The sequence below is a fragment of the Nostoc sp. ChiVER01 genome (genome assembly GCF_034531155.1).
Taxonomy (GTDB): domain Bacteria; phylum Cyanobacteriota; class Cyanobacteriia; order Cyanobacteriales; family Nostocaceae; genus Nostoc.
In genome coordinates this window covers 1-57,671 of sequence record NZ_JAVRBS010000023.1, presented here as the reverse complement: position 1 = coordinate 57,671, position 57,671 = coordinate 1, and the positions used below count along the sequence as shown (strand labels likewise).

Genomic DNA, 57,671 nt, shown 5'->3' with positions numbered 1-57,671 from the left:
ATTTGTCTTGGCTGGGCCGACCGCAGAAATAGCGAGAATCAAAGAGGCTTTACACGAGAAAGGATATACAGCTGTATTGTTACCTGTGTCAGCAGCGTTCCATACACCGCTAATTGCCTTTGCTCAGAAATCCTTTGCGATCGCTACCAAGTCCGTCAAGTTCCAAAGTCCTAAAATCCCTGTTTACAGCAACGTTACCAGTAAGCAGTATCCCAAAGAACCCCAAGGTATTCAAAAGATTCTGGAAACGCACCTTTCCAACTCAGTGCTGTTTAAGCAGGAAATTGAAAATATCTATGCGGCGGGTGGTACTTGCTTTGTGGAATTTGGGCCGAGAAGAATTCTTACTAACTTAGTCAAAGATATCCTTGGCGATCGCCCTCATATCACCGTATCTTTGAACCCCAGCGTTCAAAAGAATAGCGATCGCTCTTTGCGGGAAGCAGTTGTGCAGTTGCGGGTGATAGGTATGGCTTTGAATAATCTCGATCCTTACCAACTTCCCCAAACTATACCCCCAATTGAGACGAAGAAGACATTAAATGTCCGTTTAAACGGGATAAACTACAGATCCGAAAAAACGAAAAATGCCTTCGCTCTAGCTTTGCAAGATGGGCATAAAGTCACATTACCCACCCCCGAATATTCTGATGCGGCTCCTTTATTTAGCAGCCCAGGTGTAACTCCACCTCTGGCTGTAATTGAGACTAACGGACATAAAAAATCCACCGCAACAATGAACGGTGTGAGTTCTAATATCATCACCCAAACAGAGCAACAAATGAATCCTGTGACCCTTTCACAACCAGCCCAGGAATCTAAGATGCAACCAACACCAGAAAAACTTACAAATTACGAACAACTTTTAGCAAGTTTAGAATATCTCCTGACACAGTTCCAGGAAAATCAAGCCGAGAATTTACAAGTTCACGGTACTTATCTCAACCATCAAATGGAATACGCTAAAGCGTTTTTCCAACTGATGCAGCAGCAAAATTCTTTGTTGAGTGAAAGTAAATCAACAGCCGAAACTGCCAAAATGAAGCTAGTTGTCATGGAAAGCTTAGAGCGTAGCATGATGCAGTTTCACTCCCAACAAGGTGAAACTCTACGCATCCATGAGCAATATCTTCAAGAGCAGTTGGAATATACTAAGAGCTTTTTCCAACTCATACAGCAAGAGTATTCTCAAATCATCTCTGGTGATGGAGCAACCCAATTAACAGAGATAAGCAATTTCACTCCCTTCACAACAGAAACAACTGTTAGTGATGCACCAGTACCTGCTACTACCAAGATAGTAGAAAGCCAGCCTTTGCCTGTAACTGAGCCTGTAGCTAAAAACGGCTTAAATGTTACCCAAGAACCTCTCCCGGCTGCTGTAGAGCCAATACAGACGCGATCGCTCGCGTCTCTACCAACTCCGCATTTCGCAACTGTCGAGACAGTAGAGCCACCTGTCCCAGTAGTAGAACCCCAAGCCGAGGTTGTAGTCAAAATTAGCACACCTCCAGTCGAGGAAGTTGTTGCATTCACCCCAGAACCAGCACCCACAACTGCTGCACCTGTATCTGGCGCAACCATCGATATTGTTGACTTAGATAAAAACCTGTTAGCCATCACCAGCGACAAGACCGGCTACCCAGTCGAAATGCTGGAAATGGACATGGATATGGAGGCTGATTTAGGAATTGACTCCATCAAACGGGTGGAAATCTTAGGTGCGTTACAGGAAATGTACCCCAACCTACCCAAACCCAATTTAGAAGAACTGTCAGAAAAACGCACCATCGGTCAAGTTGTAGAGTATCTGCAATCCCACGCTTCTAGAAGTGTTTCTGTAGAAATTGCAATTCACGAAGTACAACAAACCGAGATTTCAGTAGAGGCTGCACCAGTAGTTGAGGTAGTCGTTGCACCTGAACCAAGTGTAGTTGTCGCATTCACTCCAGAACCAGAACCCGCTACAAGTTACTCCAACAAAGAGGAGCTAGCGCTGAAGACAGGTTTCCCGTCGCAGGCGACTGGCGTTGAACTGGCAAACCCGGAGGGTGATGAATTTGCAAACTTAGGTGAAACCCTGTTAGCCATCACCAGCGATAAAACCGGCTATCCAGTGGAGATGCTGGAACTGGAAATGGACATGGAAGCCGACTTAGGAATTGATTCCATCAAACGGGTAGAAATCTTAGGGGCGATGCAAGAAATGTACCCCAACTTACCCAAGCCAAATATCGAAGAACTTGGAGACCTCCGCACCATCGGTCAAATAGTCGATTACCTACAGCAGTTGGCTGGAGGTGAAAAAAAAAAGTCTGAGCCTGAGTTTGTCCAACAGCAGCCACCCCAATTAGAACATGAACTAGAGCATACTATCCAGCGCCATCCGGTCAAACTCAGAAGTCTCGCACAGCCCGATTATTTGGATTTCACGTTACCAGAGGGACACATCGGTTTAATCACCGATGATGGTTCCCTCACCACTTATAAATTAACTGAATCCCTAATCGAGAAAGGTTGGAAAGTAGTAGTTATCAGCTTCCCCCAATCGCTGATCGCCCAACAAGCGCCTTTACCGACAGGAGTAACCCGCGTCACCTTAGCAAACTTAAGTGAAGAACATCTTCAACAACAATTGCAAGCGATCGCATCTCACTGTGGAGCGATTGGGGCCTTTATCCACCTACATCCGATGTTTGTAGGAAATCACACCGGAAGTATTTCTTATAACGAATCAGAAAAGGCGATCGTCAAGCACGTATTTTTGATGGCGAAACACCTCAAACCTTCTCTAAACGAAGCCGCAAAGCATGGACGTAGTTGTTTCTGCACAGTAGCTCACCTTGATGGAGCCTTCGGCTTAGAGTATAAAGTCAACTTCGGTGCGATCGGCGCTGGTTTATTTGGATTAACCAAAACTCTGAGATGGGAATGGCCAAAGGTTTTCACTCGTGCGATCGATTTAAGTCCCAGACTTGACGCTAAACAGTCAGTACAAAATATCATCGCCGAACTTCATGACCCCAACCTTTATATAAGTGAAGTTGGCTACGGCTCACAAGGACGAGTCACCCTCATCGCCGATTAATCTCTTCTCTCTGCGCTCTTTGCGTCTCTGTGGTTCGTTAAAAAAAAACCGTAGAGGCGCAGAGGACACAGAGAAAGAGATAGAAGACAACTTGTCTTAATTACGAATTACGAATTACGAATTACGAATTAATATCAGAGGATTTATGACACAAACAGCCCAGCTTAGTCCATCATCTGTCTTTGTCGTGAGCGGCGGTGCAAAAGGGATTACGGCTGAGTGTACTATCAGATTAGCCCAACAGCAACCCTGCAAATTCATCCTCCTCGGTCGCTCCGAACTATTAGAAACCGAGCCAGATTATGCCCAAAATTCTGATGAATCTGCATTGAAAAAATGCATCATGGAAAATCTTCTTTCTCAAGGAGAGAAGCCCACACCCATGAATGTACAAAAAATATATAACAAAATTACCTCTAGCCGTGAAATTAAAAAGACTCTAGCAGCAATTGAAAAAACCGGAGCTAAAGTCGAATATATCAGCGTTGATGTCACAGATACACAAGCTTTACAAGAAAAACTTGCCACTGCTGTGCAACATCTTGGGCCAATTACCGGAATCATTCACGGCGCGGGAAACTTAGCTGATAAGTTAATAGAAAAGAAAACAGAAGAGGATTTTGAAAAAGTTTACACTGCCAAAGTTCAAGGTTTAGAAAACCTGCTAACTTGCGTTAACCCTAATCAACTTCAGCATTTAGTTTTGTTTTCTTCAGTAACAGGATTTTACGGAAATCCTGGACAATCTGATTATGCGATCGCAAATGAAATTCTGAACAAATCAGCCCATATATTTAAGCAAAGCTATCCCTCATGTCACGTAGTCGCTATCAACTGGGGCGCTTGGGATAGTGGGATGGTGACAGCAGAGTTAAAGAAGATTTTTCAAGAGCGAAAAATTGAAATAATTCCGATTGCAGTTGGGGCACAAATGCTCGTGAAAGAAATGGATAATACCAACCATGCAACCTCACAAGTTGTCATTGGTAGCCCACTCGTTCCACTGGCGGCGGAGTTAGATTCAGAACTACGAACCCATCGTATTCGTCGCCAAATGACATTGGAGGCTAATCCATTTTTGCACGATCATACGATTGCTGGTTCTCCAGTTTTACCAGCAACTTGTGCAATGACCTGGATTATTAATGCTTCTGAACAATTATATCCTGGTTATCGGCTGTTTAATTACCAAGATTTTAAGGTTTTGAAGGGGATTACTTTCAATGAAACATTAGCAGAGGAACATATTTTAGAAATAGAAGAAATTTCTAAAGTTAATCTTGAAAGAATCGAACTTAAAGCCAAAATCTCGAGTAAAAACCCACAAGGTAGAATTCATTTTCATTTTAGCGCTCAACTGAATCTCCAGCGAGAAATCCCAGATGTACCCACTTATGAATCTCTCAATCTCGAAGAAGATAATATTATCACCGCTACAGGAAAAGATTTTTATCAAAATGGTGGGGCTACATTATTTCATGGCCCGGCTTTTCAAGAAATCAAAAGAGTTTTAAACATCAGCCCTGAAAAAATCACAACAGAATGTCTTTGGCCAGAACTCACACCACAACAACAAGGACAATTCCCAGTCCAATGGGTAAATCCTTACACCACTGACTTGAGTATGCACGCCTTATGGGTTTGGACACAACACTTTCATCAAGAAGGTTGTTTACCTGGAAAAGTAGAAAAGTTTGAACAATTTGCGATGATACCACATAACGAAACATTTTACGTTTCGTGTGAAGTACTAGCTAAGACACCAAGTAGTGCGATCGCAAACTTCATCATACACGATCGCCAAGGAAAAATATACTCACGAATGCTCGGCGCTCATGCCATTATTTGGTCAATGAAAATGCTCAGAAGCTAATAATCTTCCTTTACCACTCAACATCCATATAGTAGTCCTAAAATCTCTGTAAAATTCTTCCTCTCTTAGCGTCCTTTGCGTCCTTTGCGGTTCGTTAAAAACAGAATTTTTCACAACTCAGATAGAATTGCTATAACTTGCCACTTCAAAGTTTGGGGAACAGCGTAAATCCTGCCTTTTAATTATCTCTTGCTAAATACCCAAACTCGGAGCATATAAATCGTGGAAAAAATAGCCATCATCGCATTATCTTGCCTATTCCCCGATGCAAAGAATCCTGAAGAATACTGGCAAAACATCGTTAATCAAAAAGATTCGACATCCTCTGCAACCGTCGAAGAAATCGGAGTAGATCCGACAATATTTCACAATCCAGTTAAAGGCACACCAGACAAAACTTATTCCCTCAAAGGCGGGTACATCCGCAACTTCCAGTTTAATCCATCTGAATACAATCTACCATCAGAATTTGTTGATAGCTTAGATAACACCTTCAAATGGTCATTGTATGCCGCTAAACAAGCAATTGAACAAAGTGGTTATTGGGGTAATCAAACTGTTCTGGCAAAATGTGGCGTAATTTTAGGTAATTTATCATTCCCAACAAAATTATCCAATCAATTATTCTCTCCAATTTACCAGCAAGCTATTAATCCTGCTGTCAGAGAACTTTTGCAGTATGAAGATTTTAATTTAGCTGTCCCAAGTGCTACCAAAGTATCTTTATACAATGCGATGATATCTGGTTTACCAGCATCTATCGTAGCTCAAGCTTTATCTCTATCTCAGATTAACTTATGTCTGGATGCTGCTTGTTCATCATCATTTTATGCGATTAAACTAGCATCTCATTACTTATGGTCACACAAAGCTGATGTAATGTTAGCTGGAGCCATCAGTTGTGCAGATTCCTTATTCGTGCGGATGTTATTTTCTGGTGTTCAAGGGTATGCAGAAAACGGCATTAGCCGTCCGTTAGATAAGTCCTCTAGAGGATTAATCCCCGCCGATGGTGTTGGGATGGTGATGCTGAAAAGATATTCTGATGCCGTTAGAGATGGCGACAATATTCTCGCTACTATCTGCGGTAATGGACTCTCAAATGATGGTAAAGGTAAACATTTACTCAGTCCAAATCCTAAAGGACAAGTTCTAGCTTTTGAACGAGCCTATAACGAGGCAAAAGTTAGTCCCAAAACCATCGATTATCTAGAGTGTCACGCCACCGGCACATTACTAGGAGATACAACCGAATTCAACTCCATAGAAACATTCTTTGGTCAAAATCAAGCTGCGCCTCTGGTAGGTTCTGCTAAGGCAAATACTGGTCACTTGCTAACTGCTGCTGGCATGGTTGGCTTGACTAAAGTGATTTTGAGTATGTCTCATGGGGTAATTCCACCAACCATGAATGTTTCGGAACCTTTAACATCAGAAAATGGTACAATTTCCGCCGACAAAATTGTTAGAACAGCTACGGCATGGTCTAATAATAATGCACCAATAAAACGAGCGGCTATAAGTGCTTTTGGTTTTGGCGGCACTAATTCTCATTTGATTTTAGAACAAGGAAATACAGCAGAATCAGTTGAATCAACTCCGCCTGTTCCACCTACCAAAGTTGCCATTGTCGGCATGGATGCCTTTTTTGGTAACTGCAATGGTTTAGATGCTTTTGAACGCAGCATTTATGATGGAATACAACATTTTACTTCCCTACCGCCTCAAAGATGGCATGGTATAGAAAATCAAGAAAGTGTTCTGAAAGAGTACGGTTTACCAGATGGAAAAGCACCATTAGGGGCATATATCAAAGATTTTGAAATCGATACTTTATCGTGCAAAATTCCACCGAATGAGATAGAGAAGTTAAACCCACAACAATTGTTGCTTTTGAAAGTTAGCGATCGCGCCGTCAAAGATGCGAAACTACAGGAGGGTGGCAATGTGGCTGTGATTGTCGCCGCCGAGACAGAATTCTCTGTGCATCAGCTACAGCAAAGATGGAATCTATCTTGGCAAGTTAAAGACGGCTTACTCAACCAAGGAATTTCTCTACCTGCCCAACAGCTCTCCCAACTGGAAACCATTGTCAAAGATAGCATTCACCAACCAGTAGAAATCGGCGAATATGTCAGTCACATCGCCAACATCATGGCAAGCCGGATTTCGGCTTTGTGGAATTTCACTGGCCCTGCATTCACCGTCAGCGCTGGCGAAAATTCTGCCCTCAAAGCGTTGGAAGTTGCCCAAATGCTACTCGCTACAGGAGAAGTAGACGCGGTGGTTGTTGGTGCGGTAGATTTAGCCGGTGGTGTAGAAAATGTCTTATTCCGCAGCCAATTTGCCCCAATTAATACAGGTATCAATACCTTGGGTTATGACCAACAAGCAAATGGCTGGACGGTTGGCGAAGGTGCGGGTGCTGTCGTCCTCAAGCGCTACGAAGCTGCTAAGGAAGACAACGAACGCATCTATGCAGTAATTGATGCTATGAGTTTCGCACAAGGTAATTCTACTTTGAGTGATGCTTTGGTAAAACCTGATGCTTCAGCTATCAGCAATGTCTGCAAACAAGCTTTCGAGATGGCAGAGATTCAACCTACAGAAGTTAACTATGTGGAAGTCTTTGGTAGTGGCGTTCCCCAGGAGGATGAAGCGGAAATCACAGGTTTACTCCAAGCTTACCCGAAAGTGGGCAATGGTTTACATTGTGCATTAGGTAGCGTCAAAGCAAATATCGGCCACACCTATACAGCATCGGGAATTGCTAGCTTAATCAAAACCGCTCTCTGTCTTTATTACAGGTATATTCCCGCCACCCCCAAATGGTCTGGTGTCAAAACACCGCAAGTATGGGAAGGTAGCCCCTTCTATGTGGCGATGGAATCAAGACCTTGGTTTGTCGATAAAGGCGGCACACGCAGAATAGCAGCAATTAATAGCATGGGTATAGATGGCAGTTATGCCCATTTAATCTTATCGGAAGAACCCAGCCAAGAGGAGCGCGACAACAGATATTTGCAACAAATGCCTTTTCATCTGTTCCCTATCGCAGTTAGCGATCGCTCCACTATACCCGATATCTTAAACCATCTCCAAAAATCCATCGAAGCTAGTTCTTCTTTATCAGCTACCGCCAGCCAAACATTCACTACCTTTCAACAGCAATCTGCTCCAAAATACGTCTTATCAATCGCAGGACGTAACACAAAAGAACTACTCAAAGAAATTGAATCTGCCCGCAAAGGTGTAAATAACGCCTTTGAAAATGGCACAGATTGGCAAACACCAATAGGAAGTTATTTCACAGCAAAACCATTGGGTAAAACTGGAGCAGTTGCTTATGTTTATCCCGCAGCAGTTAATTCTTATATCGGCATTGGTCGTACCGTTTTCCGGTTATTTCCGAAAGTCTTTGAGGATTTAAAAAGTAACAATCTCTACAATCGAGCTGCCGATGTTGAAAAATTGGTTTATCCCAGAAGCTTGCCTAAATTGACAACCAGGCAATTAGAAACTCTCGAAAAGCAATTGTTAGATGATTCACTAGCAATGTTTGAAAGTGAAATCGCTTTTGCTAGATACATGACAGCAATTTTTCGAGATGATTTTCAAGTCAAGCCGCAATGCGTTTTTGGGTATAGCTTGGGTGAAACTAGCATGATGGTTGCCCAAGGGGTTTGGAGTGATTTTGAAGGTGGAAGTAACACTTTAAACTCATCACCTTTATTTGGTGATAAGCTATCTGGGCCGAAAAATGCTGTGCGTGAATATTGGGGATTAACAGATTCACCAAACAACAATTTTTGGAATACTTATGTTCTCATGGCTACTCCATCTCAAGTTAGAGAATGCCTGAAACATGAAAATCACGTCTACTTAACTCAAATCAACACACCAGAAGAAGTATTAATTGCTGGTGACGATGCAGCCTGCAAGCGAGTGATTGCAACTTTAGGTTGTAATTCTTTTCCCGCTCCCTTCGACCATGTGATACATTGTGAGGCGATGCGATCGCAGTTCGAGGAAATCAAGAAGGTAAACAGCTTACCATCACAAAATCTTCCTGGGATTGTGTTTTATTCTGCCGCCGATTATCAACCAGTTGCACTCGAAAGAGATGTGATCGCGCATAACATCGCTAAAGGATTGTGCCAAGAGCTTGATTTTCCCCGATTGGTAAATCGTGTCCACGATGATGGTGTGAAAATATTTCTAGAAGCAGGCGCAGGTAGTGTTTGTTCACGATGGATTGATAAAATTCTTGGCAACAAAGAACACATTACAGTCTCTCTAAATCGTAGAGGGATGGATGACCATGCTTCGATGGTCAAAGCATTAGCAAAACTACTCAGTCATCAGGTGAACGTAGATTTATCACCACTGTATAGCAAAGCCCAAGACACTGCTAATTCAAGTAAAGCAACATTGAGAACAGTTACCTTGGGTGGGAAAGCGATCGCTGCTACAATTTTGAGCGAAGAAAATCGTAAACTTGTTGAAAATTTGGTTGAGGATATTAAGTGCGAACGCTTCAAAATACAGCATCCAGATATACCTAATGTCCAACAATCTGAAATCACAGATTTTCTTAACACTTCCAACCATATAACCCAAGAAGAAAGTCATTCTTCTAACATCTTGCCTCTGTCAGAAGAAGTAAAACCGAAAAATATCATTGATAACGTTTTTGAACCGAAAGAACAATTACAATCTTCTGAGTCAAGCGCAATTAGACAGCCAATTTCTCTTTCCTCCCCACCCGTCAGAACTCAAAAAATTAGTAGCATCATCAGCATGTTCGATTTAAATAAGACCCAGTATCAAAAGCTCAATGCTAATAATTCAAAGATAACTAAAGCACACACAGCCTTCTTACAAGCTAGACAAGATTACAGTCAGCAAATGAGCGAAATCATTCAATTGCAACTAGCTTGTGCCCAAAACTTGCTTAACGACGAATCTTAATATTTCATACCAATTCTCTTTCAACTTGCACCGACTGATTCTTAACTCATCTCTTCCTTGGCGTCCTTAGCGTCTTGGCGGTTCGTTTAAAAATTATTACGTGCATCTTCGGAGAGAATTGATATGAAAATCTAGACTTCTATAGCAATCCTATCTAAATTTTGAAAATTGACGAACCGCCAAGACGCCAAGAGCGCCAAGAAAATAGGATTGCTATATAAAAAGTCTACATCCTTCACTTTTATCATCCATTGCTTGTAATCCGAGGGATAACTACCGTGACAACCGTAGATACGGTACTAAGTAAACACGATAATGGCCTTAACTTCTCCACCTGGTCTTATAACAAAAACCAAGTTTGGAAAGGTTCTTTAGAAACTGTATCTTTTGAGAAACAAACCATCAAAGATAAATTGATGGTATTAAATAAACCCTGCTACATCGTAAAAGTTGCTGGAAAAATCGGTGTCACTAATGAGGGTTATTTATCCCCTGGTGATAATGGCACAACAGCACAAGTAGAACTGCTAACATTTGCAGCCCCAATCCGCATTCAACAATTTGGAGATCCCAATTTTCTCTCCTCTCATGGAGTGAAATATGCCTACGTTACCGGCGCAATGGCTGGCGGAATTGCTTCCGAAGAAATGGTCATTGCACTCGGAAAAGAGCAAATTTTGAGTTCCTTTGGTGCAGGTGGTTTAACTCCAGAACGTTTGGAAGCAGCCATAAATCGCATTCAACAAGCCTTACCTCAAGGGCCTTATGCATTTAATTTAATTCACAGTCCCAATGAACCAGCGATTGAACGCCGGGCTGTGGATTTATACCTCAAATATCAAGTAAGAACAGTAGAAGCCTCTGCATTTCTGGACTTAACCCCCAACATTGTTTATTACCGTCTGGCTGGATTGGCATTAAATAACGCCAATCAAATTGAAATCAAAAATAAAATCATTGCCAAAATTTCTCGCCGAGAAGTCGCGACTAAATTTCTGCAACCAGCACCAGCGAGAATAATCAAAGAACTTCTTGAACAAGGGTTAATTACTGAGTTACAAGCAACCCTTGCAGCCAAAGTTCCAATGGCTGATGATATTACCGTCGAGGCTGATTCTGGAGGTCATACAGATAATCGTCCCCTGGTTTGTGTGTTACCTTCTATTATTGCCTTACGAGATGAAATTCAAGCACAATATCATTATCAAACACCTATTAGAATTGGTGTAGCAGGGGGAATTGGGACACCACAATCAGCATTAGCAGCCTTTATGATGGGTGCTGCTTATATAATGACTGGTTCCATTAATCAATCATGCGTTGAATCTGGGGCTTGTGAACATACCAAAAAATTACTAGCCCAAGCAGAAATGGCTGATATGATTATGGCCCCAGCAGCAGATATGTTTGAAATGGGAGTCAAATTGCAAGTTCTCAAACGGGGTACAATGTTCCCCATGCGAGCGCAGAAATTATTTGAACTCTATCGCGCTTATGATTCCATTGAAGAGATTCCTTTGGCAGAAAGAGAGAAATTAGAAAAACAAGTTTTTCGCAAAACTATTGCTGAAGTATGGGAAGGAACTGCGGCTTATCTGTCCCAAAAGAATCCTGAGAAACTTGGAAAAGCAGTTAATAATCCTAAACTGAAAATGGCGTTGATTTTCCGTTGGTATCTAGGATTATCTTCTCGCTGGTCTAGTTCTGGTGAAAAAGGTAGAGAAGTCGATTATCAAATTTGGTGTGGCCCGGCAATGGGCGGTTTCAATGACTGGGTACGTGGTTCTTATCTATCTGAACCAAATAATCGTCGGGTAGTTGATGTAGCTAATCAAATTATGACTGGTGCAGCCTTTTTGTATCGTGTCCAAAATTTGAAAATTCAAGGGCTGCAAGCTTCCAATTATTACAGTCAGTATCACCCTGTTCGTTCTACATCATTGTTGGAGATTTAAAAATGACTATAAAACAGTCTTTCACCGCAGACGATATTCAAATATTTTTGGTATCTAACTTAGCTAAGTTGCTAGGAGTTGCAACTAATGAAATAGATGTAAAAGAACATTTAGAAAACTATGGGTTGGATTCAGCCCAAGCAATGATTCTAGTAAGCAACTTAGAAAAATTGCTCGGATTTCAACCATCTCCATTGCTCTTGTGGCATTACCCAAATATTGAAGCTCTTTCACAGCGTTTAGCTGAAGAAGTACAAGAAGGTTCACCAGCTCAAGATACAAAGGTAGCATCCTCTAATGCCAACGCTGCACCCTCTGTTCTAGATTTAGGTGCTGAGGCTGTTCTTGACCCTACTATTAATCCTGGTGCTGCATCTAATGTCCTTGTGGGTGAACCCAAGAATATCTTTTTAACTGGAGGAACTGGCTTTTTAGGAGCTTTCCTTATCCGGGAATTGCTACAGGAAACCAATGCGGATATTTATTGCTTAGTGCGTGCTGCTAATGCCGAAGAAGGCAAAAGCAAACTCCAAAATAATCTGCAACAGTATGCAATTTGGCATGAAGAATTTAATTCCAGAATTGTTCCGATTGTCGGCGATTTATCTTTACCATTGTTAGGTGTTGGTTCGGAACAGTTTCAAATTTTAGCTGCCAATATTGATATTATTTATCATAGTGGTGCTTTATTGAATTATGTTTTTCCCTACTCAGCATTGAAAGCAGCCAATGTTTTAGGCACTCAAGAAGTTTTGAGGCTGGCTTGCCAAATTAAAGTTAAGCCTGTACATTACGTTTCTAGTGTTGCTGTTTTTGAATCGACCGCTTATGCTGGCAAGGTTGTAAAAGAACAAGATGAATTCAATCATTGGGAAGGTATTTATCTTGGTTACTCACAAACTAAATGGGTAGCTGAAAAGTTAGTCAAAATTGCTCGTGACCGCGGCCTGCCTGTAACTATCCACAGACCACCATTGATTTCTGGTGATAGCAAAACAGGCATTTGTAACACACATGACTTTATTAACCTGATGACCAAAGGCTGTCTACAAATGGGATATTTTCCTGATGTAGATTATATGTTGGATATGTCTCCTGTAGACTATGTAAGTAAAGCCATTGTTTATCTATCACGCCAAAAAGAATCCATAGGTAAGGCTTTTAATTTACAACATCCCCAACCCGCCGCTTTGAAAATGCTAGTTGAGTGGATACGCTCATTTGGTTATTCAGTTGAGATGATTCCTTACGAAAAATGGCAATCAGAGTTAATCAATAATGTAACTTCTGCTGACAATCCTTTGTACACTCTGCGACCCTTTTTACTGGAACGCTGGTCTGATGAACAACTGACTATTCCTGATTTGTACTTACAAGCTAGAAGACCACACATTAGCTGTCAAGATACTCTTCATGCATTAGCAGGTAGTTCTATTAGTTGTCCGCCAATTGATTCTCAATTGTTTATGACTTACACCGCCTACTTGATTCAAACCGGTTTTTTAAATATCGCTTAGTAATTCGCAAATTGCGTAGGATGTGTTATGAGCGTAATGCACCGTCTCAAAAATATCCGAGACGGTGCGTTACGGAAGCTGTAACACAACGCCAGTTGCTACAACGGAGGGAACCTCCGCAACGCACTGGCTCCCCTACAAAATAATTTTATTTAGTCCATGTTTTTTAAAACTCAGTACTACTGAATAGCCAATATTTCAGATGCCAGCAACAACTCATACACTAACAGCGGCAATAGAATTGCCCTGTTTTTTTATGCTCAATCATGTAAATTTTTAGGATTCACCCTTTGACAGAAGTAATTGAGGATAGAATGGTTAGTGTTGGGCATAAAAGTTTGATTTTTCCTGCTGACTGCTGTGATTAATCAAAAGCCAGCGCTAGCAGTTTGAAATAACCGAACTTTTTTAATGCTCTACTTATTCGATGTATAAGTCCTAAATTTACGTTTGGATTGCTACATCTATCCAACCCATCACACAAGCATTTGAAAAGGTAATAACTCAAGACATTTCTTGTTGGTTGAGATATTACGCGTACTTAATTGTAGAACGAGAACCACTGTAAATGCAACGCAGCTTCATCAAGTTGAATTCACCAATATTCTTTCATGAACACAACACATAAAACTCAGAGCAAAAAAACTGCTCTTATTACTGGAGCAGCCAATGGTATTGGCTACGAATTAGCATGTATTTTTGCTGCTCATGATTACAATCTGGTCTTAGTAGACAGAAACGGGTTAAAGCTTGTAGAAATTGCAGCTAATTTCCAAGAAGAATTCGGAAATTTTGCCAAAACTATTGTCAAGGATTTATCTATATCAACAGCTCCTGAAGAAATCTTCACGGAATTGCAACTCGCCGATATTTATGTTGATGTGCTAGTCAATAATGCTGGATTTGGTATCTATGGATTATTTCACCAAACAGACCTGGCTACTGAATTAGAAATGTTACAGGTAAATTTGGTGTGCCTTACCCATTTAACCAAGCTATTTGTGAAGCACATGGTAAAGCAAGGTGAAGGTAAAATACTAAATGTTGCCTCAGCTGCTGCTTTTCAACCAGGGCCTTTGATGGCTGTTTATTTTGCTACTAAAGCTTATATCTTATCTTTTTCTGAAGCGATCGCTAATGAATTAGAAGGTACAGGTGTCACTGTAACAGTTCTTTGCCCAGGCTCAACCGCATCCGCCTTTCATGAAAGAACCGGAATGGCTGACTCTAAGTTGCTCAAGGGTAAGAGGATGATGGATGCACAAACAGTAGCCGAAATTGGTTTTCGCGCCTTAATGAAGGGCAAAACTATTGCAATTCCTGGGTTTATGAATAAACTACTTGCAAAAAGCGTCAGATTTGTACCTAGAAAACTGGTAACAAAAATTGTGCGAAATATGCAGGAAGATAAGTAGGGCATGGGGCATTGGGCATTGGGGAAGAAGAACTAATGACTAATAAGCTAATCGTCATTCATTTTTCCAGACTGACTCGCTCGTGGTAAGGGCTTCAACCCTGGATTTATGCAACTTAAATGCTCATTAGCTTAACTAGGATTAATATTGCCAACACTTCAAATCCCAGCCTAAATTCGCTACTGCAACAGCAGCAACATAATTGTTAGCGGGTACTAGTTCAAAAAGACTCCAGTCTTCAGTTATCCGTAACTTGGCTGGTTCTGTAGGAGTTAAGGATACTTCAATTTGCTCTAAGTGGGATAGTCCGTCTCCAGTTGCTTTTAAATAAGCTTCCTTACAAGTCCAGTAACGGAAAAATACCTCTTGCTGTTGGTTTTGAGATAGCGATCGCAACATCTCATATTCTCTCGGTAAAAAGAACCGTTTGGCAAGGGCTTCTAGATCAGACATCGGGCGAATATATTCTAGGTCTACACCAATTTCTCTAGTACAATTCACCGCACACAAACCCAACCCTTGGGAATGAGACAAGTTAAACGCCAGTCCACTATCGGCAAATGTATCTGCTAATACTGGTTTGCCACGCTGTTGATAATTAAACTGTACTTGTCGGGGCTGGATATCCAAATAGCGACCTAATATAGTTCGGAGAATACCACGACCAGCAATGAAACGCTGCCGATGTTCCTGAAAATAGAACCGTTCAGCACGAGCCATTTCGTCACTGGAAAGAGTCGCTGCTAAATTTTGCAGCTGTGCTTCTGGTTGCTCAAGGTCTATACGCCAGACATGAATCTCATCCAGTTGCAAAGTTAAATCTGTCGGTGCAGTTAGCCAAATATCATTAGAAGCGGTCATTGAGTCAAAAAATCAAGGGAGTTGTACTCTAGTACTTTGTTTAATTACGACGATTATCAATGGATCTAGTTTGACGCTTTAGCGCTACTATACAATGCGCCAGACCAACGCGGTAAGCGTAGCCATGCCGTCAGGCTTATCGCTTCGCCGATTCAACGCAGTGTCACAGCTTTTTAAGCTATGATTTTGCAGCGTTGCAGTTAACTGCGCTCGACTATCACGTCCTTGTTATCTTAAATCTTTTCATCAAACTTTAATAAATTTGCAAAACAGAAAGTACTCATATTTCGGCAAAATTTAAATCCGCTTAAAGATATATTTGTACAAAAATGTGTTGTAAATAGTTCTATTAAGAACAATCATCTCTCAACTTATAGCCGCAATTAATAGTCAAAAAATACTTAAAAAACAAATATAAAACGCAATGCTTCACACGCCTAAGACGGGTAATCACTTTCACTGTTTATACAACTGCGCCTGTTTTTATAAAGTCTACCAAAAGAGTTATTAGATATTAAGTATAGCTGTAAACATCACTACTTAATACTGAGTTAAAGTAGCTGTGATTACTTTTACTGACTAATATTTTAATTTATTGCCCTACATATACGTGGCCTGTTTATTACTGTAGGTGTACTATCTTTAACTCAAAGTTAAATCTCCTGAAAGAGAATGCATTAAAACCCTTGACAGAGAATAAGAAATTTTCTTTTAGCTACAACATTAGCTATCACAGTATTACTCCAAGGAATTACGAGAAATGTCTGCAAGTGTTTTACCAGTACCTAAGCTTTGTAAAGGTCAAAGAGTAAGGTTTATCGGTGGGGAAGGCATCATCAAAAATTACCGCTTTGAGTCACGTTGCTGGGAATATTTGGTGGAGATGCCTATGGGGCCAGAGCCAGAAATGGGTCGAGTTGGTTATGAAACCATGATTTGGCTATCTGAAGTAGATATTTGTTCACTGGTAAATCATTTTTCTAGCAAAATGTTAAATCTGGAACAAAAACATTTTGCCAAAGCTTGTTAAAAACTTATTATAACTACTTTTTTCTATAACATAGCGAGGATGAATGATTATTAATTTGGGGTACCTTGCCTTCTTTGTGCTGCTAGTGGCAGCGTTACTATTATCAATTAAGGAAATGAGCGTTGCTTTGGATGAAGTAGATGTTGAGCGCTTTACTCTTTGGACAGGGGTTGCTTCTGTCATTGCTGGTTTACCAATAATATTGTGGTAGCTTCTTAGTCAATACCATCCTCTATATTGCAATAGTTTATTTAGGACAATTAGTAAAAACAAGCTAATCTGTTCTATTTTTTAGACTTTCAAACAATACGACTCCATCCGTGGAGTATCCTAGCTGCTAGAATATTTTCTTGTCTATTACCCGATTCGCTTTTCTTCCAGCCATTGTAAAACCCGATTCCATGCCCACCAAGGATCAGAATCTTGTACTTGACGTTGGCATTCTTTGCTGCTCAAATAGCCAACATGACCGCCATACTGAGTGAGTAATAAATCTATTGCGGGATTGCGATCGCAGGCTTCTTTCAATTCCGGTATGATACTTGGGTCAAAAAGTGGGTCATCAGCAGCATATAGAATCAAAGTCGGTTTCGAGATTTGCGGCAATATTTGTAAAGCACTACTAGCTTGGTAATATGCCTCTACAGAAGAAAAACCTAGCCGCTTAATTACCAGTTCATTATCAAAACCCCAAATACTGTTCGCCCGTTCAATCGCTGCTGAGTCAAGGCTTCCAGGATGAGCATCATGTATCCGCCATGCCAGTTTTTTTAAATTTTGGGCAATTCCCGCTTCCAAATATCTGCCGAAGGGCTTTGTAACTAGATAAGATAGCGATCGCTCCGAATCCAAACTCGGACATATCACCATACCACCGCCAATATCGCTATCTTCTAATCCTAAATCTTCATCCTCCCTTATCACCTCACCAGCAACCTTCACCGCCCATAATGCCAATTGTCCTCCTAAAGAATATCCTGTAAACCAAAATTTCCCAGGACATCCCATTGCCTTAGCAGCAGCAGCGATGCGAACAAAATCTTCGCCCTCATACAAACCATCAGAAGTTAGAGTTGGGGACAATTCGGCTGTTTTGCCGTGGGCCCGCCAATCAAATAACACTACAGCGTAGCCTTGAGCGTAAGCTTTACGTCCTAGCACCCTCAGATACCATTCCGTCTCTAACTCTCCAGTAATGCCATAAGTACCGATAATCGTGCTATGAGCATTTTCCGGGATGGCAACTAAGCCAAAAATTGGCACACCTTGGCCACCAACAAAGATTTTCTCGTGATAAGACGGTTCTGGTAATAAAGTAGTACTTTGCCAGTGACGTTTTCCCCACAAAGCAGTGTATACAGTCATTATTAGACCGTTTTGTAAAAACCAAGACGGATTGTAGGGCGGAGTATAACACATCATAGAATATAAGATTTCGTGTAATTGAGTCTTGATTTCACAGTCATTTAATCTTAATATTTATGTAAGATTTAAAAACTTTTTTAGAATCGTTTCAAAAATCTTTGTATCTATCAAAGGTTGTTAATTATCCTTAATAAGTAGTAATAATTTTAAAGAATGCCGAGGATTCTTGTCATAGACGATGACCCAGCGATTTCAGAACTAGTTGCCGTCAACTTGGAAATGGCTGGCTACGATGTTAGTCAAGCTGAAGACGGCATCAAAGGTCAAGCACTGGCTCTCCAGCTGCAACCAGACTTGATCATGCTCGATTTAATGTTGCCCAGAGTAGATGGGTTTACCGTTTGCCAACGCCTACGCCGCGACGATCGCACCTCTGAGATTCCCGTGTTAATGTTGACGGCTTTGAGCCAAACTCAGGACAAGGTGGAAGGCTTTAATGCTGGCGCAGATGACTACCTCACCAAGCCTTTTGAAGTTGAAGAACTGCTAGCGCGGGTGCGGGCACTTTTGCGGCGGACTGACCGCATTCCCCAAGCCGCCAAGCATAGTGAAATTCTCAACTATGGCTCACTCACCTTAGTTCCCGAAAGATTTGAGGCAATATGGTTCAATGAGACGGTGAAATTGACTCACTTGGAATTTGAGTTACTTCACTGCTTATTGCAACGTCACGGTCAAACAGTTTCCCCCAGCGAAATCCTCAGAGAAGTTTGGGGCTACGATCCTGATGATGACATAGAAACGATTCGAGTGCATATTCGCCACTTAAGAACCAAGCTAGAACCAGATCCCCGCCACCCCCGCTATATAAAGACAGTATATGGTGCTGGATACTGTCTTGAATTACCCGGTGTACCTCCAGCAAATGAAGGGGCTTCGGTAACAGTAGTTGAATGAAATTACGTTAAATTTCCTTAACTAAGCCATGAATTAGGCAATAACTCTCAGAAACTCTTATTTTTTACCGCTTAGTTAAGGTTATTTGTGATATTTACTGATGTGTAGAGATGTTGCAATACAACGTCTCTACAAGCGCATTCTTGAGAGTTTAAAATAAAGTGTATTTTGTCAATGAGTTAAAGTACTCAAAGTAAGTTTTGGTTATGCCTTGATTACTTGTACGAAGAAATCCAAGCTATTTTAGACGTGTCTTTAGGCTCGATAACAACCTCTCAACAAGCCTATGAACAGGATGGAATTAATGGACTGTGCTTGAATTACAAAGGTAGAAAGAGCGATCGCTACAATCACCTTGATACAAAAGCTGTGTATCACATGATAATGAAGAAAGATTAAGCAGATTCTTAAAAAACTCTCAATGAGCCAGACTAGTCTAAATTTAGTTGCAATATCTATCTTTCTGATGACCTTATCGGTACTGCTGGGGCCATTCTTGAATTTATCGCCCGCAGTACCGGCGCTTGCTACCTTCGCTATTTTGGGAATAGCTACTTTTGACAGCTTTAGCTTGCAAGGCAAGGGTGGTACTATCTTTTTAGATTGGATTGCTGGTTTTTCAAGTGAACATCGCGATCGCATCGTCCACCACGAAGCAGGGCATTTTTTGGTTGCTTACCTGTTAGGTATTCCCGTTAACGGCTACACCCTCAGCGCATGGGAAGCTTGGAAACAGGGGCAACCTGGACAAGGCGGTGTTAGCTTTGATGATGGCGAATTAGCATCTCAACTGGAAGTGGGTAAAATCAGTGCCCAAATGCTAGACCGCTACTGCACTGTTTGGATGGCGGGTATTGCTGCTGAAACCCTAGTTTTTAATAATGCTGAGGGTGGAGGCGATGATAAAAGTAAGCTGATAGGAGTCTTGACAATTTTGGGATTTTCTGAATCAGTTTATCAGCAGAAATTGCGGTTTCACACCCTGCAAGCAAAAACCCTACTGCAAGAAAATTGGTCTAATTATGAGACTTTAGTTAATGCCATGAGACAACACACTTCGGTAGAAGATTGTCATGCTCAGTTGAGAGTAAGTGGGGAGACAATTAAAAATTAAAAATTAAATAACCTTCCCAATGTCCACTTTTAAGAAGAAACAACTTTTAAATGTGGGACATGAGATAAATAGTTTGAGGCAATAACCCGATTACGTCCAGCAGTTTTAGCTTGTAGCAAGCATTGATCGGCACGATGCAACAGACTTATTCCTTGATCGTCATCCTTAGCTTGCAGATAGGCTGTACCTAGACTAATGGTGACATTAATTGTCAGTTTATTGCTGATTGAAAATGGTTCCTCGGAAACTACCCGATTAAGACGACGGGCGACAACTAGTGCTTCTTCATCGTTAGTGTTAGCCAAAAGAATCACAAATTCTTCGCCACCATAGCGAAATGCTGTGTCTTGACAGCGCAGATTGTGTCGCAGACGGTTACATAGTAGCTGCAAAATGCGATCGCCTACTAAATGCCCGTGAGTATCGTTAACTTTTTTAAAATGATCTACATCTAGAATAATCAAACTCATAGAAGTCTTTTGACTTCTAGCTTTTTTTATTTGCCTGGGTAAGTCCCATTCTAAAGCACGACGATTATTTAATTCTGTCAACGAATCGGCTAAGGCGATCGTTGATAACATATCATTTGTCCGAATCAAATCCCGGTATTTTTGTGCTTTCCGCAAGCCAACAGTTAATTGAGCAAGTATTAGTTCATGATTGGCGGTCAATTCTGCCAAGCTATGGTCTATTTTTTCATCAAGAAGATGCCAAATATAAGCATCGGCTCCTTGGTTTAGTGCCGCAGCAGTCATCTCTAATTCCCTGTGCCAACCCTTATTTCTATCAATAAGCTGCTGGGGACGATCCTCGAAGAGAATACAATATATTGAGGATAGTTTCGTCTGGTCTTTCAACCAACTGCAAAGTTCTATACTGCCATCCAGACTAGCCTGCACAAGTATGATATCGGGTGGCGTAATTTGAATGTGCATGTGCGACACTGCTTGATTAAGATTGTCTATAACTTCTACACTAAAAGCAGTCGCATAACGGATCTGATCTGGAAGTGTAGCGATAAAGTTATTTTTTCCAAAGATCAGAATAGACATATTCATTGCTTTCTTTTTTCATCCTATTTAACTTTTTGAGAAATTAATTTACTAAAACTTGCTGTTCTTATTGGCTAGTACCAAATATGATTTATTCGGTGAGTTCTAGTTGCTGATATATTGCTTTTCTGACACCGAATCTACAATATTTTTCCAACTTTCATCTCTTTTTCAGATTTTATCTTTACTACAGTTTCTAAAACCTACTCTTCTGACAACTAATGTCTTCTTTACAGAAAGCTTTTAAAACAGTAAAAATACTGAATATTTTTGAAGGATAAAAAACCTCTTTATGTAGTATCTTAAGTATTATTTCATTGATAAAATTACCAAAAACATACTTTGTTAAAAAGATCACATTAAGCAAGTAAATTTATTCCTTTGAAGAAAAAACTATAATGCACTAACCTACAAGTACAGATGGAAATTTTAGGGCTTACGCAATAACTCTCTGAAACTCTCATTCCTTTGTGTCCTTTGCGCTATCCTACGGCAAGCCGCTCTATGTCTACATTTTTCCATTATTTTGCGTAATTACTGAATTGAAGTGAAGTTCCACAATATGTTAGTAGAAAAAACAAAAGGTTTCTGTCTAGACTTTTGCAGTGTTCATTTATTTACTTAATTCACATCTTCTTTTGTTTATCACAACCTCATAAATCTAGAAAAGAAAGCTAAATAAAAGACTTTATGTTAAAACCTGCCCCGAATGTGGGTCAATTATTTCATTCCTACCCTATCTACGGGCGGAAAAATATAAAAAATTTTGTTAACGTACCCTAAGATATGAAAATCTCAACTGCTGTGAAAAGTTAGAACCTAATTAATAACCCTCAACAGCATAACCAGCAGCAACAATTACCTACTTGATTGACTCTTCAGAAGCTGCGGATTCCACTGTGACAGTTTCAGCATTAACATCCATATTCACCTTGGCTTCAAGTTCCATAAGATGGATAGATTGAGTAATTATTTCTGCACATCGCTCACAAGCAATATTTGATACTTTTAGTTTTAGTACCATTTGCTACCTTAGTATGGGGTTTTAAAGTATTTCTTAAGGATTAATCTTAAAGATAAAAATACGATGTTTACAATGGGCTACGCTTAAGCACATCCTGCCCAAGTAAAGTACAGTAGTGATTGAACAACATCATAGCCACTGTATGCATGTCATGGATTGGCATAATTCGCTGGCAGTAATATGAAACAAAATGCAAGAATATATAAAGCTATTTATGAAAATACACCTATCTACTGCCGCTACGCCCAAGTCTAAAGTCTAAAGTTAAAAATACCTATGTCTTCAAATCCTCAGTACTTAAGCGGTAACGAAATTCGCAACATATTTCTCAACTTCTTTGCCCAACGGAATCACCAAATTCTCCCAAGTGCCTCCCTCGTGCCAGAAGATCCAACCGTGCTGCTGACGATCGCGGGGATGCTACCATTTAAGCCGATATTCTTGGGGCAGCGCACACCAGAATTTAAGCGGGCTACGACTTCGCAAAAGTGTATCCGCACCAACGATATCGAAAATGTCGGACGCACCAAACGGCATCAGACGTTTTTTGAGATGCTGGGCAATTTCAGCTTTGGTGATTATTTTAAAGAACAAGCGATCGCTTGGGGTTGGGAAATCTCCACACAAGTCTTTGGCATTTCGCCGCAAAATCTCGTCGTCAGCGTTTTTAAAGATGATGATGAAGCCTTTGGAATTTGGCGCGACCAGATCGGTGTGCCGATAGCGAGAATTAAACGCTTGGGCGAAGATGATAACTTTTGGGTATCTGGGCCGACTGGCCCTTGTGGCCCTTGTTCAGAAATTTATTACGACTTCCACCCAGAACGCGGTGACGAAAATATAGATTTAGAAGACGATTCTCGGTTTATCGAGTTTTACAACCTCGTCTTCATGCAATATAACCGGGATGCCTCCGGGAATTTAACGCCACTGCAAAATAAGAACATCGACACCGGCATGGGTTTGGAGAGAATAGCGCAAATCCTCCAAAAAGTGCCCAATAACTACGAAACTGACCTGATTTTTCCAATTATTCAAACAGCAGCCGAAATTGCTGGCATTGATTACCACAAAAGTGATGAAAAAACCAAAGTTTCTCTAAAAGTGATTGGCGATCACGTTCGTTCTGTTATGCACATGATCGCTGATGAAATTCGCGCTTCCAATGTGGGACGGGGTTATGTGCTGCGGCGGTTAATTCGGCGGGTGGTGCGTCATGGGCGATTAATTGGGATTTCTGGAGAATTTACTACTCAAGTTGCCGAAAGTGCGATCGCTCTTTCTGAATCAGCTTACCCTAATGTGCGCCAACGGGAAGCAGCAATTAAAGCTGAATTGCAACGAGAAGAATCGAATTTCCTCAGAACTTTGGATAGAGGTGAAAAACTCCTAGAAGAAATCATCCAAGAGGTGAAACAGCGAGGGGAAACTCAAATTAGCGGTGAAAGCGCATTTACTCTTTATGATACCTACGGATTCCCTCTCGAACTTACTCAAGAAGTTGCCGAAGAAAATAATCTTACAGTCGATGAAGCGGGATTTGATGCCGAAATGCAAAAGCAGGTGGAACGCGCCAAAGCGGCACACGAAACCATCGACTTAACTGTGCAAGGTTCCCTCGACAAATTAGCAGAACACATCCAAGTCACCGAGTTTTTAGGCTATACCCAATCGGCGGCGACGGCAAAAGTCGAAGCGATTTTGGTAGAAGGTGTTGCCCAAGAGGAAGCAGAAGCGGGGACACAGGTGCAAATTGTCCTTGACAAAACGCCATTTTATGGTGAATCTGGGGGACAAATTGGCGATCGCGGTTATATATCTGGTGATGGTATTGTAGTTCGGGTGGAAGATGTGAAGAAAGAATCTGATTTCTTTGTTCACTTCGGACGCATCGAACGCGGTACACTGCGCGTAGGCGATAATGTTACAGCTCAAATTGATCCGGCTTGTCGCCGTCGCGCCCAAGCTAACCATACCGCAACGCACCTGTTGCAAGCAGCTTTGAAAAAAATTGTTGATGATAGCATATCTCAAGCAGGTTCCCTGGTTTCCTTTGATAGGTTGCGCTTTGACTTCAACTGTCCCCGCGCGTTGACAGCAGAGGAAGTGCAACAAATTGAAGAACAGGTGAATACTTGGATTGCCCAAGCACATGCTGCAAAAGTGGAAGTATTACCTTTAGCAGAGGCGAAAGCTAGGGGTGCTGTTGCCATGTTTGGCGAAAAATACGGCGAGGAAGTGCGCGTGATTGACTTCCCCAACGTATCAATGGAACTATGCGGCGGGACTCATGTGAGTAATACGGCTGAAATTGGCGTGTTCAAGATTATTTCTGAAGCTGGTGTGGCTTCTGGGGTGCGGCGGATTGAAGCTGTTTCGGGGCCAGCAATACTGGATTATCTCAATCTGCGAGATAAAGTAGTTAAAGATTTGAGCGATCGCTTTAAAGTTAAACCCGAAGAAGTAGCAGACAGAATCACAAGTCTGCAAAGCGAACTGAGAAATACCCAAAAGGAATTGGAAAGCTTGAAGGTACAGTTAGCGATCGCAAAATCTGACAGCTTGCTGCAAACAGCCCAAACTGTAGGCGATTCTAAAGTTATTGTCGCCCAATTAGAAGATGTTGATCCAGAATCATTGAAAACCGCAGCCGAACGCTTACTGCAAAAAATCGGTAACGGTGCAGTGGTGCTGGGTTCTGTTCCTGAAGAAGGGAAAGTTAGTATAGTTGCGGCTTTTAGTTCTGAAGTGAACAAAAAAGGTTTGCAAGCTGGTAAATTTGTAGGTGCGATCGCTAAAATCTGCGGTGGCGGTGGCGGTGGAAGACCGAACTTAGCCCAAGCAGGCGGACGCGATGCGAGTAAATTACCAGAAGCGTTGCAACAAGCCGAAAGTGAGTTAAAGTCTGCCTTGGGTTAACCATCTTCTCCTTCAACGACACAGACAGGCGTTGCTGAATTGAAGTATGAATCTAGATGTAGAGACGTAGCAGTGCTACGTCTCTACATGGATTTTGGTATTATGCAAAATCATTTTCATATATGGAATCAGCAAGCCCTACTTACATTCAGCACTATTGTTTGCGAGATATTAAAAATAGTACTTCACAACCCGTATTGCTTAGTGATAGTAGACCGCTAATTCAAATTAAACAACCACAAAATTCTTTTCGGTTAGTGACAATCCACTAGTAAAGACAGCAAATTGTACCTGAGTAAACCCAGCCGCATTGCCATCAAGGTCAAAGAACAGTCCACCTGTAGCGCTGTTGTAGATAAATCGCTCTTCGCTAGTGGTGGCAGATGTTCCGATGGTAAACTCACTTGTCTTAAGTGAACCTATTGATAACCCGCCATCAAAATAAGAAGCTGATACTTGAATCAGTTCATTAGTGGCGTTAAAACCATAAATAGTATCAATTCCTTGATTGTAATTATCGAACGCAAAGGTATCAGTACCAGCTCCTCCAATTAGAGTATCATTGCCAGCACCCCCAGAGAGGGTATCATTGCCACTACCACCCCCAGAGAGGGTATCGTTGCCATTGCTCCCTACAATTAAATCATCGTATTTTGTACCATTAATATCTAATTGTTCGATATTTTTATAATTAACCCGATAAATGCCAGCTGTAATTGCTCCAATGTTAGTAGTGGCATTGAATGTCGTTGTGATCCCGCCTGTAGCATAGTAAGCGTAATCGACTCTCAACAAATCCTCACCCTTACCTCCATCTACAGTTTGAGTCACTAAATCAGAGAGGGTACTATATGAAGATATGGCCGTTACGTAAAAGGAATCATTGCCAACGCCACCTTCTAGGGTGTTATTGCCTCTTAAAAATTTAGCACTCAAGATATCGTTACCAACGCCACCGTTAAAGGTGTTATTACCTGTTGAAGAGTCAGCACTCAAGCTATCGTTACCAGCGCCACCGTTAAAGGTGTTATTACCTGTTGAAGAGTCAGCACTCAAGCTATCGTTACCAGCGCCACCTTCTAGGGTGTTATTGCCTCTTGAGCGAGAGTCGATGTCGTTGCCATAATATTTGTATTTGCTAGAGATATCAAGATAATCATTGCCATCACCACCATACAGCAGGTTATCGCCTGTTGAACCGCTAGCATTCAAGCTATCGTTACCAGCACCTCCTTCTAGGGTGTTATTGCCTGTTGAGCGAGAGTTGGAGGAGTAGTTAGGAACGTTGTAATAGCTGCCATAAAGGTCAAGATAATCATTGCCATCACCACCATACAGCAAGTTATCGCCTGTTGAACCGCTAGCATTCAAGCTATCGTTACCAGCACCTCCTTTGAGGGTATTATTTCCTGCACGGTCAATGAGAGTATCATTTCCCTCACAGCCAATGAGAATATCGTCACCAGTACCACCTCTAAGTATATCATTACCACTCAATCCGTCGATGATGTCGTCACCCCCCTGACCATTAATGACATCATTGGAATTGTCAAAACCCGTAATTTTATTGTCTAGATCATTCAGGAAGGTAACACTGTTCTTCTTGAAAGGGCTAGTTTGAGTGGAATTAGCATCAAACACATCAAAACTGTCAGTGATGCTGGTTTGTCCATCAAACAAGATATTACCAATAGCTGGTAGTGAAGAAGTTGCTGGCAGATTATCCAGGTTTTCTAAGAGGAAGTTTTGCAGAATGACTTTGCTAATAGGGACATCTTCAAAGGTGATTTCTAAGTTGTTACCATGAGGAGTTAATTGTAAATTTTCAGCAGTAAAGTCACTACCTATAAATTGCAAGGTGTCTAAGGAGGCAATCACATCTGCTGAGGGATTTGAGCCTTTACCCACGCCACCGAAATCAGTGATAATATCAGTGTCGGTGCTTGCATTGTTGTTGCTACCGAAATCATTGATAATATCAGTGCCGTTGCTCCCGTTGTTATCGCCCAAGTTGTAAACAAATTTATCATTTCCCGCGCCACCAGAGAGGAGGTTATCGCCTGTTGAACCGCCAGCACTCAATGTATCGTCACCAGCGCCTCCATTGAGGGTGTTATTGCCTGTTGAACGAGAGTCAAAGTCGTCGAAGTAGCCTGTTGTTATGTAGCGGCCAGAGATATCAAGAAAATCATTGCCATCGCCACCAGAGAGGAGGTTATCGCCTTTTGATCCGCTAGCACCCAATCTATCGTCACCAGCGCCTCCATTGAGGGTGTTATTGCCTGTTGAACGAGAGTCGTCAAAGTCACGATGGGAGGAACTGTAGTCGCCAGAGATGGAGAGAGTATCATTGCCATCACCTCCAGAGAGCAGGTTATCGCCTGTTGAACCGCTAGCATTCAATCTATCGTCACCAGCGCCTCCTTTGAGGGTATTATTGCCTAAAGAACCAGAGTAGATGGAGGAATAATAGCTTAAACCGTCGTTGCTTGATCCCTCATTGCCAGAAATATCAAGAGAATCATTACCATCGCCTCCAGAGAGCAAGTTATTGCCTTTTGAACCGCTAGCACTCAATGTATCGTCACCAGCGCCACCATTGAGAGTGTTATTGCCTGTTGAACGAGAGTCAATGTATTCTTCGCTATTGCTGTCTTGGTAGCCAGAGATGTTAAGAGAATCATTGCCATCAGCTCCAAAGAGCAGGTTATTACCTGATGAACCTCTAGCACTTAAGCTATCGTTACCAACGCCACCATTGAGGGTGTTATCGCCTGTTGAAAATTCAACATTCAAGATATCATTGCCATAGCCACCAATGAGAATATTATTCCCTGCACCACCACTCAAGGTATCGTTGTCTATACTACCCAGTAGGGTATCATTCCCATTGGTTCCAATCATATTTGCCATAATTTTTCCCGGATTTTCGATTTAATGAGGTTAGGTTATGAAGATTAGACCTCTTGCATAAATCAAGAATAAAGAACCCCACCCCGCATTTGAGTAAAGCAAACGCTCCCCTCCCGAAAAGCTCTTAGGCATTGGGGGTGAGGTGTTAGGGACTTTTGCAAGAGGTCTATTGTTGCTGCTCATTTTCTACGTAGTTATCATTGAGAGATATTACCCAACCAACGCTTAGAGGTAGTTGTGGTTCCCAATAATCACCCTAAAGATGGGTTGCGGATTAGATTTCAACCTCAGTGAAATATTTTATGGCATCCCAAATAGACATACATTTATCTAACGGAGTTTTGCAACGCTTGCAAAACGTGAAAGATTTTGTCGGTGAAAATGTTAACTCTCTAAGTAACTCAGCACAACAAGTTGGGAACTCTTTGAAGGCAACAGCAACTACAACAACTGATAAAGCAATTGATACAGTTACGACAAGTTTAGAACAAACTTGGCAAACTGCCGATAAATTTAAGAGTACAACATCAGGCGCAGTTAAAGATGCGATCGCATCTTCTGTAAGTGATTGGCTGATACAACACCCAATATTTTTTAGATTAGTTCAAATACTAGGTTGGGCTACTAATCACCCAATTATTAGTATAGTGATTTTGCTGTTTGCACTTGCTTTAATTTGGAGCATCATCAAAGCAATCATCCGCTTGATTGAAACAGCTAGTTGGTCAATACTCCAAGTTCCGATAAAATTACTTCAGGCTTTAATTAAAGTTAGTTTTCTATCCTTAACTAAAGTTGGCAGTTTTGCAGTTCAACGAATCACAGCTACTGAAACAATTGATAACCTGCCAGTTTTGCCACCTGAGAATTTTCAACCAAATAAACAACAACGATTAGCAGAAATTTCTAGTCGCTTAGAAGCAATTCAAAAGGAACAACATGAGCTTTTGCAAGAAGCCGCAGACTTGATTGCTTCAGATACAATTGATATAGAAATATCAAAAATCAAACAGCTAAAAAGCGTTGAATCACATCTTGGCTGAGTTCGGCTGTGGAACCGGAGGCGACAATACCACCTTTTTGCATAGCGTAATAATAATCAGCCTGACGAACAAAGTGTAAATGTTGTTCTACCAATAAAACAGAAATGCCTGTAGTTTCGACGATGCGACGGACTGCGGCTTCAATTTCTAGGATGATGGAGGGTTGAATACCTTCGGTGGGTTCATCCAAGACGAGTAATTGAGGTTCTCCCATTAAAGCACGAGCGATCGCTAATTGTTGCTGCTGTCCACCACTCAAATCACCACCCATCCGCGAAAGCATGGTTTTTAACACCGGGAATAAGCTAAAAACTTCTTCTGGAATTTCTGCTTTTTTTACTGGTTTACGTCTTGCTTCCAACCCCAGCAGCAGATTTTCTTTAACTGTCAAACGGGGGATAATTTCTCGTCCTTGGGGGACATAACCAATTCCTAACTTTGCCCTTTGGTCTGGAGATTTTGAGTTGATTAATTCTCCAGCTAAGTTAATAGTACCACTGCGGGGTTTAAGTAAACCCATAATTGTTTTTAGTAATGTGGATTTTCCTACACCATTGCGTCCAATCAGGCATACCATTTGCCCCGATGGTACACTTAAATCTACATTGCGAAGAATATGGCTTTCGCCGTAATAAACATCAAGGTTAGAGATTTTTAGCATTATAAAATTCAGTTTGTATTAAAAAAATCTCAATGAGTAAAGAGGGTAGGGACTGCCGCGAGACGTTCAAACCGAAACTTATAAAGCAGAATCAAAAATTTGTTGTGCTGTAAAGTTGAGTTGGGGAAATAAAGGCGATACAATAAAATTATTTCCCCTAAACACAGTAATTTGATAATCTCCATCAACTAATTCGCAAATTGTAATAGTTTTTTGTTTAGGATTACCAGTAAATCTTTTGCCACCGATCGCAGCATAATCTACAATGCAATACTCAGGAATCCCCATCTCTTCGTAATCTCTGAACTTGTCATAGTAGTCGTCTCGCCAGTTAGTACTAACCCTTACGGGTTCGTCAGTTGCTTCAACGCGGGGAACCCGCGCAACGCACTGACTCACAACTTCAACAGCTAGTGGGATAGATGCAGCTTGAATAACAGTCGATTGCTTTCTCCACAGAGGTTCATTCACGAGATTGTCATGATTTAATAGCAAAATGTCAGGAGAATAGGTTGAGTTGTTGCTCTGAATTTTGACAAAGGCAGTTTTGGGGATGCGAAACGGAAGTCCCATTTGCAAGAACTGGAAGGTTATTTGTGCCGCCAAAAATCCAACAACATTTTCGTGTTCACCAGTTGGGGGTGGCATTTCTACAATGACTCCTTTATGTAGTTCATATCGCGCCCCGTTTGAGGGATACCACTCGATAAATTGTTCAAAGGTTACTAACTTGGGTAGGGTTTGAGTCATAGTTACCACCTCCACATATATTTGACTTTACCATCGCTGCCCCTGGATTGTGCCACAAGATAAGAGATATACCAGTAAGCTTTATTAGAATACTGAAGCCACTACTCCCAAGTCTGTAGCGGCTACTCCCAAGTCTGTAGTGACTATTCCCAAGTCTGTAGTGACTATTCCCAAGTCTGTAGCGATTACTCCCAAGTCTGTAGCGATTACTCCCAAGTCTGTAGCGACTACTCTCAAGTCTGTAGCGACTACTCCCAAGTCTGTAGCGACTACTCTCAAGTCTGTAGTGGCTACTCTCAAGTCTGTAGCGACTACTCCCAAGTTTGTAGCGACTACTCCCAAGTCTGTAGCGACTACTCTCGTATTTTCTACCTTTTGCCTCTTGCCTTCGTCTAATTATATACCGAAATATTACTGATATCAGCTAAAAATTTTACGATCATAAATTGCGATTTATGCTGAACCGGAATCGGGTTTAATTGAGGCAAGCTAGCTCTAGAAGTATCTTAAAAGAGAAAATTGTCTCGTCAAAAACGTACATCCCGTGTTTTAGAAAAAGCTGAATTAAGAGCATCTGGAATGAAATCAATTGTTCCAAGCATTAAATTTGAACAAGATTATACTTTAGAAAAACTGATTGATTCAATTGAACAGCTACGTAACAAACTTGATGTTCATAATAGGGCTCTGGCTATAGTTGACTCTTCTTTAACAGAAGTTGAAGAGATGGAAAAAAACTTGAGACAGCTTTCTGAGAAAATGTTAATGGTGGTTGCTATCAAGTATGGCAAAGACAGCGCTGAATATGAAATGGCGGGTGGAGTTCGCGATAGCGATCGCATCCGCAAAATGAGAGCGAGCCGTTTAAAAAATCTTGCAGAACAAGCAACTGTAGCCAAATAACAGTCACCACTGATATTTTTTACAACTGAAATAGGGCAGTGGCTCCCCAACTTACGATTCTCTTTAACTGAACCGTATTCGATTAGAATGGCAATAACATTTAGTGGTAGTCTGTGTAGGGTAAAAAGGCAAAGCAAATGACCCAAACGACGAAAACCCAAAAACTGCTGACCTTTGAGGAATATCTTACCTATAACGATGGTACAGACACGCGCTATGAGTTGGTGGATGGAGAACTAGTCGAGATGCCACCAGAAAGTCAGGAAAATAGCAATCTGGCAAGATTTCTATTCGTTGAACTCCTAAAACATTTCGCATTTTATTTAGTTGCTCATAAGGATACAGAAATTGAGGTGGCGGGGCGACGTGCGAGATGTCGTTTACCTGACTTAATGGTTCACACAGAAGAATCTTATGCTGCGCTTATCGGTGCTACTCGTGCTACCCTCACCCGTGATATGCCACCGCCTGCGCTAGTGATTGAAATTGTTTCACCGGGGACAGCAAACAGTGTTCGTGATTATCGCTACAAGCGGACGGAGTATGCTGCTAGGGAAATATTAGAGTATTGGATTGTTGACCCACAGATGCAACAAATTACAATTTGCCAGTGGGTAGAGGGACAGTATGAGGATAGGATATTTACAGGTGCGGCTTGCATAGAATCAGTGGTAATTGTTGATTGGATGCTAACAGTAGAACAGGTATTTAACAGCGCAAACCGACCAGAATTACTAGGGAAATAGAAAATGCAATCGCGCAGCTTAACGTACCCCTACCGGGAAGCAAGCTAGCAAGAGGTCTCATTGGCGCAGCCTCTCGTAGAGAAGAGAAGTTAGTTTATAGCTGTCCTGTTGGCTCAGAAGAGGTAGTAAAAAATCCAGATATAAACACTTTAGCTCCAGCATTGGAGATGCAACAGCTTAAATATAAGCTTATTTTTGAAGAATTAGCAGAGTATAGGCAACAACTTGGTCTGACTCCAGCAGGTAGTGAGGACGATCGCGCTACAATCGCAAAGTTAGAGATAGGTAGTAGCGTATTTTTTGGTATCAGTGCTGGCAGCAATCCCAATTGCAGAAAGATTACACTTAAAGTAAATCCAATTAGTCGCACACACGCTGAAGCTGATGCTTTCCAACAAGCCTTTGATGCAGGATTAAGAGGAGACCGAGCGCGTTTAATAGTCGATCGGGATCTTTGCAGAGCATGTGGTCAGAACGGAGGTGTGAAAGGAATGGCTAGACAGCTTGGTTTAGAAGAAATAGAAGTTATTAGCCCTAGCGGTCGTCAGACAATTACATTGAAGTGAGGTTAATTATGTTCATAACAAAATTTTCAGTTGAAGATTGGATTGGAAATCAGAACAAGGGTTGTGTAGAGCAAGCGCATAGTTGGAAAGAAATAGAATCAGCTATTAGAGAGTTAGACGGGCATCACAAAACACTTGTAACCTTAGAAACAGATAGCGAAACTCACATGGCTGTAGGTGGTGGTTTAGGAAAATATGTAGTCTATTTGACATTTGATAATGAGAGTTTTCACTATCTTGTTGACCCATCTAAATCAGATATAGATGAATTCGTGATAGTTGGGGGGCAAGAAGGTGTTTATCCAGCTTCGTCCTGCGTTGACCTGAATACAACCCTTAAAGCTGCCAAAGCTTTCGTGGAGCTTGGGACAATGGAAGAATCTGTTATTTGGGAAAAAGATGAAGTTGTTGAGCGGGTATAAAAATGCGTATTGCGAATTGTTTCATTCTTCCTGTTTTCCTAAATATACTTCAATTACACGAGAATCATTTTGAACTTCCTCAAAATTCCCTTCGCACAACACCGAACCTTCATGTAACACTGTTACTTTCTTGGCAATTTGACGCACAAATTCCATATCGTGTTCAATTACTAAAATGGAATGACTTTGTGCTAGTGCTAAAAGTAATTCACCAATATTGTAAGTTTCTTCATCTGTTAAACCAGCAACGGGTTCATCAACGAGTAATAAGTCTGGAGACTGTGCTACTAACATCCCAATTTCTAAACGTTGCTTTTCTCCGTGGGAAAGTAAACCTGCTCTGATGTCAGCTTTAGCAGTTAAACCGATAGTTTCTAATAATCCTTTAATACTATTTTTTTCAGCAGAAGGAGAACGGCTAAACAAAGTAGAAAAGACGTTTTTATTGCGGTTGCTAGTAATTTCTAGATTTTCACGGGGCGTTAAATTTAAGTAAATTCGGGGTGTTTGAAACTTGCGCCCAATTCCTAATCGCGCAATTTTATATTCAGGTAAAGAACGCAGGTTTCTTCCTTTGAACATAACTCGCCCAACCGTTGGCTGAACTTTCCCCGTAATCACATCCAGAAACGTTGTCTTTCCAGCGCCGTTGGGGCCAATTACTACTCGTAATTCACCCACATCCATACTAAAGTTAAGCTGATTTAGCGCCTTAAAACCGTCAAAACTAACAGTTACGTTTTCAGTTTCCAATATTTTCGCGTTCATGTTGCACTTCGGGGTCTTCTTCCAAGGTGGGATATGTAGCAATTTGTTGACGGCGGTGGAAAAAAGAAATATTCTGACTACGCAACCATCCCACTATGCCGTCAGGAAGCACTGTAACGACTATCAAAAATAGTGCGCCTTGAAAAAATAGCCAGATTTCTGCAAATTGTTCGCTTAAAAAAGTGCGGGCATAATTTACTAACAAAGTTCCCACAATCGCGCCAATCAAAGTAGCGCGTCCGCCTACAGCTACCCAAATCACCATTTCAATGGAAAAAGCAATATCCATTGCTCTGGGTGAAACAGAACCACTTTGAATGGTGTAAAATGCTCCTGCGATGCCTGCGATCGCACCTGAAACTGCAAACACCAATACCTTAAAATCTGTAGGGTCATAGCCAGAAAATCTTACCCGACTTTCATCATCACGGATAGCTATCAACAATCTGCCAAAGCGTCCAGTTGTCAACCAGCGACAAATTCCGTAAGTGGCTGCGAGAAACAGCACCGTCAGCGTGTAGAAAACAAATTGCGTTTTCGCATCACTGACCGTTGCCCCAAACAAAGTTGTAAAATCTATCAGTCCATTTGTACCGTTGAAAAACTGTTGTTGACCGTTAAAGAAGTTAAAAAATACAATAGTTCCGGCTTGAGTCAAGATAGAAAAATAAACTCCCTTGAGGCGATTTCGGAAAACCAAATATCCCAACAATCCCGCCAACAACCCTGGAATTATTACCACAAAAGCTACTGTCAAAGGAAAAGAATAAAAAGGTTTCCAAAAAGCGGGAAGTTCCGTAACCCCATAAAGACTCATGAAATCAGGCAATTCACCAGTAGGGACTTGCAGCTTTAGGTACATTGCGATCGCATATCCACCCAAACCAAAGAAAATACCATGTCCCAAACTCAATAAACCAGTATACCCCCAAATCAAATCGATACCCAAAGCCACAATCGCCAGCGACAAAAATCGTCCCAACAAATTTAGACGAAACTCCGTCAGCACCAGTGGCATAATAATAATGAGGAAAAGTGCGATCGTAACCACTACCCCCACCTCAATTAATAATCCTCCTCTCTTCTTTCTCATCTTGGCGTCCTTGGCGTCTTGGCGGTTCGTTTTAAACATCAACAGTACGTCCCTTCTGCGGAAAAATCCCCCCAGGCTTCCACTGTAAAAACACAATAATCAGTGCAAACACCATCACCTTAGCCATACTCGTCGTCGCAAAAAAGCTAAACAAATCAGCCAAAGGCTTAACAGGACTCAACAACAAAGCCAGAGTCCCAGAACCAATTAAAAAATTAGCCGTACCAATACCCAACGCCGCCACAATCGTCCCGGCTAAATTTCCCACACCCCCAACTACAACCACCATAAAAGTATCAATAATATAGTTTTGTCCCGTATTTGGCCCTACAGAACCAAGCAAACTAATTGCACATCCAGCCACACCAGCTAAACCAGAACCTAGTGCAAAAGTAATTGCATCAACCTTTTGAGTTGGGATACCCAAACAAGCACTCATACTGCGGTTTTGCGTCACAGCCCGAATTTTTAAACCCCAGGTAGAACGTTGCAAGAATAGATAAATTCCCGCCACACAGATTATTGTTAAACCAATAATAAATAACCTAGCAAAGGGTAACTGCACACCACCTAAAGACATCCCTCCCTGCAACCAAGTAGGCGCAGTCACATCCACATTTTGAGCGCCAAACCAAGGTTGAGTCACTGCTAACTGATAAGTTTGACTCAATAAATTGCCTGTTGCTATTGTCACCCCCAGCGATAATAAAAATATTACCGCCACAATCCAGTTACGAACTCTTCCCAAATCAGTGCGAGAATTTAAAATCCATAAACCTCCAAAAAATAACAAAGAAAATAAGCCTATAGCAATTATCAATACCCAATTTACACTGCGAACAAACTGCTGAAAAATTAAACTCACTCCCCAAGTTGCCAATAGAGTTTCTAATGGTCTTCCATAGAGATAACGAATCACGCCTTTCTCTAAAATTAATCCCACAGTACCCGTGAAAATAAAAGCGATAATCAAAGCCAAAAATATATAGACTTCAAACCATACTCCGCCTAACTGTTTACATGCATTTTGCACAACAAATGTTGTATAAGCGCCGAACATCATCAATTCACCATGTGCCATATTGATAACGCCCATCAATCCAAATATAATGGCTAGTCCCAATGCAGCAATTAATAATACAGCGCCAATACTAATACCATTAAATACAGCTTCTAAAAATCCTGCTAACACTTATTTCTCCTACATATTTTCATTAGTCATGTATCATCTGTTATTCACTAATGACTAATGACTAATGACTAATGACCAATGACCAATGACTAAGAAATTAAACTTTCTTGTACTTACCACCCTTAGCCGGGTCACTCCAATCACAAGCAAATCCCTTAGTCTCTTTTACAAATTGATTCCAAGGAACTGGCTCAACTGCTGTCGGAGTAGCATAAACAATATCAAACAAACCATCTTGTCTAACTTGACCAATCCGCACAACTTTGGATATGTGATGATTGGCGTCCATTGTCACTTTACCTTCAGGTGCATCTATAGTTTGACCATAGGCCGCAGCACTCACTTTCGCTATGTCTGTAGTACCAGCTTTTTCTACTGCTTGCTTCCACAAATAAATAGCGATGTATGCTGCTTCCATTGGGTCATTTACCACCCGATTTTCACCGTATTCTTTCTTAAAAGCTGCAACAAACTTTTTGTTAGCAGGTGTGTCTACTGTTTGAAAATAGTTCCAAGCTGCATAGTGACCTTTGAGATACTCTACACCAATTGCTTTAACTTCTTCTTCAGCAATACTGACAGACATGGAAGGATATTTTTCTGGTGTCAATCCCGCACCTTTCAATTGTTTGAAGAAAGCAACATTGCTATCACCATTCAGAGTATTGTAAATTACACCTCCATTAGGCAAAGCTTGCTTAATTTTAGTGATAATTGGTGTAACTTCTGTATTGCCAAGAGGTAAATAATCTTCACCAACTGTTTTTCCGCCCAAAGCTTCTAATTGAGCTTTAATAATTGTATTAGCAGTGCGGGGAAAAACGTAATCAGAGCCAACTAAGAAAAATTCTTTTCCTTTATTTTTTAACAGCCAATCAACAGATGGTTCAATTTGTTGATTTGGAGCTGCACCAGTGTAAAAAATATTTTTAGAACACTCTTGACCTTCATATTGTACAGGATACCAGAGCATGTGATTTTTGCTCTCGAATACTGGCTTAACATTCTTGCGGCTAGCAGATGTCCAACAACCAAAAACTACAGCGACTTTATCTTGATCGATTAGCTTAGTTGCCTTTTCTCTAAAAGTATCCCAGTTAGAAGCACCATCTTCGGTGACTGCTTCGATTTGTTTACCTAAGACACCACCAGCAGCGTTAATTTCTTTGATTGCTAATTTTTCAGCATCGACAACGCTTTTTTCACTAATAGCCATTGTGCCACTAAGGGAGTGCAAAATACCTATTTTGATTGTGCCACCAGCAGTAGCAGCAGCTGGAGATGCAGTAGGAGGTGCGGCTGGACTCTCTGTAGCAGTTGGGGAATTATTCGCGCAAGCCTTCAGAAAAAAGCTGCTTCCAAAAGTTAAAGAACCGTAGATTATAAACTTGCGTCGGTTAAATTGTCTTCTCATCTGTTTATGAATTTTCCTGTAGATGAATCAGCTAACTTAATAGAAAGCTGACAATATCAAACTTTAAAGTGTGATAATAGTGCGATAGTTTACTAGTAAAAAGTGACGTCTTATACAAAAATCTTTGTTTTTGTAATAAAAAATAAACTTTTTAAGATTAAGCTTTGTTAACTTTATAAAGATTCTCATATCTATGCAACACGTTATGGAAGAACAAAAGCTTTCTCTTTCACAAACGTCTTTGATTCTAGACAGTTAAAAACTGCTAAGTATCTGGGCATAAGGGACTTCCAAGTAAAAAAATATTCCATAGCAGAGGGACAAGGAAGACAAGGAAGAAAGAAGTCTAGTTGAGTAGACAAATTGGATAATTTATTTTTTGGAGTTCCCTAAATAAATTTCAAGTTTGTAGTAAGGACTTTAGTCCCAATAATCCTTGCTCTGAGCGATAAATCGCTCACTACAAACTAAGAGTTTATTTTATTTATCTTTTTTCAAAATTCTGGTCTGTGCTGAACAAATAGCTAGTTAACACAACAATAGTTTTAATCAACTACTGCTATTACTCAGATATTCCTCGTTCAATCCGTGCGCCAAGCTGAAGAATTCGTCCAAGGTCGTCAGCGTTTCGCCAGGTTTCGACGATTTTGCCGTCGGCAATATAATGAATGAATGTAACAGTGAATATCTGCTGACGGCCGCGACTAGGTATGCCAAAAAAACTCTCTTGGATGCAGGTATTAGTCGCACGCACAACAACTTTGTCACCTTCAGCGATTACGTCTTCAATTGTCCATTTCTGCTGGATAGGGCCAAATGAACCAAAGAGTTTGCGTACTCCTTCAGGGCCAAGGGGAAGTCCTGGTAAACTACCGTGGATTTTCCAATTCGGGGCGGTTATCTCGCAAATTTCTTCGATTTTATGCTCGCTAATAAGTTCCATCCATCGTTGAGCAATGATTTTGTTGTCCTCAATGGAAGACATTGCTGCTGTTCCTCTACTGAAAATTAGGCGAACTCTAGTTATTTATTTAGACAGACAAGCTGCACTATTGTCAATTAACCAAGTTTAAGATTGAATTAAAATCATTGCACCATATATCTCTATTCTTAGAAGAGGGATAGCTTTACAAACGTGCCATTCGTCTCTAAAAATTTGTTTTTCAATAGCCAAATTATAATTATTCTCAACTAATTCCTAAAAATGATGATCATTTGAATTCTGTATAGTTTATTTTCTGGAAGTCCTTTAGCGCATCTTTTGCTCAAGGAACTCTAGAAAGACCTTGACTTTTGTGGGAATATATTTTCGGCTAGGATAAAGTGCGTTAATTGGGACTGGAGCCAGTGACCATTGAGGCAAGACGTTTACTATATCCCCACCCTGTAACTCCTGCTGAAACAGAAATTCCGGCAGCAGCCCAATTCCTACTCCAGCAACGATTGCTTGATAAATGGGGGCAACGTCATTGCTGAGTAGTCGTGGACGAAAGGAGAGCGTTACTGTTTCCTGCTGTTCATTGTGCAATGTCCAGCTCACATTGTTCTGACGATGAGCCATACAAAGCAACGCATGACCGATCAAATCAGCGATCGCTTTTGGTTCGCCAGCGGTTTTGAGATAGGTCGCGCTGGCAAAGAGTTTCATGCGATCTGTGCTAATCCGCCGCACGATCAGGGATGAATCGTGCAATTCCCCAATCCGAATCGCTAGATCGTATCCTTCTTTCACAATATCTTTGTATTCAGTCGTTGCATGGAGAATCACTTGAATATTGGGGTAGGTCAGCAGAAACTCCGGCAAATTGGGTGCGAGAAAAGACTGCACAAACAAGACGGTGGCTGTCACTCGCATAATACCCTGCGGATGCTCCTGGAGGCTTGCGATCGCATCATTACCGTCATGTAACGCATCAAGAATGGGTAAACAGTTTTCGTAATACAGCCGTCCTTCTTCAGTTAGAGAAACCCGTCGCGTGGTGCGATGAAATAATCGGACTTTTAGCCGTTGCTCTAGCTCATTGACCTTCACACTGACGGTAGATTTAGGCAAGTCCAGCGATCGTGCTGCTGCGACAAATCCTCCCAGTTGTGCGACTTTGAGAAATACTAAAACAGCATTCAAATCGTCCATAACCTGCACTCACTGCGATGAGAGTATCTGCACTCTGCTATTGTCCAATATTACAAACAATCAATTCATAAAAACCACCTTTATCTATACAAGTTGATTAATCATACTAAAAGATGTCAAGTACAGCGTTACATAGGATAGTTAAAACATGAAAGTCTTAGTCATAGGAGCCGCCGGCAAGACCGGTAGAGCTGTAGTCGAACAGGCTGTGGCCGCTGGTCATCAGGTCACGGCCTTCGTTCACAAAGCTGACGAATACGAAGTCTCGGATGTTCGCGTCATTGAAGGTGACGCCACCGACGGTGACGCAATGGATGCAGCAGTCCTCGGTCAAGACGCTGTTATTGACACGATTGGCGGCAAAACGCCTTACAAGGCAACTACGCTTGAATCGAGTGCCGCCAAGACAATCATTGCTTCCATGCAGCGAAACGGTGTGCGCCGTCTGGTGGTAACTTCAATGATTGGCGAAGGGGATAGTGAGGCGAATGCCACTCTGTATGAGCGTTTACTGATTTCGACCTTTTTGCGTGGCGCAGATAAGGACAAAGCGGCAATGGAGTCTGCTGTCGAGTCGAGCGGTCTGGAGTGGGTGATTCTTCGCCCAGCCCTCCTCAACGACGACCCCGCCAAAGGGAACGTTCGAGTCTTCGATGCCGAAACGGGCGAGAAGGCCCATAAAATTACCCGTGCCGACTTGGCTGCCTTCATGCTTGCCCAGCTTAACGGTAACGAATACCTCCATCAAGCCGTGACGATCGCAAATAGCTAAGAACTCTTCGGCTACACTCTCTTTTTGGGCCAGCAGCGTGTTCGTTACAAATCATTAGTGAGAACAATCATTATGTTTACAACAGAAACCAGTGCAAAGAATGAAGCGGCAATCAAAGCAGTGATGACAACATTTGCCGAGGCGTGGAACGCTAAAGATGCGGAGCACTTGGTGACGTTGTTTGCCGAGGATATCGATTTCGTGGATGTCATGGGTCGTTGGTATAAAGGGCGGATCGAGACGAAACAAGCACACGCGCAGGCGCTGGCGTCGTTCTTAAGCAATAACCAGATGACTATTACTGACACCCAAATTAAATTCCTCACCCCGGATGTGGCAGTCGCACATACCACTTGGGAAACTACTGGACAGAAGAATCCTGATGAAGTACATCGAATAGAAAATATAGGTGTCTGGACAGCCGTAACAACCCGCAAGGAGAACACCTGGCAGATTACCGCTTTCCACAACACAGGGACTGTGCCAATTTCTGAATGAAGCGTGACAGGCGGCTGCGGCCCAGGGCAAACGCACCACACTTAAACAGAATTGTTCGAGACGAAACAATAGCATGAATAATACGAAACTTGAAATTGCCTTCGGGGAATACGACCGGACTCGCATTTTGGCGGATGGCACTGTCAAAATTGATGGAGTCGATGCCACCTTTCATAGCAACCCCATCGTCACCGAAGTTTTTGAAGGCATGATCCGAAAGCATGCCTTTGACGTGTCGGAACTTGGAATGACGTATTTTCTACGCACGATGGATTTTGAAGAACCGCCTTTCATCGCCATTCCTGTATTCCCGAATCGCTGTTTCCGGCACTCGGCGATTTACATCAACAAGGCGAGCGGCATCAAAACACCGAACGATCTTGTGGGCAAAACCATCGGTGAGTTTGCGGTCTACGGTCACGACGCGGGTGTGTGGCCCAAGGGGATATTGTCGGACGACTATGGCGTAACGCCCGACCAGTGCCGTTGGATCGTTGGCACGCTTGACTGGCCCTTGAAGCCGATTGACTTCATTCCGCACCCGCATCCTGCGAACGTTGAAGTTGAACAGGCTCCTGAAGAAACGGATTTAGGAGAAATGCTCAAACAGGGAGAAATTGATGCGCTGATTGCTGCGGATGTACCCAAGTGCGTGCTGGAAAAGTCGCCGAAGGTCGCCCATCTGTTTGAAGACTATGAGGCGATCGAGCGTGCCTATTACCAGCGCACGGGTATTTTTCCAATCATGCACGTGGTCGTCGTTCGCAAGGAACTGGCTTTGGAGCGGCCCGAAGTTGTGAAGGCAGTTTACAAAGGCTTCTGCGATGCCAAAGATGCTGTCCGGGAGCAGTATAAAAAGGGCATGATTTTCAACAACATGGCAACCATGATGCCTTGGTTCAGCAAACTTGTAAACGAGGATCGCACCCTGCTGGGTGACGACTGGTGGCCCTACGGTCTGGAGGCGAACCGCAAGGCTGTTGACACTTTCCTGCGATATCATTTTGAGCAGGGCTTGTCAAAGCGGCGGCTCACTTGCGAGGACATTTTTGTACCCGAGCTTCTCGGGACGTGACGCTGGTGACGATCTCAAGAAAATCAGAAGCATCACTTCACTAACTATTAGCCGATCTCCGGGCGTGGAGCAATCAAAGTTCCACGTTCCCTCGCCTGAAAGTCATACCCAGCAATAAATTGGGTATCATTAAGATTTTATTTACGAATCAGCTCTTAGATTAATATTTTTGTAATAATTTCATCTTCCTGGCCAGTTGCAAAATTAGCAAAGCGCTTTGCCAAAGGTGGTATAAGTACTAGCGGATTACTAAATCCAGAGAAAACATGAACGCCTTCCAATTCTGGGATAGCACCAATTAAGGGAAGTTGATTGCTACTAAATGCCACCAAACAATGATGCCAAGTCCCTGGTAAATGCTCTAATGCTGGTAAAATTTGACCAGCACCTTTTCGCAACCATTTTTCGCTTACATCTGAGTTTACCTGAGCTTGAGGATCTGTGAGAACGCGGCTAATTTGACCGATGCGAAAGCTACCATCTTGAAACTGAATCGCACCCGCATCTAAAATTGGCGGTACTGGCTCATTACCTGGTTGATTCCACAATTCATCAACTTGAGAGGATTGGGCTTCTAGTTGAAATCGTTGCAGATTAGCTGGCATAACTAAGGTGCGTAACTGCACATCAACAGGTGGGGTTTTAATAATTTCTGCGTGGGTAAAATACAGCTTGACGGGAATACCAGCAGATTTTAGTAGTTGGCGGCTGAGTCCACCTGCACAGATGACAACGTTTGCACTGTGGAAAGTTCCAGTAGTTGTTTTTACACCATCTTGCAATATTTGCAATACTTGGGTAATCTGCATTTCACCCCCAGCCCGCTCAAAAGCTTGCATATATGCTTGTGCTGTTTTTTCTGGGTGGATATGACCGTGTTTGACAGTTAAAGCACCAGATATCGCCTCTCTATTTAGCAGTGGTTCCAACTCACAAGCTTCTTGAACACTCAATAAACGGGGTGGAATGGCAAAATGATTATATGATGCAGCCGTTGCTTCTGAGTCGCTATGGGCAGAAATAGTAAGTAATAAATCTAGTTCCCGAAATTGGATATCAGCGTCTAACTCTTGAGATAGGATATGGTAACGCGCGATCGCTTCTTCGCACAATTGCCGAGTGAGTGGTGTAGTACCTGACCAATAAGCAAGTCCACCATAACTATAACGAGTTGCATTTTGTGGTGTAACATCTTGTTCTAGCAAAAGTACAGCAAAACTTTTCTTCGCTAGTTCGTAGGAGAGTGCAGCGCCAGTAATTCCACCACCAACAACAATCCAGTCGTAGGTTTTCATATTTTGCAAATTATAAATAGGTCAACCCTTGCGGGGAATTCAAAATTCAAAATTCAAAATTCAAAATTGAAGACCCCACGGATAAATCCTGGGGCTTGAATTAATGTTGCTTTGCATTTTTTCTTTTCCATAAATAAATTCAGGGGCTTGCATCCTTTTTTTCATTGGTTAAGGTAATTAGTAATTGATAATGACGTTCGCGGACTCGCTAGCGCTACGTTCGCAAAGCGTCTCAAAGAGAGATTACCAAGAAATAAATTATCCAATCTTGTAGAGTGGGCGTCTCGCCCCCCCAAGGCTTGGGGTGGACAAGATGTCCACCCCACAAGAAAAATTGTATGTTTTTTATTTGTCAATCGCTGAAAAAATAATTTGTACTCAGTTATATAGATATTTTAGTAACTAATATTACTAAAATTATGCATAATTTATTTCCGTTAAAACTTGAGAATTATTAATAAAAATTTTCCAACTACTGCTTGAGAAGTATAAAATTATACATCATTATCAAAGTATGATCGAGGCGATGTCTACGACGGGCTACGCCAACGCTAAATCCCGCAAAGAAGACAGCGATCGCCCCTATCTAAACCCCAAAATCGATAAAGACGATCGCCAAATCCCGCAAAGAAGACAGTGATCGCCTTTATATAAACCCCAATATCGGAGTATGAATATCATCATGTCACAATTACCAGAATCTGCCCAGTTCAAGTTAAAACAGTTTTTGTCTGGGGAAAATTTAGATACATCCACCAGCCACCAACCAACTGGACAAACATTACCCCGGCGAGAACCGATTAAACATACATTGATTGGTTCTGCCAAAGCCGTTACCAGCACCATCCACTATTTACAAGTAATTGGTTATGCCAGCGTTGGGGACTGGAGTCCACTAGTACCTACCGAGAACCCAGATTGGGTAATGAGCATTTTAATCCGCCAGATTCTTATCTAATAACCTAAATGTAGAGACGTTGCACTGCAACGTCTCTTTTCTATTCGATTTACGAAACAGTAGGTGCAGGTTCACCGAGAGCAGAAACCACGCTTTTACGCACATTAGGCTTGCGTTGGCGTAGCCGGTCGTAGACATCGCTTTTACGAATACCTCCAGCCATCTGATACTCATAGCTATTCTTACCAAATTTATAAGCAATACCACGCAAAATTTGCTCAGAATAATCTGCTAAATCTTGCTCATTTTCAAGGATCTGGGTTAGCAAGACATCAATAGTAGAGAGGGTAGTATTGTATGCTTCTAGAGATTGTCGCAGGGTTTCGATTTTTCCAGTATAATCTTTGACTGACAATCCTTCTCCGACATCTAGACTTGAATTGATAGATTTAACGCTTGCTAGACGTGTTTCAGCTTTGCCAAGAATACGTGAATTACGTTTTGGTCTTGCCATAATTGTTACTTATTTTTTAAATTTACCATAACTCTATAATGGACAATTGTTTCAAAAGTTGTCATACGTAAAATTATTGGTTTTTATTTAAAAACCTAAAATTTAAGTAATTTCCAGCTACTTCTGATAACGTCAGAGCGGAATTTGATCCAGAGTGCGCGAAATACTCAAACGTGAAGGCGGAATTTGATCCAGGGAAAGCGGAATTTGATCCAGAGTGCGCGAAACACTCAAACGTGAAGGCGGAATTTGATCCAGAGTGCGCGAAACACTCAAACGTGAAAGCGGAATTTGATCCAGGGAAGGCAGAATTTGATCCAGAGTGCGCGAAACAGATGTGACTACGGCTATAACAAATTTTTGTGCGAGATTATACTAGTACGCCACAGCGGAAATAGAGCAACCATTTAAAATTCCTAAAAAGCTGATTCCATAATACTTTTGACTTTTGACTTTTGACTTTTGACTTCCGCTTTGCGGTACTAGTTATTTAAAGTTTATAAATAAGACAAAGTAAGAAAAGTGGGAAAAGTAGGATGTTTTACATAAGCTACTGATAATCATGTTTTTATGTTGTAAACTACATAGATATAAAAAGTAACCAGCAAATACACAGGCAAAGTAGCCATTTCAAATAAATAGCGATCGCTAGCATGATGTATTCAATTTTTTGATAATTCATGTAAGAGAGCCATAGCACATTCAATCACACAGTTTGAAAACAACAAAAAGAGTGAAACCAGATGTTAAAAATATTTTCAACAAAGAAACAAGCACCTACACACACTCAAGAAGATAGTGAATTGTTTACAGAACTAGATGATGCTGATTTATTAGCTATAGTCGGCGGAGCTGATGGTATTGAGAATAACTTTGCTAGTACAGGCTTTATGTTTAGTATTGGTAATTTAGTTGTAAGCGGTAGCTCTAGAGTAAAGCTGTTCAATCAAAATTCAGATGCTTCTGATAATAGCTGAAACTTAGATGGGATATATAGCTACTGACTATTAGGATTAAACGGCGATCGCCAGCATGATGTATTCAACTTTTTGATAATTCATGCAAGAGAATCATAGCATACTCAATTAGACAGTTTAAAAACAACCAAAAAGAGTCAAACAATATGTTAAAAATATTTTCCACAAAAAAACAAGCAACAGAACAAACGTCTACATTCATTCAACAGGATTTGGAATTGTTTGAAGAACTAGATGATGCTGATTTATTAGCTATAGTTGGCGGAGATTCAAGTGCAGATGGTGCTGCTATTGGTAGTCCTGGAGTTCTTTCGGGAAACCTTGTTCAAGTACCTGTTCATGTACCCGTTAACGTTTGTGTTGATAGTGTCAATGTAATTGCTCTACTTAACCCAGCTTTCGGCAATACTTGTAAATAAAGTAACCATTTGCACTCTATTGGCTATTACGATGAAATAGCGATCGCCAGCATGATGTACTCAATTTTTATGAGAAGTTATTTTTGATGCCTTATCAAATAAGAATTATATCTTTTTTGAGAATTCATGCAAGAGAGCGATAGCACACTCAATCAGACAGTTTGAAAACAACAAAAAGAGTCAAACCATTATGTTCAAAATATTTTCAACAAAGAAACAAGCAATAAAACAAGCGCCTAAACTCACTAAAGAGGATAGGGAATTGTTTGAAGAACTAGATGATGCTGATTTATTAACTATAATTGGCGGAGTTGATGCTAATGTTAGTGCAGAACCATGTATAGGTTTATCTGTTAAAGCTAATGTTCAAAGCGTAATTGCTTTAGTAAATGTAGGAGTTCAAGATATTCCTGTTTTAAGTAACCCACAAAATCAACAATGTACAGAGAATTAAACACAAGCAAAAGGAGATAAAGCTCTGTCACATATCCTAAGTAATATACCAAGGTGTTTTGTCGGGGAACGTTATTCAAATACCTGTTCACGTACCCGTTAACGTTTGTGGTAATACTATAACTGTGATTGGTCTACTTAAGACAGAGGGGAATACTTGTGTAAATGCTTAACCATTTGCACTCTATTGACTATTACGATTAAATAGCGATCGCTAGCATGATGTATTCAATTTTTTGATAATTCATGCAAGAGAATCATAGCACACTCAATTACACAGTTTGAAAATAACCAAAAAGAGTCAAACCATCATGTTAAAAATATTTTCAACAAAGAAACAAGCAACAAAACAAACGCCTACACTCATTCAACAGGATTTGGAGTTGTTTGAAGAACTAGATGATGCTGATTTATTAGCTATAGTTGGCGGAGTTGATGCTAATGTTAGTGCAAATCTTTCGGGTAATGTTGTTCAAGTACCCGTTCATATACCCGTTAACGTTTGTGGTAATACTGTAAATGTGATTGGTTTACTTAACCCAGCTTTCGGGAATACTTGTGTAAATGCGTAACCATTTGCACTCTGTTTACTATTACGATTAAATAGCGATCGCCAGCATTATGTATTCACTTTCTGTTATAAGTTCTTTAGTGGTTGGCAGTGTATTTCTGGTGACTGGTGTTGTCAAAGCACTCGCACCTACAAGATTTATTATTCACATCAGTCATTTGCAGTTATTTCCGCCAAAAGTGAATATAGGTGCAGCGATCGCTTTTACAATTCTAGAGTGCATCCTTGGAATAGCCCTGATTTTGCGTCTGTTTCCCCAGTGGCTATTTCTCGGTACAATTGTTTTATTATTACTCCTATCGAGTTTAACTTATTGGAGTACTTCGACCAAACGCACAGATGATTGTGGTTGCTATAACGGTCTAATTGACATCAGTCCTAAACAAAGTTTACTCCTCAATGCTCTCTACATTACTTTGATGGGGTTGGCTTGGTTTTATCCGGTTGCCGATATTTTAACTGTTTCACAACAAGTAACAGCATTATTAATTTCTTTAACAACAAGTTGTCTATTAACTGCTGTTTCATATATATATTTCTGGAAGCAGAAAAAACCTATCCTAAATTTAGAGCCGCTTCAGGTTAATCGTCGTTGGCAACCTCAATGGCTAAAGGAATATCCCAAAAGCTTAACAACCGGAGAAAAACTGGTTGTGTTTTTAATGCCTGGTTGTCCAACGTGCAAAAACTGGTTGAAAGTGCTAAAAGTGGTTCACCAAAGAACTGATTTACCTGATGTAGTGGCAGGAGTTCCCCAAACATCAGAACAAGTTCAAGAATTTGTTCAATCTAATAATATTAACTTTCCGGTAGTGGCAATGAATCCTACTGTCGTGGCACGCTTAACCAATGCTTTTCCAACTGCTGTATTGTTAGAGGACGGTATAATTCGAGAGAAATGGTTAGGAGTGATGCCGCTAGACTTTGTTAAACGCGTTAAACCAAACTTATCTGTTCCTAGCGGCTCATTTTAACTTGTCCTAAGATAAGCGATATGGTAACGTGCGTAGGCGATTACGTTAACGTGAGTTTGACAGCTTTTGAGCAAAACCTACGCAGTATTGATTCGACTTGTGTGTACACCGTAGCCGTGTCGGAGATGGGTTGGGGAGAGGTTCATCGAACTCACGTTACGTTAGCGAGTCCGCGTACTCTGTAAGAGTTGCAAGCTAAGCTTTTAGCGTCTTGTAGAGAGCGTCATTACGAATTACCATAAGTTGCTTGTAAACGTTGTAAAAGATATTCTCCCGCAAGGATAGGCGGATAAATAGGCGATTGTTCTTTCTGGCAACTTTCTAGACAAGCTATTTCTGTCTCATCATTAGGATGACAGAAAAAAGCTATAGAATAACGCGACTGGTTTACCTTGTTATCGCTGGGAATCATCACTCGATGCTTGGTTGAGCAAAATATATCATTTGTCCACCGTTGCATTAAATCGCCAGTATTAACTACCACAGTATCAGGAATCGCAGGTGCAGCAATCCATTCTTTAGATGCTGTTTGTACTTCCAACCCGCCAACGTCATCTTGGAAAAGTAAAGTAATACTGCCATAATCGGAATGCTCACCAGCACGCACCTGTCCGGGTTTGGGTGGTGTCTGCAATGGGGGATAGTGGAGCGATCGCAAGGTATGATTTTGTTGATTGTGTCTTGTGATAAAAAAATCTTCTGGCAATTCCAACGCCAAAGCATAAGCTTGTAACACTGTGTTAGCAAGTTCTGTGCAACTATCATAAAAGCCAAGAATAGAAGCATCTATCTCCATAGCCGCTTGTTTGTTTACATTAAATGCCTCTTTCAAGTCGCCTGGTTTGTTGGGGTCAAGACGTTCTCTCTCAAGACCAACATATCCTGTATTATTAAACTCATTACTCCAAGCTTGCTTTTGCTTAACTTCTAAGGATAAATTAAAAAAATATTTACTGTAACTGAATACTTGCTTTATTAATTCTTTTGATATTCCTGAATTATGCAAGTACATGAAGCCAATTTCATGGCAAGCTTGATAGATTTGTTTGATGATATTTTGCCGAGTTGTTATGTTGCCATTGCTAAAGGCAGTTAAATCTATTATTGGAATTGTAACCATTTATTATATATAAATATAAATAGAAAGTTTGTGTTTTTGTTTTGTTAACAGTAGTATACCTAATACTTAAGTACGAAATTTTATAATGACTCTTGCTCCTTGGCGAAGCGCGATCGCTCATGCACTCCATCGCAACCGCAGCCTTGTTTATGCCCGTTACCTGCAACTAGCAACCGTGCAGCCGAACGGTCGTCCTGCTAATCGTACCCTAGTCTTTCGTGGCTTTCTAGAAGATACAAACCAGCTAAAATTTATTACCGATACTCGTAGCGCTAAAGCCGACCAAATACAGCAACAACCTTGGGCAGAAGTTTGCTGGTACTTCCCCAATACACGCGAACAATTCCGCATCACTGGCTGTTTGACCCTGGTAAGCGGTGATGATTCTCATCAGGATTTAAAGCTAGCCCGCATTTCCATTTGGCAAGAATTGAGTGATGCTGCACGTTTACAGTTTGCTTGGCCGCATCCTGGTAAACCCAGAGTTGAAAACCCAGAAGCTTTTGCACCACCAGCACCCGACCCCGTGCAGCCATTGCCTAATTTTTGCCTACTGCTACTCGACCCACTCCAGATAGACCACTTAGAATTACGCGGCGAACCGCAAAATAGAAAGTTTTATCGCCGCGATGAAAATCAGGAATGGTTTTGTGAAGAAATTAATCCTTAATTTTTTGAAAGGGGAGTAGGGAGTAGGGAGTAGGGAGTAGGGAGTAGGAGAGGCAGGGGAAGCAGGGGAAGCAGGGGGAGAAATAAGCATGAAAGTGGAACAGCAGTGAAGTGGGGAGTGGGGAGTAGGAGAGGCAGGGGAAGCAGGGGAAGAAATAAGCAATGCCCCATTTCTTATTCCCCATTCCCCATTCCCTAAATGCCAGCACCATCTAGAAATTGCTGGATAGTCTTATCTTTGAGGTTACACCAGCGAGTATCGTGGGTTAGCTCATCCTCTTTGGTGGCTAAACAACCCACTAAAACAGGAGTATTTTCTGAAGAATTGCTGCGCTGAAGAGTTTGTATTTGTTCTTCCAACGCCTCAATTCTGTCAACTAAAGCACGAATTACTTGGGCTTCTGAATCTGGTAAGTTATTGTGTTCAAGAGGTGCAACCCGAACTCCAGAACGATACATAATGCGCCCAGGCACACCTACCACAGTACAGTCTGAAGGGACATCCCTTAGAACAACAGACCCAGCGCCAATACGGACATTATTACCAATTTGAATATTGCCCAGCACCTTAGCTCCAGCCCCAACTACGACATTTTCACCTACAGTTGGATGGCGTTTACCACATTCTTTACCAGTACCCCCAAGGGTGACACCTTGATAAATTAGGGCATAGTCTCCCACGATCGCAGTTTCACCAATTACTACACCCATCCCGTGGTCAATAAACACACTTTTTCCAATTGTTGCACCAGGGTGGATTTCAATTCCAGTCAAAAACCGAGCCAGGTGAGAAATCAAGCGAGGAAAAAAGGGAAGACCAACAGTGTACAACCAGTGAGCCAGCCTATGGAATAGCAGGGCTTGCAAACCAGGGTAACAAAATAAAACTTCCAACCAGTTACGAGCAGCTGGGTCACGTTCAAATATGATACGAAAGTCAGCACGCAGTATAGATAGCACGAGATAGCACCCTCGGAAAGCACAACAAGCTACTCTCCCATATTATCCTCTCAGACGTTACACCTCAAAATTGGGAATGGGGAATGGGGCATTGGGCATTGCTTATTTCTCCCCCTGCCTCCCCTGCCTCCCCTGCCTCCCCTGCTCCCTCATCCCTACTCCTCACTTCACTACTGCTCTACTTTCAGGGTGTAATCGCGCTTGGCTCCAGGATTAAATGTACCCACCCAAATCCGATACGTGCCTCTTTTCCAGTTGCGATCGCTAACGCTAGCATCTTTACTTTTACCAGTGTCATCGCCGCACCGAATTGTAGTCTGGTCTGGCCCTTTAATCAATAAAGTGGTGTCATTGCCACTGCTATCGACTTGTATTGTCATCTGGGGAAAGTCTTTTTCCAAAACCATAATATGATCTGGATTAGGATCAGCAAAACCAATACATGGTTTTTGATCGCGATCGCGGTTACTTATGGCAGACAATGAGTAAGAACCACCTGTAAACCCCTGCACTGTTTCTGGTGCTGGATTAGAATTTGTTGACAGGGTAAAAGTACCAAAATTTGCTGTCTCTGCTATTACAGGCGTAGCTGTGATGGCGGAAATTATAGCCAACAACCAGCCGCCGCTAAAGTTAAGTCGGGGGCGACAGTATTTCATAGTAGCCCTCCAACAGGCTCTTAAATTAGTAATGATATATACATATTCTAATGAAAAAATTACAGGGAAATTTCAGTTGGTTGTGCCACATTAAAATGTGCCACAATTGAGTGTTTTTCAAGCAGACAGCTAATTGCTAGGCTGTTTCTTCATATAAACGAGCATAGATTATCAAAAAACGGTTTCCCTAAAACTTCCACTAGTTTGAGAATCGGTACTTGACGTTCTAACAAATTCTGGCTTTTTGTCTAGTTAAGATATATACAGTATTGATTTTGTAACGGAATCTCACCAATACTACCTTTTAAATTGGGATATTTATAAAATACAAATAATAAATAGTACATAAAATCTCCGTAAATATCATGGGATAAGAAAATGCAGAAGGTTAAAAATTATCTGACCTTCTGCACTTTAAACTTTTATGAAAATCTCATGAGTTATTGAGTTGGAAGAAAACGCCACCTTTGAGCGCTCCTGTGTCAGTTCCATAACTGCTAACTGTGAGCGATCGCAGATTATCAAAAAACGGTTTCCCTAAAACTTCTACTAGTTTAAGAATCGGTACTTGACGCTCTAACAAATTCTGGCTCTTTGTCCAGTCAAGATATATATAGCCTTGATTTGGTAATGGAATCGCAGCAATACTATCTTTGAAATTGGGATTGTCAATTAAAGAATTATCCTTAGTTGTGAGAATTTCATCCATCGTTTCTAGATCAGAGGTGAAAATTTCGTAATTTCCTAAAGTTGTATGCAATCCTCGCACTTTTGTTTCAATACTGAAGGATGTTCCCTCTTTAACATCACTTTTTTTTGTAGCTGTAGTTAACTCTGTCCAAGCAGAGATTTTTTGCTTGGACAGAGTTAAGAGATTAATACTGAGTCCATTGGATGAAGCGATCGCATCTAATCGAGCAACACCTTTATCCACACTCTCGGATTTTTCCACAGCAAAAATCCAATGAGGGATTGTTTGCTCTTTCCCAGGTAACAATGCTATGGCATATTCTCCTTGTACCCAGCTAAAAATATCTTCTGGTAAGTTTATACCCCAGCGTTTTTGAACATCCGCCAAAGGTTTTGCGAACCGAGAAACCATATCTTCCTCAGAACCATATATAGTAGCTGTTGCTTGTCTCCAGAGTTTGGCTAAATCACTGTTACCCAAATTACTTAAATTTGAGCCAGAAATTGCCAAACCTGCCGACGCTGGAACATATTGCAATGCTCCCACAGGTTTAGATAGTGGTGAAGATGGGGAAACAATTTCTGATGAAGTTAAAAAGCTGGTTTCTGCAAGCAAACCTTTGGGATTTAACGCCAAGGAAATAATTTCGCTGTTATATGTTTGTTCTGGAAATTCTAAACCTTGCCATTTTGCCACGATGGGAAGATTCAAGAAAGCTACAGCTAAACCCCCTTTAGAAAATTGTTTTGTTGCTTTTTGGTATTCGGGGGAGCTAGTCAAATTCAGATCGGGCGCTTGGACATTATTAATGGCATCTCGCAACACTTTCGGATCGTTGGCAAACAACACAAAGCCTTCACCAACAACAGCACCTGCAAGCAAGTCCTGCTCTGGTTGAGAATTGTCAGAAATCAGCTTTACACCTTTGTATTGTTCAACAGCTAAGTTTGCCCCACCTAACGCCCGTTTGGAAAACAACAATTCGACAAACTCGCGGCTTTTCTGTGGTTGCTTGGTTGCTAGTGCCAGCAAATACCCTGGCTGCTGTCCGTTTTCTCGATCGCGATCAATATCTAAGGTGGTGACAGCTAGGGTAATTTCATCCCCTAACCAGGGTTGAACGTCTTCTTTGTAATCTATGCCACTCTTGGCGAATAAACTGGTTTTGAGTTTAGATAGTTCTCCTTCACCCTCTAATGCCTGCAAACGGTCAGGATTCACCAGTAATGAAACCATTGCTGGGGAAAGTTTCGACACAAAGATGGCTGCATTAGGCCCAGAGGTAGAAGCAGTGAGGTTAGCCGGATTTTTGGCGGAAAACCAGTAAAAGCCAGCGATCGCAATTACTAGCAGTGCGATCGCACCAGCTACGATAAAACCAATAAATGAACGTTGCCTATTCACATTAAACCTTTAAAAAGACGGTTTACAGCCATTTAAGCAGAAAGCCTACCAGAATCTATCAGCCTTCTTGAGAATGGATACTCATGCAAAGGCAGAGATTTTCTGTCACCATAAATAGGATTACGACTATTTATAGGGAATTCTTTTAGTCAACCCATGAACCAGATTAGTGTACAAGAACTGGCACAACGTCTTTCTTCTGGTGATACAAGTATTCAGCTAGTAGATGTACGCGAACCACAAGAATTAGAAATTGCTAGCATTGAGGGCTTTGTCAACCTACCCTTAAGTCAATTTCCCGAATGGGGAGATCAAGTCCCTACCCTCTTCAATCCTCAAGCTGAAACCCTTGTACTATGCCACCACGGTATCCGCTCTGCTCAGATGTGCCAGTGGTTAATTGCTCAAGGTTTTACAAATGTGCAAAATATATCGGGTGGTATTGATGCTTATTCCCTTTTAGTAGACCATTCAATTCCCCAGTATTAGCTTATGTCTAGGTGCATTACTTAGATGGAAGAATAAATAACTTCCATCTAGCTTTTGCTATGCTAAAAATAGCAGTAAATAAACTTAGGGGCTTGCCAGGAAAGCTTATAACTTTCTCTACTGGCTAAATATTTACGAAACATTTCGACCCCAATTTTAGCTGCGATCGCCGCAAAAATACGTATACAATAATACTTTTCTAAGTGTAGAATTATGCAAAAATAAGCCAGAAAAGGATGTTGTAAATTCAAACTCTCAGCTTTTGCTACAAAGATCCATTAAAAGAATGGTGTACATGAACCTTAAGATTAACAATCGCAATATAATTGTATAATTTGTTATCTTAATAAATTATTAATATTCTTTTTTTTCAATCAAACCAAAAAATTTTTCGATTAAAATTTGCCTCTAGCAAAACATACCCTATGGAAGTCCAGTTAACAAATCGACAACAGCATATACTTTGGGCAACGGTACGTCATTACATTGCTACAGCAGAGCCTGTTGGTTCAAAAGCTTTGGTCGAGGAGTACAACCTGGGTGTAAGTTCAGCCACAATTCGCAATGTGATGGGCGTTTTAGAAAAATCCGGGTTACTCTACCAACCACACGCCTCTGCTGGACGTGTACCTTCAGATTCAGGTTATCGCATTTATGTTGACCAGCTAATTACACCGTCAGAAAGTTTAGGACGAGAAGTAGAGGTAGCATTACAAAAGCGCCTCCAGTGGGAAGAGTGGAGTTTAGAAACCCTACTGCAAGGAGCCGCACAAATTTTAGCCACCTTAAGTGGTTGCATTAGCTTGATTACTATGCCGCAAACTACAACAGCATTATTGCGACATCTGCAATTAGTGCAAATTGAAGCAGGGCGGATCATGTTAATTGTAGTTACTGATAATTATGAGACACATTCCAAGTTGATGGATTTGCCACCAATATCAGAAGAAACACAACGAGATTCAGAGGTAATTGATCGCGAGTTACAAATTGTTTCTAACTTTTTGAATACCCACCTGCGAGGCCGAAGTCTGTTGGAATTAGCCAACCTCAACTGGAGCGAACTAGATCAGGAATTCCAACGCTATGGGGAATTTTTGAAAAATTCAGTTGCGGAATTGACTCGTCGCACTCATGCGCCGACTGCAACCCAAATTATGGTTCGGGGTGTGTCAGAAGTTTTGCGCCAGCCAGAATTTTCCCAGTTACAGCAGGTACAAACAATTATCCATCTGCTGGAAGAAGAACAAGATCAACTATGGCGATTAATATTTGAGGAACCAGAGCTTGAGGATGTGGCTAAGTCAAAGGTAACGGTTCGCATCGGTGCAGAAAATCTTCTAGAACCGATACGCACCTGCACCTTGATTTCTTCTACCTATCGCCGAGGTTCAATACCAGTCGGAAGTGTGGGAGTTTTAGGCCCAACGCGTCTAGATTATGAAAGTGCGATCGCAGTAGTAGCATCTGCTGCTGATTACCTCTCAGAAGCTTTCAGCTATTTCAATCCCTAATAGAGACAACCTGCCACGGGTTTAGACAAAAGAACAATACCATAGCAGGTAGATCAGCCGAATTTATAGTGGCAAAATCAATAATTAATACCTTTTAACTCTTTCATGGTTAGAAAAATTGCCTTTGGCCTGCTGTGGTTGGGATTCACTACCTATGCTTTTTTCCTCGCTCCTCCTGAGCAACCTGGTACATTCGAGTTAATTAAAAATCTTTCTACTGGCCAGTGGCAAGGCATTAACCCATTAGTCATAGTACTATTCAACCTCATGGGCATCTGGCCTATGATCTACAGCGCAGTAGTATTTATTGATGGTAGAGGACAAAAAATATCTGCTTGGCCATTTGCTACTGCCTCTTTTGGAGTCGGGGCATTTGCCTTATTACCTTATTTAGCCTTTAGAGAACCAAATAATAAGTTTGTTGGTAAAAAGAATACCTTGCTGAAGCTGCTAGATTCTCGTGTGACTGGGGTTGTCTTGACGATAGCCACGGTTCTTCTTGTTATTTATGGTTTAACAGGAGGAGATTGGAGTAATTTTGTGCAACAGTGGCAAACTAACCGCTTCATTAATGTGATGAGTTTAGATTTCTGTCTACTTTGCCTATTATTTCCAGCTTTGCTAGGGAATGATATGGCGCGTCGTGGTTGGAAAAATCCACAAATGTTCTGGTTAATAGCGTTGATACCGCTATTCGGGCCATTGATTTATTTGTGTGTGCGTCCACCTCTACCAGAAGTTGGTGTAGAAGCAATACCGAGTCAGCAGCCAGCTGCAAATTAAAGCAATTTTTAATTCGTAATTTCAAAACAGTTTCAGTTAGGGGTCTAAATCCTCAACTGAAACAAAAATCACGTATAGATTTACCACTATTTTTAAGCAAACTCAAGGCAGCGTTCTACAAAAAGGGGGATTTAGAGGCAAAAAATACCAATTATAAATTAGTAATTATGTTAAATGCACACCATCTAAAGATGATGAATAGAAAAGTTGCATTGTGGTTACTATGGGTTGGATTTATTGCTTATATTTTACTGTTAGCCCCGCCCCTGCATTTACAGGAAACCCTAACTCTGTTGAAAAATATATTTACTCTTCAGTGGCTTGCGATAAATCCAATTATCCTTTCCTTGTTTTCTCTAGTGGGCATCTGGCTATTAATTTACAGTGGTTTGTTGTTCATTGATGGCAGAATGCAACGGATTTCTTTTTGGCCTTTTGCCTTGGCATCAGTAGCATCAGGAGTGCTTGGTTTATTACCATATTTGGCTTTGCGTGAACCAAATCAAGAATTTTCTGGACAAAAGGATGCTTTTTTACGGCTGCTAGATTCTCGTTTTTTTGGGATTGTTTTGAGTTTAAGCACTGCTGGCTTACTCGCCTATGCCTTTGTCTTAAGTGACTGGGGAGATTTTGTGCAGCAGTTTGAAGGCGATCGCTTTATTAATGGCATGAGTTTGGCATTTTGCCTTTTTTGTCTTCTATTCCCCACAATCCTTGGCGATGATATCACTCGTCGCCACTGGAATAATCCCCAGGTGTTTTGGACAGCAGCCTTAGTCCCGCTATTAGGCCCGCTTGTTTATCTTTACTTGCGCCCGCCCCTACCATCAACTATTCGTGAAGAATCGTTAATACCTAATCGGTAATAGATTTCTTTTATTGATCGCCAGGGTTTAATGCCAAGAGGAAGTATGGGAGTTTTGGGGACAAAGCACCTATATGAGAAAACTGCTTAGGGTAGCCGTCGTAGATATTGCTCTTATCGCTACTGTTGATTACTCGGAACCTCCCTTTTTTCAGTAAGTTGGTTTTCCACTTTGGATGCGTAAATCCCAAGAGAAAATTTTTTTCTCAAAGTACTTTACAAAACGCAATAAATTAATTAAGATATGTAACAGGTAGTCAAAACTACCTAATTCATAAACAACTAACCGCACTTATAAAACCATGACAGCAACCTTACAACAGCG

Annotated in this window: 51 protein-coding genes and 1 pseudogene (1 of these 52 running past the window's edge); 32 read left to right on the top strand and 20 right to left on the bottom strand. The window is 41.3% G+C overall.

All coding sequences use genetic code 11. The features are described 5' to 3' along the window. The 6 genes from RMY00_RS25665 to RMY00_RS25640 all read left to right on the top strand — a co-directional run. A protein-coding gene (locus tag RMY00_RS25665) for a polyketide synthase (protein ID WP_322650253.1) crosses the window boundary here: on the top strand, nt 1–3,088 show its 3' portion. It extends 2,399 nt beyond the left edge of the window; only the last 3,088 of its 5,487 coding nucleotides appear in the window; the start codon falls outside the window, past its left edge; it ends in the stop codon at nt 3,086–3,088. A 145-nt stretch (nt 3,089–3,233) separates the two neighbouring features. Beyond that, a complete protein-coding gene (locus RMY00_RS25660; RefSeq protein ID WP_322650252.1) occupies nt 3,234–4,961 on the top strand; it encodes an SDR family NAD(P)-dependent oxidoreductase in 1,728 nt (575 codons plus the stop codon). A gap of 222 nt (nt 4,962–5,183) precedes the next feature. Beyond that, entirely contained in the window at nt 5,184–9,932 is a 4,749-nt protein-coding gene (locus RMY00_RS25655) for a PfaB family protein (protein WP_322650251.1), read from the top strand. 278 nt (nt 9,933–10,210) lie between these two features. Next, on the top strand, nt 10,211–11,887 hold the full coding sequence (locus tag RMY00_RS25650) for a PfaD family polyunsaturated fatty acid/polyketide biosynthesis protein (protein WP_322650250.1): 1,677 nt from the start codon (nt 10,211–10,213) through the stop codon (nt 11,885–11,887). Between the two features lie 2 nt (nt 11,888–11,889). Beyond that, entirely contained in the window at nt 11,890–13,404 is a 1,515-nt protein-coding gene (locus tag RMY00_RS25645) for a thioester reductase domain-containing protein (protein ID WP_322650249.1), read from the top strand. A 611-nt stretch (nt 13,405–14,015) separates the two neighbouring features. Continuing rightward, complete coding sequence (locus tag RMY00_RS25640; RefSeq protein WP_322650248.1) at nt 14,016–14,819, top strand: SDR family oxidoreductase; 804 nt, start codon at nt 14,016–14,018, stop codon at nt 14,817–14,819. A gap of 141 nt (nt 14,820–14,960) precedes the next feature. Here the strand turns inward: RMY00_RS25640 and hetI are convergent, their stop codons facing one another. Then, the gene (gene hetI / locus RMY00_RS25635; RefSeq protein ID WP_322650247.1) at nt 14,961–15,680 is read right to left on the bottom strand and encodes a 4'-phosphopantetheinyl transferase HetI; all 720 of its coding nucleotides are present in this window, start codon (nt 15,678–15,680) and stop codon (nt 14,961–14,963) included. A gap of 760 nt (nt 15,681–16,440) precedes the next feature. On the opposite strand from hetI, the gene RMY00_RS25630 reads away from it, so the two are divergent. Continuing rightward, nucleotides 16,441–16,710 carry a hypothetical protein gene (locus RMY00_RS25630; protein WP_322650246.1) on the top strand — a complete coding sequence of 90 codons (270 nt, stop codon included), beginning with the start codon at nt 16,441–16,443 and terminating at the stop codon, nt 16,708–16,710. A 357-nt stretch (nt 16,711–17,067) separates the two neighbouring features. Here the strand turns inward: RMY00_RS25630 and RMY00_RS25625 are convergent, their stop codons facing one another. Next, nucleotides 17,068–18,132 carry a YheT family hydrolase gene (locus tag RMY00_RS25625; protein ID WP_322650245.1) on the bottom strand — a complete coding sequence of 355 codons (1,065 nt, stop codon included), beginning with the start codon at nt 18,130–18,132 and terminating at the stop codon, nt 17,068–17,070. Nucleotides 18,133–18,288: 156 nt separating this feature from the next. On the opposite strand from RMY00_RS25625, the gene RMY00_RS25620 reads away from it, so the two are divergent. The 3 genes from RMY00_RS25620 to RMY00_RS25610 all read left to right on the top strand — a co-directional run bounded on the left by RMY00_RS25620 (nt 18,289) and on the right by RMY00_RS25610 (nt 20,146). Beyond that, on the top strand, nt 18,289–19,032 hold the full coding sequence (locus RMY00_RS25620; protein WP_118170349.1) for a response regulator transcription factor: 744 nt from the start codon (nt 18,289–18,291) through the stop codon (nt 19,030–19,032). Between the two features lie 219 nt (nt 19,033–19,251). Continuing rightward, nucleotides 19,252–19,431 (top strand): hypothetical protein, encoded by a 180-nt coding sequence (locus tag RMY00_RS25615; protein WP_416212104.1) that lies wholly within the window; start codon nt 19,252–19,254, stop codon nt 19,429–19,431. Between the two features lie 22 nt (nt 19,432–19,453). Next, nucleotides 19,454–20,146 (top strand): ATP-dependent Zn protease, encoded by a 693-nt coding sequence (locus RMY00_RS25610; RefSeq protein ID WP_322650244.1) that lies wholly within the window; start codon nt 19,454–19,456, stop codon nt 20,144–20,146. A 29-nt stretch (nt 20,147–20,175) separates the two neighbouring features. Here the strand turns inward: RMY00_RS25610 and RMY00_RS25605 are convergent, their stop codons facing one another. Next, nucleotides 20,176–21,204, bottom strand: a complete 1,029-nt coding sequence (locus tag RMY00_RS25605) for a diguanylate cyclase (RefSeq protein WP_322650243.1) — start codon at nt 21,202–21,204, stop codon at nt 20,176–20,178. Between the two features lie 856 nt (nt 21,205–22,060). After that, the gene (locus RMY00_RS25600; protein WP_322650242.1) at nt 22,061–22,222 is read right to left on the bottom strand and encodes a cation transporter; all 162 of its coding nucleotides are present in this window, start codon (nt 22,220–22,222) and stop codon (nt 22,061–22,063) included. Nucleotides 22,223–22,498: 276 nt separating this feature from the next. Here RMY00_RS25600 and alaS point away from each other — a divergent pair, with 276 nt between their 5' ends. Next, nucleotides 22,499–25,141, top strand: a complete 2,643-nt coding sequence (gene alaS / locus RMY00_RS25595; protein WP_322650241.1) for an alanine--tRNA ligase — start codon at nt 22,499–22,501, stop codon at nt 25,139–25,141. 228 nt (nt 25,142–25,369) lie between these two features. Here alaS and RMY00_RS25590 read toward each other — a convergent pair whose 3' ends face one another. Further along, nucleotides 25,370–28,054 carry a calcium-binding protein gene (locus tag RMY00_RS25590; RefSeq protein ID WP_322650240.1) on the bottom strand — a complete coding sequence of 895 codons (2,685 nt, stop codon included), beginning with the start codon at nt 28,052–28,054 and terminating at the stop codon, nt 25,370–25,372. 302 nt (nt 28,055–28,356) lie between these two features. Here RMY00_RS25590 and RMY00_RS25585 point away from each other — a divergent pair, with 302 nt between their 5' ends. After that, complete coding sequence (locus tag RMY00_RS25585) at nt 28,357–29,097, top strand: hypothetical protein (RefSeq protein WP_322650239.1); 741 nt, start codon at nt 28,357–28,359, stop codon at nt 29,095–29,097. Here the strand turns inward: RMY00_RS25585 and urtE are convergent. The 3 genes from urtE to RMY00_RS25570 form a co-directional block, all read right to left on the bottom strand. Then, complete coding sequence (gene urtE / locus RMY00_RS25580) at nt 29,060–29,758, bottom strand: urea ABC transporter ATP-binding subunit UrtE (RefSeq protein ID WP_322650238.1); 699 nt, start codon at nt 29,756–29,758, stop codon at nt 29,060–29,062. The two genes, RMY00_RS25585 and urtE, sit on opposite strands and share 38 nt — an antisense overlap. 78 nt (nt 29,759–29,836) lie before the next feature. Further along, the gene (locus RMY00_RS25575) at nt 29,837–30,508 is read right to left on the bottom strand and encodes a Uma2 family endonuclease (protein WP_322650237.1); all 672 of its coding nucleotides are present in this window, start codon (nt 30,506–30,508) and stop codon (nt 29,837–29,839) included. Between the two features lie 84 nt (nt 30,509–30,592). Next, nucleotides 30,593–30,850, bottom strand: coding sequence for a hypothetical protein (locus RMY00_RS25570; protein ID WP_322650236.1), 258 nt, complete (start codon nt 30,848–30,850; stop codon nt 30,593–30,595). 177 nt (nt 30,851–31,027) lie between these two features. On the opposite strand from RMY00_RS25570, the gene RMY00_RS25565 reads away from it, so the two are divergent. The 4 genes from RMY00_RS25565 (at nt 31,028) to RMY00_RS25550 (ending at nt 33,145) form a co-directional block, all read left to right on the top strand. Further along, nucleotides 31,028–31,411, top strand: coding sequence for a hypothetical protein (locus RMY00_RS25565; RefSeq protein WP_322650235.1), 384 nt, complete (start codon nt 31,028–31,030; stop codon nt 31,409–31,411). Nucleotides 31,412–31,548: 137 nt separating this feature from the next. Next, entirely contained in the window at nt 31,549–32,157 is a 609-nt protein-coding gene (locus tag RMY00_RS25560; RefSeq protein WP_322650234.1) for a Uma2 family endonuclease, read from the top strand. 167 nt (nt 32,158–32,324) lie between these two features. Further along, on the top strand, nt 32,325–32,723 hold the full coding sequence (locus tag RMY00_RS25555; RefSeq protein ID WP_322650233.1) for a deaminase: 399 nt from the start codon (nt 32,325–32,327) through the stop codon (nt 32,721–32,723). A gap of 8 nt (nt 32,724–32,731) precedes the next feature. After that, nucleotides 32,732–33,145, top strand: a complete 414-nt coding sequence (locus RMY00_RS25550; RefSeq protein ID WP_322650232.1) for an Imm1 family immunity protein — start codon at nt 32,732–32,734, stop codon at nt 33,143–33,145. Nucleotides 33,146–33,166: 21 nt separating this feature from the next. Here RMY00_RS25550 and urtD read toward each other — a convergent pair whose 3' ends face one another. From urtD to RMY00_RS25520, 6 genes are all read right to left on the bottom strand, one after another. Next, nucleotides 33,167–33,913, bottom strand: a complete 747-nt coding sequence (gene urtD / locus RMY00_RS25545; RefSeq protein WP_322650231.1) for an urea ABC transporter ATP-binding protein UrtD — start codon at nt 33,911–33,913, stop codon at nt 33,167–33,169. Beyond that, complete coding sequence (gene urtC / locus RMY00_RS25540) at nt 33,888–35,006, bottom strand: urea ABC transporter permease subunit UrtC (RefSeq protein WP_322650230.1); 1,119 nt, start codon at nt 35,004–35,006, stop codon at nt 33,888–33,890. Before urtC ends, urtD begins: the two co-directional genes overlap by 26 nt. A gap of 31 nt (nt 35,007–35,037) precedes the next feature. Beyond that, nucleotides 35,038–36,198 (bottom strand): ABC transporter permease subunit, encoded by a 1,161-nt coding sequence (locus tag RMY00_RS25535; RefSeq protein ID WP_322650228.1) that lies wholly within the window; start codon nt 36,196–36,198, stop codon nt 35,038–35,040. A gap of 97 nt (nt 36,199–36,295) precedes the next feature. Then, the gene (gene urtA / locus RMY00_RS25530; RefSeq protein ID WP_322650227.1) at nt 36,296–37,612 is read right to left on the bottom strand and encodes an urea ABC transporter substrate-binding protein; all 1,317 of its coding nucleotides are present in this window, start codon (nt 37,610–37,612) and stop codon (nt 36,296–36,298) included. Nucleotides 37,613–38,174: 562 nt separating this feature from the next. After that, a complete protein-coding gene (locus tag RMY00_RS25525; protein WP_322650226.1) occupies nt 38,175–38,597 on the bottom strand; it encodes an ester cyclase in 423 nt (140 codons plus the stop codon). Between the two features lie 264 nt (nt 38,598–38,861). Beyond that, nucleotides 38,862–39,746 carry a LysR family transcriptional regulator gene (locus tag RMY00_RS25520; RefSeq protein WP_322650225.1) on the bottom strand — a complete coding sequence of 295 codons (885 nt, stop codon included), beginning with the start codon at nt 39,744–39,746 and terminating at the stop codon, nt 38,862–38,864. A gap of 148 nt (nt 39,747–39,894) precedes the next feature. On the opposite strand from RMY00_RS25520, the gene RMY00_RS25515 reads away from it, so the two are divergent. The 3 genes from RMY00_RS25515 (at nt 39,895) to RMY00_RS25505 (ending at nt 42,091) form a co-directional block, all read left to right on the top strand. Next, nucleotides 39,895–40,518, top strand: a complete 624-nt coding sequence (locus RMY00_RS25515) for an NAD(P)-dependent oxidoreductase (RefSeq protein ID WP_322650223.1) — start codon at nt 39,895–39,897, stop codon at nt 40,516–40,518. 72 nt (nt 40,519–40,590) lie between these two features. Next, nucleotides 40,591–41,016, top strand: coding sequence for an SgcJ/EcaC family oxidoreductase (locus RMY00_RS25510; RefSeq protein ID WP_322650222.1), 426 nt, complete (start codon nt 40,591–40,593; stop codon nt 41,014–41,016). A 73-nt stretch (nt 41,017–41,089) separates the two neighbouring features. Continuing rightward, entirely contained in the window at nt 41,090–42,091 is a 1,002-nt protein-coding gene (locus tag RMY00_RS25505) for a hypothetical protein (RefSeq protein ID WP_322650221.1), read from the top strand. A 155-nt stretch (nt 42,092–42,246) separates the two neighbouring features. Here RMY00_RS25505 and RMY00_RS25500 read toward each other — a convergent pair whose 3' ends face one another. Continuing rightward, a complete protein-coding gene (locus RMY00_RS25500) occupies nt 42,247–43,386 on the bottom strand; it encodes an FAD-binding oxidoreductase (RefSeq protein WP_322650220.1) in 1,140 nt (379 codons plus the stop codon). A 670-nt stretch (nt 43,387–44,056) separates the two neighbouring features. Here RMY00_RS25500 and RMY00_RS25495 point away from each other — a divergent pair. Next, nucleotides 44,057–44,344 (top strand): hypothetical protein, encoded by a 288-nt coding sequence (locus tag RMY00_RS25495; RefSeq protein WP_322650219.1) that lies wholly within the window; start codon nt 44,057–44,059, stop codon nt 44,342–44,344. Nucleotides 44,345–44,393: 49 nt separating this feature from the next. Here the strand turns inward: RMY00_RS25495 and RMY00_RS25490 are convergent, their stop codons facing one another. Next, complete coding sequence (locus tag RMY00_RS25490; RefSeq protein ID WP_322650218.1) at nt 44,394–44,798, bottom strand: hypothetical protein; 405 nt, start codon at nt 44,796–44,798, stop codon at nt 44,394–44,396. A gap of 743 nt (nt 44,799–45,541) precedes the next feature. Between RMY00_RS25490 and RMY00_RS25485 the strand changes: the two genes are divergently transcribed. The 7 genes and pseudogenes from RMY00_RS25485 to RMY00_RS25455 all read left to right on the top strand — a co-directional run bounded on the left by RMY00_RS25485 (nt 45,542) and on the right by RMY00_RS25455 (nt 48,377). Further along, nucleotides 45,542–45,775: a hypothetical protein gene (locus tag RMY00_RS25485; protein ID WP_322650217.1), complete on the top strand. Its 234-nt coding sequence runs from the start codon at nt 45,542–45,544 to the stop codon at nt 45,773–45,775. Between the two features lie 146 nt (nt 45,776–45,921). After that, the gene (locus RMY00_RS25480; protein WP_322650216.1) at nt 45,922–46,194 is read left to right on the top strand and encodes a chaplin; all 273 of its coding nucleotides are present in this window, start codon (nt 45,922–45,924) and stop codon (nt 46,192–46,194) included. Between the two features lie 190 nt (nt 46,195–46,384). Further along, nucleotides 46,385–46,648 carry a hypothetical protein gene (locus RMY00_RS25475; RefSeq protein WP_322650215.1) on the top strand — a complete coding sequence of 88 codons (264 nt, stop codon included), beginning with the start codon at nt 46,385–46,387 and terminating at the stop codon, nt 46,646–46,648. A 52-nt stretch (nt 46,649–46,700) separates the two neighbouring features. Continuing rightward, nucleotides 46,701–46,820, top strand: a pseudogene (locus RMY00_RS25470) (chaplin); the annotation flags it as partial. A 138-nt stretch (nt 46,821–46,958) separates the two neighbouring features. Beyond that, the gene (locus tag RMY00_RS25465; protein ID WP_322650214.1) at nt 46,959–47,219 is read left to right on the top strand and encodes a chaplin; all 261 of its coding nucleotides are present in this window, start codon (nt 46,959–46,961) and stop codon (nt 47,217–47,219) included. A 49-nt stretch (nt 47,220–47,268) separates the two neighbouring features. Then, a complete protein-coding gene (locus tag RMY00_RS25460) occupies nt 47,269–48,192 on the top strand; it encodes a peroxiredoxin family protein (protein WP_322650213.1) in 924 nt (307 codons plus the stop codon). Between the two features lie 20 nt (nt 48,193–48,212). Beyond that, complete coding sequence (locus RMY00_RS25455) at nt 48,213–48,377, top strand: hypothetical protein (protein WP_322650212.1); 165 nt, start codon at nt 48,213–48,215, stop codon at nt 48,375–48,377. 41 nt (nt 48,378–48,418) lie between these two features. On the opposite strand, the gene RMY00_RS25450 is transcribed toward RMY00_RS25455, so the two are convergent. Further along, on the bottom strand, nt 48,419–49,312 hold the full coding sequence (locus RMY00_RS25450) for an isopenicillin N synthase family dioxygenase (RefSeq protein WP_322650211.1): 894 nt from the start codon (nt 49,310–49,312) through the stop codon (nt 48,419–48,421). Between the two features lie 85 nt (nt 49,313–49,397). Between RMY00_RS25450 and RMY00_RS25445 the strand changes: the two genes are divergently transcribed. Then, a complete protein-coding gene (locus RMY00_RS25445) occupies nt 49,398–49,982 on the top strand; it encodes an Npun_F5749 family FMN-dependent PPOX-type flavoprotein (RefSeq protein ID WP_322650210.1) in 585 nt (194 codons plus the stop codon). 194 nt (nt 49,983–50,176) lie between these two features. Here the strand turns inward: RMY00_RS25445 and cysE are convergent, their stop codons facing one another. The 3 genes from cysE to RMY00_RS25430 all read right to left on the bottom strand — a co-directional run bounded on the left by cysE (nt 50,177) and on the right by RMY00_RS25430 (nt 53,695). After that, nucleotides 50,177–50,941: a serine O-acetyltransferase gene (cysE, locus tag RMY00_RS25440; protein ID WP_322650209.1), complete on the bottom strand. Its 765-nt coding sequence runs from the start codon at nt 50,939–50,941 to the stop codon at nt 50,177–50,179. A gap of 170 nt (nt 50,942–51,111) precedes the next feature. Further along, nucleotides 51,112–51,600, bottom strand: a complete 489-nt coding sequence (locus tag RMY00_RS25435) for a hypothetical protein (RefSeq protein ID WP_322650208.1) — start codon at nt 51,598–51,600, stop codon at nt 51,112–51,114. Nucleotides 51,601–52,033: 433 nt separating this feature from the next. Further along, a complete protein-coding gene (locus tag RMY00_RS25430) occupies nt 52,034–53,695 on the bottom strand; it encodes a DUF3352 domain-containing protein (protein WP_322650207.1) in 1,662 nt (553 codons plus the stop codon). Between the two features lie 156 nt (nt 53,696–53,851). Between RMY00_RS25430 and RMY00_RS25425 the strand changes: the two genes are divergently transcribed. The 4 genes from RMY00_RS25425 (at nt 53,852) to RMY00_RS25410 (ending at nt 57,347) form a co-directional block, all read left to right on the top strand. Continuing rightward, nucleotides 53,852–54,184 (top strand): rhodanese-like domain-containing protein, encoded by a 333-nt coding sequence (locus tag RMY00_RS25425; protein WP_322650206.1) that lies wholly within the window; start codon nt 53,852–53,854, stop codon nt 54,182–54,184. Nucleotides 54,185–54,609: 425 nt separating this feature from the next. After that, nucleotides 54,610–55,698, top strand: a complete 1,089-nt coding sequence (gene hrcA / locus RMY00_RS25420; RefSeq protein ID WP_322650205.1) for a heat-inducible transcriptional repressor HrcA — start codon at nt 54,610–54,612, stop codon at nt 55,696–55,698. A gap of 105 nt (nt 55,699–55,803) precedes the next feature. Further along, nucleotides 55,804–56,481 carry a DUF2834 domain-containing protein gene (locus RMY00_RS25415; protein ID WP_322650204.1) on the top strand — a complete coding sequence of 226 codons (678 nt, stop codon included), beginning with the start codon at nt 55,804–55,806 and terminating at the stop codon, nt 56,479–56,481. A 194-nt stretch (nt 56,482–56,675) separates the two neighbouring features. Then, nucleotides 56,676–57,347: a hypothetical protein gene (locus RMY00_RS25410; protein WP_322650311.1), complete on the top strand. Its 672-nt coding sequence runs from the start codon at nt 56,676–56,678 to the stop codon at nt 57,345–57,347. Nucleotides 57,348–57,671 lie beyond the last annotated feature (324 nt).

Coding starts and splice junctions, on each gene's coding strand:
- RMY00_RS25600 (WP_322650242.1), bottom strand. CDS start 22,222: ATGGTACTAAAACTAAAAGTATCAAATATTGCTTGTGAGCGATGTGCA.
- RMY00_RS25410 (WP_322650311.1), top strand. CDS start 56,676: ATGAATAGAAAAGTTGCATTGTGGTTACTATGGGTTGGATTTATTGCT.
- RMY00_RS25480 (WP_322650216.1), top strand. CDS start 45,922: ATGTTAAAAATATTTTCCACAAAAAAACAAGCAACAGAACAAACGTCT.
- RMY00_RS25555 (WP_322650233.1), top strand. CDS start 32,325: ATGCAACAGCTTAAATATAAGCTTATTTTTGAAGAATTAGCAGAGTAT.
- RMY00_RS25520 (WP_322650225.1), bottom strand. CDS start 39,746: ATGGACGATTTGAATGCTGTTTTAGTATTTCTCAAAGTCGCACAACTG.
- RMY00_RS25495 (WP_322650219.1), top strand. CDS start 44,057: ATGAATATCATCATGTCACAATTACCAGAATCTGCCCAGTTCAAGTTA.
- urtE (WP_322650238.1), bottom strand. CDS start 29,758: ATGCTAAAAATCTCTAACCTTGATGTTTATTACGGCGAAAGCCATATT.
- RMY00_RS25425 (WP_322650206.1), top strand. CDS start 53,852: ATGAACCAGATTAGTGTACAAGAACTGGCACAACGTCTTTCTTCTGGT.
- RMY00_RS25515 (WP_322650223.1), top strand. CDS start 39,895: ATGAAAGTCTTAGTCATAGGAGCCGCCGGCAAGACCGGTAGAGCTGTA.
- RMY00_RS25460 (WP_322650213.1), top strand. CDS start 47,269: ATGTATTCACTTTCTGTTATAAGTTCTTTAGTGGTTGGCAGTGTATTT.
- RMY00_RS25475 (WP_322650215.1), top strand. CDS start 46,385: ATGTTCAAAATATTTTCAACAAAGAAACAAGCAATAAAACAAGCGCCT.
- RMY00_RS25610 (WP_322650244.1), top strand. CDS start 19,454: ATGAGCCAGACTAGTCTAAATTTAGTTGCAATATCTATCTTTCTGATG.
- RMY00_RS25500 (WP_322650220.1), bottom strand. CDS start 43,386: ATGAAAACCTACGACTGGATTGTTGTTGGTGGTGGAATTACTGGCGCT.
- urtC (WP_322650230.1), bottom strand. CDS start 35,006: ATGAGAAAGAAGAGAGGAGGATTATTAATTGAGGTGGGGGTAGTGGTT.
- hetI (WP_322650247.1), bottom strand. CDS start 15,680: ATGACCGCTTCTAATGATATTTGGCTAACTGCACCGACAGATTTAACT.
- RMY00_RS25455 (WP_322650212.1), top strand. CDS start 48,213: ATGGTAACGTGCGTAGGCGATTACGTTAACGTGAGTTTGACAGCTTTT.
- RMY00_RS25585 (WP_322650239.1), top strand. CDS start 28,357: ATGGCATCCCAAATAGACATACATTTATCTAACGGAGTTTTGCAACGC.
- hrcA (WP_322650205.1), top strand. CDS start 54,610: ATGGAAGTCCAGTTAACAAATCGACAACAGCATATACTTTGGGCAACG.
- RMY00_RS25505 (WP_322650221.1), top strand. CDS start 41,090: ATGAATAATACGAAACTTGAAATTGCCTTCGGGGAATACGACCGGACT.
- RMY00_RS25640 (WP_322650248.1), top strand. CDS start 14,016: ATGAACACAACACATAAAACTCAGAGCAAAAAAACTGCTCTTATTACT.
- RMY00_RS25660 (WP_322650252.1), top strand. CDS start 3,234: ATGACACAAACAGCCCAGCTTAGTCCATCATCTGTCTTTGTCGTGAGC.
- RMY00_RS25550 (WP_322650232.1), top strand. CDS start 32,732: ATGTTCATAACAAAATTTTCAGTTGAAGATTGGATTGGAAATCAGAAC.
- RMY00_RS25630 (WP_322650246.1), top strand. CDS start 16,441: ATGTCTGCAAGTGTTTTACCAGTACCTAAGCTTTGTAAAGGTCAAAGA.
- RMY00_RS25645 (WP_322650249.1), top strand. CDS start 11,890: ATGACTATAAAACAGTCTTTCACCGCAGACGATATTCAAATATTTTTG.
- RMY00_RS25510 (WP_322650222.1), top strand. CDS start 40,591: ATGTTTACAACAGAAACCAGTGCAAAGAATGAAGCGGCAATCAAAGCA.
- RMY00_RS25435 (WP_322650208.1), bottom strand. CDS start 51,600: ATGAAATACTGTCGCCCCCGACTTAACTTTAGCGGCGGCTGGTTGTTG.
- RMY00_RS25485 (WP_322650217.1), top strand. CDS start 45,542: ATGTTAAAAATATTTTCAACAAAGAAACAAGCACCTACACACACTCAA.
- RMY00_RS25490 (WP_322650218.1), bottom strand. CDS start 44,798: ATGGCAAGACCAAAACGTAATTCACGTATTCTTGGCAAAGCTGAAACA.
- urtD (WP_322650231.1), bottom strand. CDS start 33,913: ATGAACGCGAAAATATTGGAAACTGAAAACGTAACTGTTAGTTTTGAC.
- urtA (WP_322650227.1), bottom strand. CDS start 37,612: ATGAGAAGACAATTTAACCGACGCAAGTTTATAATCTACGGTTCTTTA.
- RMY00_RS25525 (WP_322650226.1), bottom strand. CDS start 38,597: ATGTCTTCCATTGAGGACAACAAAATCATTGCTCAACGATGGATGGAA.
- RMY00_RS25590 (WP_322650240.1), bottom strand. CDS start 28,054: ATGGCAAATATGATTGGAACCAATGGGAATGATACCCTACTGGGTAGT.
- alaS (WP_322650241.1), top strand. CDS start 22,499: ATGTCTTCAAATCCTCAGTACTTAAGCGGTAACGAAATTCGCAACATA.
- RMY00_RS25560 (WP_322650234.1), top strand. CDS start 31,549: ATGACCCAAACGACGAAAACCCAAAAACTGCTGACCTTTGAGGAATAT.
- RMY00_RS25465 (WP_322650214.1), top strand. CDS start 46,959: ATGTTAAAAATATTTTCAACAAAGAAACAAGCAACAAAACAAACGCCT.
- RMY00_RS25605 (WP_322650243.1), bottom strand. CDS start 21,204: ATGAATATGTCTATTCTGATCTTTGGAAAAAATAACTTTATCGCTACA.
- RMY00_RS25450 (WP_322650211.1), bottom strand. CDS start 49,312: ATGGTTACAATTCCAATAATAGATTTAACTGCCTTTAGCAATGGCAAC.
- RMY00_RS25625 (WP_322650245.1), bottom strand. CDS start 18,132: ATGATGTGTTATACTCCGCCCTACAATCCGTCTTGGTTTTTACAAAAC.
- RMY00_RS25415 (WP_322650204.1), top strand. CDS start 55,804: ATGGTTAGAAAAATTGCCTTTGGCCTGCTGTGGTTGGGATTCACTACC.
- RMY00_RS25575 (WP_322650237.1), bottom strand. CDS start 30,508: ATGACTCAAACCCTACCCAAGTTAGTAACCTTTGAACAATTTATCGAG.
- RMY00_RS25620 (WP_118170349.1), top strand. CDS start 18,289: ATGCCGAGGATTCTTGTCATAGACGATGACCCAGCGATTTCAGAACTA.
- RMY00_RS25445 (WP_322650210.1), top strand. CDS start 49,398: ATGACTCTTGCTCCTTGGCGAAGCGCGATCGCTCATGCACTCCATCGC.